Origin of the sequence: Streptomyces parvulus, from assembly GCF_014648855.1 — a bacterium.
GTDB lineage: Bacteria > Actinomycetota > Actinomycetes > Streptomycetales > Streptomycetaceae > Streptomyces > Streptomyces parvulus.
The window spans coordinates 1-57,671 of sequence record NZ_BMRX01000017.1 but is presented as its reverse complement, the minus strand read 5'-3'; the positions used below and the strand labels follow the sequence as shown (position 1 = coordinate 57,671).

The window sequence follows — 57,671 nt, the reverse complement described above, 5'->3', positions numbered from 1 at the left end:
ACGGCACGCACCCCCTGGAAGACCGGGCCGTACGCGTAGCCGCGCTCCAGCAGGCCTTCGTACAGTTCACCGGTGTCCACCGCCACCTGCCGGGCGTCGGCCGGCGGCCACACCGCGAAGTCGAACCCGGGGGCACCGTCGCCCGGCTGGGGCCCCGCGGCCAGCATCCCGGTGGCGTGCCGTGTCCACGCGTCCTCTTCCCCCAGGGCGTCCTCGCTCTGGGAGAACACCTCGACGGTGCGGGTCCCGTTCTCGTTCGGGCCGCCCACGGCGACCTGCACCCGCACTCCGCCGTGCTTCGGCACCACCAACGGCGCCTCGGTCACCAGCTCTTCGAGCACCCCGCAGCCGGCCTCGTCACCGGCCCGGATCGCCAGTTCGACCAGTCCCGTGCCGGGCAGGAGCACCAGGCCGCCGACCACGTGATCGCCGAGCCAGGGGTGGGTCTTGAGCGACAGGCGGGAGGTGAACACCAGCCCGTCGGTCTGCGGCAACCGCACCACCGCACCGAGCAGCGGATGATCCGCCGCCGCCTGCCCCAACGACGCCGCATCGGTCACCGGCTGCGACGTGTCGAGCCAGTAGTACTCGTGGTCGAAGGCGTACGTGGGCAGCTCGACGCGGGCCGACGTGGCCCCCTCGGGCAGGATGCCGGACCAGTCGATCGGGACGCCGCTTACGAAGAGTTCGGCCATCGAGGCGAGCAGGCGACGCAGGCCGCCGTCCTCGCGGCGCAGGGAACCGGTGACCGTGGTGCCGGTGCCCGTCGTGTCGGTGTCGTCGAGGATCTCGGTGATCGGCTGGACCAGCACCGGGTGGGCGCTGACCTCGACGAAGACTCCGTGGCCCTGACGGACCAGCTCACCCACCGCGGGGCCGAAGCCGACCTGGCCTCGGAGGTTGCGGTACCAGTAGCCGCCGTCCAACACGCCTTCGTTCTCGATCCACTCCCCGGTGACGGTCGAGTAGAACGGGACCATCGGGGCCTGGGCCGCGACTCCGGCGAGGGTCTCGGCGAGGGTCTCGCGGATGTCCTCCACGTGCCGGGTGTGCGAGGCGTAGTCCACCGCGACCCTTCGCACCCTGACTCCATCGGCGGCCAGCACCTCCAGGGCCTCGTCCAGCGCCTCGGCGTCACCCGCGATCACCACGGAGGACGGCCCGTTGACGGCAGCCACCTCCACGCGGCCCGCCCAGCGCTTCAACCGCCCGGCCGCCTCGCCCTCGCTCAGCGCGACCGAAGCCATACCGCCCCGTCCGGCGAGCTGCCCGGCGATGGCCTGACTGCGCAGCGCCACCACCCGAGCCGCGTCTTCCAAGGACAGCGCACCCGACACACACGCGGCTGCGATCTCACCCTGAGAGTGACCGAGCACCGCGTCCGGCAGCACACCCACCGAAGACCAGACCGCTGCCAGCCCCACCATCACCGCGAAACTCGCCGGCTGAAGGACGTCGACCCGCTCCATCAGGCCGGGGTCGGCATCTCCGCGCAGTACGTCGACGAGTGACCAGTCGATGAACGGCTCCAGGGCAGCCGCACACTCGGCGATCCTCTCCGCGAACACCGGGGAGGCATCGAGGAGTTCCCGACCCATGCCCGCCCACTGCGAGCCCTGCCCCGGGAACACCCACACCACCCGGCCCGGCGCTCCCGAGCTACCGGACACCACACCAGGCGCACTCTCACCTCGCGCAAGCGCCCGCAGACCGGCCAGCGCCTCCTCACCCGAGTCGGCCACCACCACCGCGCGCTCACCCAAGAGCGCCCGCCGCGTCACCAGTGAACCGGCCACCGACCCCAACGGCACACCCGCGGAACCGACCACGGCCGCAAGCCGCTCCGCCTGCCCGGCAAGGGAACCCGCACTCCGCGCCGACAGAACCAGCGGCACCACACCACCGGAAGAGGGAGCCGGGGACGCGTCCTCCTCGGCAGGCGCCTCCTCCAGGATCAGGTGCGCGTTCGTCCCGCTCACGCCGAAGGACGAGACGCCCGCGCGACGCGGACGGTCCCCGCGCGGCCACTCCCGCGCCTCCGTCAGCAGCTCCACCGCACCCGCCGACCAGTCCACCTGGTCCGACGGCCGCTGGGCGTGCAGGGTGGGCGGCATGATGCCGTGCCGCAGCGACTGCACCATCTTGATGACGCTGGCGACACCGGCCGCCGCCTGTGCGTGGCCGATGTTCGACTTCAGCGAACCGAGCCACAGCGGCCGTTCGGCGTCGCGGCCCTTGCCGTAGGTCGCCAGCAGCGCCTGCGCCTCGATCGGGTCGCCCAGCGCCGTACCGGTGCCGTGCCCCTCCACCACGTCCACGTCGGCGGTGGAAAGCCCCGCGCCGGCCAGGGCCCGCCGGATCACCCGCTGCTGCGAGGGACCGTTCGGCGCCGTAAGACCGTTGGACGCGCCGTCCTGGTTCACCGCACTGGCCCGCAGGACCGCGAGGACCTCGTGCCCGCGCTCGCGCGCCACCGACAGGCGCTCCAGGAGGACGACCCCGACGCCTTCCGACAGGCCCATGCCGTCGGCACCCTCGGCGAACGCCTTGCAGCGCCCGTCGTCGGCCAGGCCGCGCTGGCGGGAGAAGGCCATGAAGGTGGCGGGTGTCGCCATCACCATGGCGCCGCCGGCCAGGGCCATCGAGCACTCGCCCTGGCGCAGCGCCTGCGCGGCCAGGTGCATCGCCACCAGCGACGACGAGCACGCCGTGTCCACCGACACAGCGGGGCCCTCGAAGCCGAAGACGTACGACACGCGGCCCGACGCCACACTCGACGCGAGGCCGGTTCCGGCGAAGCCCTCCACCTCGGGGGCGAGCACACCGGTTCCGTAGCCCTGGCCGGAGACGCCGGAGAAGACGCCGACGTCGCTGCCCTTCAGCGAGGTCGGATCGATGCCCGCTCCTTCCAGCGCCTCCCAGGAGGTTTCCAGGAGCAGCCGCTGCTGCGGGTCCATGGCCAGCGCCTCACGCGGCGAGATGCCGAAGAAGCCCGCGTCGAACAGGCCCGCCCCGGTGAGGAAGCCACCCTGGCTGGTGTAGCTCGTACCGGCGTGGTCCGGGTCCGGGTCGAACAGGCCCTCCAGGTCCCAGCCGCGGTCCTCGGGGAAGTCGGAGATGGCGTCGACGCCGTCCGCCACCAGCCTCCAGAGCTGCTCCGGCGAGGACACCCCGCCGGGCAGCCGGCAGGCCATGCCGACGATGGCGACGGGATCGTTCGTGTCGGCCGCGACGACCGCGTGGGTCTCCGGTTCGGGGGCCGCGACCTCGCCGAACTCCTCGCTCAGGTAGCGGGCGAGGGCCTGCGGGGACGGGTAGTCGAAGACGAGGGTCGGGGGCAGCTTGAGACCGGTCGCCTCACGCAGCCGGTTGCGCAGCTCGACCGATGTGAGCGAGTCGAATCCGGCTTCCTTGAACGCCGTGTCCGCCCGGACGCCGCCGGGCTCGGTGTGGCCGAGCACGACCGCCGCCTGGGCCCGTACGAGGTCGAGCAGCAGCGCTTCCTGCTCGGCGGCGGCGAGGCCGGCCAGCCGGTCGGACAGCCGGCCGCTCTCGGTGGCGGTGGCCGCCGCACGTGCCTGCTGCCGGCCCGCCCGTACGAGCCCGCGCAGCAGGTGTGGAACGGCCGCGCCCGCCGACGCGTCGGCACGTACGGTGCGAAGGTCCAGCTTGACCGGTACGAGCAGCGACCGCTCCGACACGAGGGCCGCGTCGAGGAGTTCCATGCCCTCGGCCGCCGATATCTCCAGTACACCGCTGCGGCTGGCGCGCGCCTGGTCCACGGCGCTGAGATGCCCGGCCATGCCGAGGGACTGCTCCCACAGGCCCCAGGCCAGCGAGATACCGGGCAGGCCCGCGGCCCTGCGGCTGCTCATGAGGCCGTCGAGGAAGGCGTTGGCCGCGGCGTAGTTGCCCTGCCCGGCACCGCCGGACAGGCCCGCCACGGACGAGAAGACGACGAACGCGTCGAGCGTCAGGCCGCGGGTCAGTTCGTCGAGGTGGCGTGCGGCGTCCACCTTGGGCGCGAAGACGCCCGCGAGGCGTTCCGGGGTGAGCGCCCCGATCAGTCCGTCGTCGAAGACACCGGCCGTGTGGACGACCCCGCGCAGCGGATACTCCGGCGGCAGTCCGGCGAGCAACGCCTCTACCTGCGCCCGGTCGGACACGTCACAGGCCACGACCTCCACGGCCGCACCCCGCCCCGCCAGCTCCGACACCAGCTCCGCCGCACCCTCGGCCTCCGGACCACGACGACTGGCCAGCACCAGACGCCGCACCCCGTGCCGCGCGACCAGATGCCGGGCCACCACACCACCCAGCGAACCCGCACCCGAGACCAGCACCGTCCCCTCGCCCCCGAACACCGCGTCCGCATCCACGACACGGTCCGCGACACGGGCGAGGCGGGGAACGGCCAGCACCGTGCCACGCGCCGCGACCTGCGGTTCACCGGAGGCCGTCACCGGGCCCAGCAGGGAGTCCAGGACCGAGTCCACGCCGCCTTCGGCGTCGGGGTCGGTGTCGAGCAGGACGACCCGGTCGGGCGCCTCGGACTGGGCGGCACGCACCAGACCCCATACGGCCGCTCCGGCCGGATCGGTCACGACGCCCGCCTCGCCGGCGGCCACCGCGCCCCGGGTCGCCACGACGAGCTGCGACTCGTCCAGGCCTTCCGCGGTCAGCCACGCCTGCAGCACCGCGAGGACGCGGGAGGTCAGCGTCAGTACCGCACCGTCCCCGCCGTCACCGACGGCCTCCAGGACGGCGACCGCCGGTACTCCGGCACTCGCGGAGAGGGCCGCCACGTCGTCGGCAGTGGTCACCGGCACCCAGGACGGGGGGAACTCCGAGCCCGGGGGCACGGGGACCTCGCTCCACTCCAGGCGGAACAGCGCGTTGGCCACGGTCGTGTCGGCGGGTGTCTCCAGCTGTCCGGCCGACACCGCCCGGGACACCAGCGAGTCCAGCGTCACCACCGGTCCACCGGCCTCGTCGGCGGCTCGCACCGACAGCGCGTCCGGGCCGTTCGGTGCGATCCGCACGCGCAGCGCCGAGGCGCCCGCGGCATGCAGCACCAGGCCGTTCCACGCGAAGGCCAGCACCGGCTCCCCGGGCTCCCCGGCGTCTCCCGCCGACCCGATGGTGCCGGCCTGGAGGGCGGCGTCCAGCAGCGCGGGGTGGATGCCGAACCGACCGGCCTCCCCGCGGTGCTCCTCGGGCAGGGCGACCTCGGCGAAGACCTCGTCGCCGCGCCGCCACACCGCCCGCACTCCCTGGAACGCGGGGCCGTAGCCGTAGCCGCGTTCGCTCAGGTCGCCGTAGAAGTCGCCGATCTCGACGGGCTCGGCGTCGGCCGGCGGCCAGGCGGTGAGGTCGGTCTGCGTCTCCCCCGCCGGCGCCGGCGCGACGGCGAGCGTGCCGGTGGCGTGCCGTGTCCAAGCGTCCTCGTCACCGGTGCCGTCCTCGCGCTGCGAGTAGATCTCCACCGTGCGGGACCCGTTCGCATCCGGGGCGCCGACGGCCACCTGGACCCGCACCCCGCCCTGGTCCGGCACCACCAACGGCGCCTCGATCACCAGCTCTTCCAGCGCCCCGCAGCCGGCCTCGTCACCGGCCCGCACGGCCAGCTCCACCAGCCCCGTGCCGGGGAGGATGACGACACCGCCCACGGCGTGATCGGCGAGCCACGGCTGCGCCTTGAGCGACAGGCGGGAGGTGAACACCAGCCCGTCGGTCTGCGGCAACCGCACGACCGCTCCGAGCAGCGGATGGTCCGCCGCGGCCTGCCCGAGCGACGCCGCGTCCGTCGCCGACTCGACCTCGTGGAGCCAGTAGTGCTGGTGGTCGAAGGCGTACGTCGGAAGGCCGGGCCGCGCCGAGGCGGCGCCGGCCGGGAGGATGCCGGTCCAGTCGACCGGGACGCCGCGTACGAAGAGTTCGGCCATCGACGTGAGCAGACGGCGCAGGCCGCCGTCCTCGCGCCGCAGGGAGCCGGTGACCGTCGTGTCGGTGTCGTCGACGATCTCGGTGATCGGCTGCACCAGCACCGGGTGCGCGCTGACCTCGACGAAGACGCCGTGGCCCTGCTTCAGGAGGGCGGCGACCGCGGGGCCGAAGCCGACCTGACTGCGGAGGTTGCCGTACCAGTAGCCGCCGTCCAGGACGCCCTCGTTCTCGATCCACTCCCCCGTCACGGTCGAGTAGAACGGGATCGACGGCGCCTGGGCCGTGACTCCCGCGAGGGTCTCGGCCAACGTCTCCCGGATGTCCTCCACGTGCCGGGTGTGGGAGGCGTAGTCCACCGCGACCCGGCGCACCCTGACACCATCGGCGGCCAGCGCCTCCAAGGCCTCGTCCAGCGCTTCGGCGTCACCCGCGATCACTACGGAGGACGGCCCGTTGACGGCGGCGACCTCGACACGGTCCGCCCAGCGCTCCAGCCGCCCGGCCACCTCGCCCTCGCTCAGCCCGACCGAGGCCATGCCACCCCGCCCGGCGAGCTGCCCGGCAATGGCCTGACTGCGCAGCGCCACCACCCGAGCCGCGTCCTCCAACGACAGAGCACCCGACACACACGCGGCTGCGATCTCACCCTGCGAATGCCCCAGCACCGCATCGGGCTCGACACCTACCGAAGACCAGACAGCCGCCAGACCCACCATCACCGCGAAACTCGCCGGCTGAAGGACGTCGACCCGCTCCATCAGACCCGGGTCGGCATCACCACGCAGCACATCGATCAACGACCAGTCGATGAACGGCTCCAGGGCCGCCGCACACTCCGCGATGCGCTCCGCGAACACGGGTGACGCGTCCATCAACTCCCGGCCCATGCCCGCCCACTGCGAGCCCTGACCCGGGAACACCCACACCACCTTGCCCGGTGTCCCAGAACTGCCGGACACCACACCAGGAGCACCCTCACCCGCAGCAAGCGCCCGCAGCCCGGCCAGGGCCTCCTCACCCGAGTCGGCCACGACCACCGCACGCTCACCCAGCACCGCACGCCCACCGGCCAGCGCACCGGCGACGTCCGTCAGGTCGACCCCGTCGTTGTGCTCGACGAAGGACGCGAGACGCCCGGCCTGCCCCGCCAGGGACACCGCACTCCGCGCCGACACCACCAACGGCACCACACCACCGGAGGACGGAGCCGGGGCCGCGCTCTCCTTCTCGGCAGGAGCCTCCTCAAGGATCAGGTGGGCGTTCGTGCCACTGACACCGAACGCCGAGACGCCAGCCCGACGCGGACGTTCCCCACGCGGCCACTCCCGCGCCTCCGTCAACAGCTCCACCGCACCCGCCGACCAGTCCACTCGCGTCGTCGGCGCGTCCACATGCAACGTCGCCGGCAGCACACCGTGCCGCAGCGCCTGGACCATCTTGATCACACCGGCGACACCCGCGGCCGCCTGCGTGTGACCCACGTTCGACTTCAACGAACCGAGCCACAAAGGCCGTTCGGCGTCGCGGTCCTTGCCGTAGGTCGCCAGCAGCGCCTGCGCCTCGATCGGGTCACCGAGGACCGTGCCCGTGCCGTGCCCCTCCACCACGTCGACGTCCGCCGGACCGATCCCGGCGTTCGCCAGTGCTCCGCGGATCACCCGCTGCTGGGCGGGGCCGTTCGGCGCCGTCAGACCGTTGGACGCGCCGTCCTGGTTCACCGCACTGCCCCGCAGCACGGCCAGCACCTTGTGCCCGCGCTCACGGGCCACGGACAGACGCTCCAGGACGACGACACCGACGCCCTCGGCCCAGCCGGTGCCGTCCGCGCCGTCGGCGTACGCCTTGCAGCGCCCGTCGTCGGCCAGGCCCCGCTGGCGGGAGAACTCCACGAACGCCCCGGGGTTGGCCATGACGGTGGCGCCACCCGCGAGGGCCATCGAGCACTCGCCCTGGCGCAGCGCCTGCGCGGCCAGGTGCATCGCCACCAGCGACGACGAGCACGCCGAGTCGATGGTGACCGCCGGGCCCTCGAAGCCGAAGACGTACGACACCCGGCCCGACGCGACGCTCGTGGAGCCGCCCGTGCCCGCGAAGCCCTCCAGCTCCGGTGTGACCACGCTGGCCCCGGGAGCGACGTAGCCCTGACCGAACACCCCGGAGAAGACGCCGACATCGGCGCCCTTCAGCGAGAGCGGGTCGATCCCGGCGCTCTCGAACGCCTCCCAGGAGGCCTCCAGGAGCAGCCGCTGCTGCGGGTCCATCGCCAGCGCCTCGCGCGGCGAGATCCCGAAGAATCCCGCGTCGAACAGGCCCGCTTCGTGGAGGAAGCCGCCCTGGTTCGTGTAGGAGGTGCCCGCGCGGTCCGGGTCGGGGTCGAACAGCCCCTCCAGGTCCCAGCCGCGGTCCTCGGGAAAACCGGTCACGGCGTCGCGGCCGTCGCGCACCAGTCGCCACAGGTCGTCGGGGCCCGCCACCCCGCCGGGCAGCCGGCACGCCATGCCCACCACGGCCACCGGCTCACGGGAGGCGTCGACGAGCAGGCGGTTCCGCTTCTTCAGCGAGCCGACCTCTTCGACCGACTTCCGTAGCGCCTCGACGACCTTCTCATACGACGCACTCACTTGATTTTCCCCAATCCTTCAACGAATTCGCAGGTCAGTTGTCGCCGAGTGCCAGTTGCACGAGGTCGTCGACGTCCAGCTCGGCGACCGCCCTCTCCTCGTCGGGGTCGTCGAGCACGCCGACCGCCGGTGCGCCGTCGTCGAGGGCGGCCAGCTTGACCAGGGCATCCATCAGTCCGGCGGCCCGGAACCGGTCCAGCGGGAGCGACGCGAGTACGCGCCGCAGCCGGTCTTCGTCCACGTCCTGGGCGGCCGTGCCGCCGTCCGGGAACAGTTCGGTGTGCAGGTGACGGGCGAGGGCCCGCGGGTTCGGGTAGTCGAAGACCAAGGTGGCGGGGAGCTGAAGTCCCGTCGCCGCCCGCAGCCGGTTGCGCAGTTCCACGGACGTGAGCGAGTCGAAACCGGTCTCCCTGAACGCGGTGTCCGCCCGCACCCCGTCCGGCCCGTCGTGTCCGAGAACCGACGCGGCCTGGGCGCGTACCAGGTCGATCAGCGCCTTCTCCCGGTCGGCGGCCTGGAGTCCGGCCAGGCGGCGCAGCAGCTCGCCGTCCTGGGTGGAGGCGGCGCGGGCCGTCTGGCGGCCGGGGCGGACGAGGCCGCGCAGCATGTGCGGGATCTCCCCGCCGGCCGCGGCCTCGGCGCGAACTCCCCGCAGGTCCAGCTTGGCGGGCACCAGCAGTGACTGCGTGGCCCTCAGCGCCGAGTGGAACAGTTCCATGCCCTCGGTCAGCGGCATCGCCTGGAGGCCGCCGCGACGGTTCATCCGGGAGCGGACGAGGTCGTCGGTGTTCGCCGCCATGCCGTCGGTCTGCTCCCACAGGCCCCAGGCCAGCGAGAGCCCGGGCAGTCCGGCCGCGCGACGGTTGGCCATCAGGCCGTCCAGGTAGGCGTTGGCCGCGGCGTAACTGCCGCTGCCCGCGCCCATGAAGACCGCCGAGACGGACGAGTAGACGACGAAGACGTCCAGTGCCAGCGACCGCGTCAGCTCGTCCAGGTGCCGTACGGCGTCCACCTTCGGCGCGAACACCCGCGCCAGCCGCTCCGGCGTCACCGTCCCGATCACGCCGGCGTCCAGGACACCGGCCGTGTGGACGACTCCGCGCAGCGGGTGCTCCTCGGGCACCTTGGCGAGCAGGGCCTCGGCCTGGCCGCGGTCGGACACGTCACAGGCCGTGATCTCCACGGCCGCTCCGAGGGCGGTCAGTTCGGCGGCCAGCTCCTCGGCACCCTCGGCGTCCGGACCGCGGCGGCTGGCCAGGATCAGGTGCCGTACGCCGTACCGCGTCACCAGGTGCCGGGCCGCGAGCGCGCCCAGGGAGCCGGTGCCTCCGGTGACCAGTACGGTCCCGTGTGCGCCGATCTCCGACGGGGTGTCCGGGAGCAGGTCGCCGGTGGCGCGGGCGAGGCGGGGCACGAAGAGCGCGGTGCCGCGTACGGCGATCTGCGGTTCGTCCACCCGGGCCAGGGCCGCCACGACGGCGGTCGCCGCGTCGGCGGACGCGGGATCGGCGTCGACGAGGACGATGCGGTCGGGGTTCTCGGCCTGGGCGGCGCGCACCAGTCCCCACACGGCGGATCCGGCGGGGTCGGTCACCACGCCGTCCCCGGCGGGCACCGCACCCCGGGTCGCCACCACGAGGCGCGACCCCGCCAGGCCGTCGGTGATCAGCCAGGCCTGCACCACCGCGAGGACCCGGGAGGCCAGGTCGAGCGCGGCGTCCTCACCGTCACCGCCGACGGCTTCCATGACCGCGACCGGCGGCACGCCCTCCCTCCCGGCCAGGACGGTCACGTCCTCGGTGGTGCTCACGGGCACCCATGTGGGCTCGGGTGCGGCGTCCTGCGCCGGGGGCGTCTCCGTCCAGTCCAGTACGTACAGCGACTGGGCGGCCGACGGGTCGGCGGACCGCGCCAACTGCTCGGCGGTCAGGGCGCGCAGGGTCAGCGACTGCGCCGACAGCACCGGGCCACCGGTCTCGTCGGCCGCATCCAGCGCCACGGTGTCGGGGCCGGCGGACAGCAGCCGCACGCGCAGCGCCGGGGCGCCCACGGCGTGCAGGACCACACCGTTCCAGTCGAGCGGCTGGCGCACACCGTCGCCCTCCGCCGCCACGGCACCGACCGACGGGACGTTGAGAACGGCTTCGAGCAGTGCGGGGTGGACGCCGAACCGGCCGGCCTCCTCGCGGTGCTCCTCGGGCAGGGCCACCTCGGCGAAGACCTCGTCGCCGCGCCGCCACACGGCCCGCACTCCCTGGAAGGCCGGGCCGTACTCGTAGCCCCGTTCCGCCAGTTCGGCCTGGAGGCCGGCCGGCTCGACCACGGACGCGCCGGGCGGTGGCCAGGCGGTGAAGTCGAAGCCCTGCTGCGGGGCGGTGGGTGCGATGGTCAGGGTCGCGGTGGCGTGCCGCGTCCACGCGGCCCCGTCGCCCGGGGCGTCCTCACGCCGGGAGTAGATCTCCACGGTGCGCGACCCGGTCTCGTCCGGACCGCCCACGGCGACCTGCACGCGTATCCCGCCGTGCTCGGGCACCACCAACGGCGCCTCGGTCACCAGCTCTTCGAGCACCTCGCAGCCGGCCTCGTCACCGGCCCGCACCGCCAATTCGAGCAGTCCCGTGCCGGGCACCAGCACCACGCCGCCGACCCGGTGGTCGGCGAGCCAGGGCTGCGCCTTGAGCGACAGGCGGGAGGTGAACACCAGCCCGTCGGAGTGCGGAAGCTCCACCATCGCGCCGAGCAGCGGATGGTCGGCAGCCGCCTGCCCGAGCGACGCCGCGTCCGTCACCGACCCCGCCGTCTCCAGCCAGTAGTGCTGGTGGTCGAAGGCGTACGTGGGCAGGTCCACCCGTCCCAAGGCGGCGCCCTCCGGCAGTACTCCGGACCAGTCCACCGGCACGCCGCGCACGAACAACTCGGCCATCGACGTGAGCAGACGACGCAGACCGCCGTCCTCACGGCGCAGCGAACCCGCCACCACCGCGTCGTCCGCCGTCGTGTCGATGCCGTCGAGGATCTCGGTGATCGGCTGGACCAGCACCGGGTGCGCGCTGACCTCGACGAAGACACCGTGGCCCTGCTCCAACAGGTCGGCGACCGCGGGGCCGAAGCCGACCTGACCGCGGAGGTTGCGGTACCAGTAACCGCCGTCCAGGACACCCTCGGCCTCGACCCACTCCCCCGTCACGGTCGAGAAGAACGGGACCATCGGGGCCTTGGCCGTAACGCCGGCCAGCGTCTCGGCGAGCGTGTCGCGGATGTCCTCCACGTGCCGGGTGTGGGAGGCGTAGTCCACCGCGACCCTGCGCACCCGGATCCCGTCGGCGGCCAGCACCTCCAGGGCCTCGTCCAGCGCCTCGGCGTCACCGGCGATCACCACGGAGGACGGCCCGTTGACAGCGGCGACCTCCACGCGGCCCGCCCAGCGCTTCAACCGCCCGGCCGCCTCGCTCTCACTCAGCGCGACCGAGGCCATGCCACCCCGCCCGGCGAGCTGCCCGGCGATGGCCTGACTGCGCAACGCCACCACCCGCGCCGCATCCTCCAACGACAGCGCACCCGACACACACGCGGCCGCGATCTCACCCTGCGAATGACCGAGCACCGCGTCCGGCAGCACGCCCACCGACGACCAGACGGCCGCCAGACCCACCATCACCGCGAAACTCGCCGGCTGGAGGACGTCGACCCGCTCCATCAGACCCGGGTCGGCATCTCCGCGCAGTACGTCGACGAGTGACCAGTCGATGAACGGCTCCAGGGCGGCCGCACACTCGGTGATCCGCTCGGCGAACACCGGGGAGGCGTCAAGGAGTTCCCGGCCCATACCCGCCCACTGCGAGCCCTGACCCGGGAACACCCACACCACCCGGCCCAGCGCACCGGAGCTACCGGACACCGCACCAGGCGCACTCTCACCTCGCGCCACGGCAGCCAGCCCGGCCAGCGCCTCCGCGTCGGACCCGGCCACGACCACCGCACGCTCACTCAGCAGAGCCCGCCGCGTCACCAGGGAACCGGCCACCGACTCCAACGGCACACCCGCGGAACCGACCACGGCCGCAAGCCGCTCCGCCTGCCCGGCCAGCGACGCCGCACTCCGCGCCGACACCACCAACGGCACCACACCACCGGAAGAGGGAGCCGGAGAGGCGTCCTCGTCAGCAGGCGCCTCCTCAAGGATCAGGTGCGCGTTCGTGCCGCTGATGCCGAACGACGACACGCCCGCGCGACGGGGCCGGCCGTCCCGCGGCCACTCCCGTGCCTCGGTCAGCAGCTCGATCGCACCGTCGGACCAGTCCACCCGGCTGCTGGGCTGTCCGGCGTGGAGGGTGGGCGGCATGACGCCGTGCCGCAGCGCCTGCACCATCTTGATCACACCGGCGACACCCGCAGCCGCCTGCGTGTGACCCACGTTCGACTTCAACGAACCCAGCCACAGCGGCCGTTCGGCGTCGCGGTCCTTGCCGTAGGTCGCCAGCAGGGCCTGCGCCTCGATCGGGTCACCGAGGACCGTGCCCGTGCCGTGCCCCTCCACCACGTCGACGTCGGTGGCGGAGAGCCCGGCGCCGGCGAGCGCCTTGCGGATCACCCGCTGCTGCGAGGGACCGTTGGGTGCGGTGAGCCCGTTGGACGCGCCGTCCTGGTTGACCGCGCTGCCGCGGATCACCGCGAGGACCTTGTGGCCGCGCTCCCGTGCCACCGACAGGCGTTCCAGGACGACCAGGCCGACGCCCTCGGACAGGACGGTGCCGTCGGCGTCGTCGGCGTAGGCCTTGCAGCGGCCGTCGGCGGCCAGGCCGCGCTGGCGTGACATGCCGAGGACGCCGATCGGCGAGCCCATCACGGCGACGCCGCCGGCGAGCGCCATCGAGCACTCGCCCTGGCGCAGCGCCTGCGCGGCCAGGTGCATCGCCACCAGCGACGACGAGCACGCCGTGTCGACGGTGACCGCCGGGCCCTCGAAGCCGAAGACGTACGAGACGCGGCCCGAGGCCACGCTTCCCGCGGTGGCGGTCGTGACGAAGCCTTCGAGTTCTGCGGGCATGTTGCTCAGGGACTCGAGATAGTCGTGGATGGAGACCCCGGAGAAGACTCCGATGTTCTCTCCGCGCGCCGTGCTCGGGTCGATGCCCACCCGCTCCAGGGCCTCCCAGGAGGCTTCGAGGAGCAGTCGCTGCTGGGGGTCCATCGCGAGCGCCTCACGCGGTGAGATCCCGAAGAAGCCCGCGTCGAAGAGTCCCGCGCCCTCCAGGAAGCCGCCCTTGGTGGAGTAGGAGGTACCGGCGTGGTCGGGGTCGGCGTCGAAGAGGCCGTCCAGGTCCCAGCCCCGGTCGTCGGGGAAGGCGGACATGCCCTCGCGGCCTTCGGAGACCAGGTGCCACAGGTCGTCGGGGCCCTTCACCCCGCCCGGCAGGCGGCAGGCCATGCCGACGATGGCGATCGGCTCGCCGGGGTCGGCGGCCGGGACCGGTGCGGGGGCGGCGGGGCCGCCGGCCACCGCGGCGTCCGTCTCGCCGAGTTCCTCGCGCAGGTGGCGGGCCAGGGCGACCGGGGTCGGGTAGTCGAAGATCAGGGTGGCGGGGAGTTTCACGCCGGTGGCGGCGCTGAGCCGGTTGCGCAGTTCCACGGCGGTCAGCGAGTCGAAGCCGATCTCGCTGAATCCGCGGGTGCCCTGGGTCAGGTCCTGGCTGGTGAAGCCCAGTACGGCACCCGCCTCGGCCTGGACGACGGAGAGCAGGACGCTCTCCTGCTCCTCCTGGGCCAGACCGGCGAGGCGCTGGACCAGCGCGCTGCTGTCGCCGGCGGCGGCTCGGGCGGTGCGGCGGCCGGCGCGGACCAGCCCGCGCAGCAGGTGGGGTACTCCCCCGCCGTCCGCGGCCTGGCCGCGCAGCGTCCGCAGGTCGAGCTTGATCGGTACGAGGAGTGCCTGGCCCATGTGCAGGCCGACGTCGAGGATGTGCAGCCCCTCGGCCGGTGTCAGGGCGAGGACGCCGCCGCGGCTCATGCGGGCCTGGTCGACGGCGCCGAGGTGGGCGGTCAGTCCGGTGTTCTGCTCCCACAGGCCCCAGGCCAGGGACAGGCCGGGCAGTCCCGCCTCGCGGCGCCTGGCCATCAGGCCGTCGAGGTAGGCGTTGGCGGCGGCGTAGTTGCCCTGACCCGCCGAGCCCATCAGGGCCGCGGCCGAGGAGAAGACGACGAACGCGTCGAGGTTCAGGTCCCGCGTCAGTTCGTCGAGGTGGCGTACGGCGTCGACCTTGGGGGCGAAGACTGCGGCGAGGCGTTCCGGGTCGAGCGCACCGATCACTCCGTCGTCCAGGACACCGGCGAGGTGCACCACACCGTTGAGGGGGTGTTCGTCCGGCACGGACGCCAGGAGGGCCTCGACGTCGTCGCGGCGGGAGACGTCGGCGGCCACCACGGAGACGGCGGCGCCCTGTTCGGTCAGTTCGGCGACGAGCTGCGGTACGCCCTCGGTGTCCGGGCCGCGCCGTCCGGCCAGCACCAGGTGCCGTACGCCGTACCGGGTGACGAGGTGGCGGGCCACCAGGGCGCCCAGGGAGCCGGTGCCGCCGGTGACGAGGACCGTGCCCTGCGGGCCGAAGACCTCGGGCTCGTCGGGGACCTGGCCGGTGACCCGGGCGAGCCGGGGCACGGAGAGGGCGGTGCCGCGCACGGCGAGTTGCGGTTCGTCGCCGGATGCCGCCGCGGCGAGGAATGCGGCCGCCGGTCCGCCGGCGGTGAGGAAGGCGGCCGGTCCGTCGGTGGCGGCCGGGTCGGTGTCGACGAGGGTGATCCGGTCGGGGTGCTCGGCCTGTGCGGCGCGGACCAGTCCCCACACGGCCGATCCGGCGGGGTCGGTCACGACGCCGTCTCCGGCGGGCACCGCTCCCCGGGTGGCCACCACGAGCCGGGAGTCGGCCGGTCCGTCGGCGGCCAGCCATGCCTGCACCACGCCGAGGACGTGCGAGGTCAGGGCCAGTACGGCACCCTCGCCGTCGTTCTCGGCGACGGCCTCCAGAACGGCGATCGCCGGGGCGTCGGTGCGCCGGGCCAGGTCCGTCACGTCGTCGGCGGTGCCGACCCGCGTCCACGCGGGGACGGTCGTGGGGTCCTGCGCGGCGGGCAGTTCGGTCCACTCCACGCCGAACAGCGCGTCGCGGGTGTCGTGGGCCGCCGCGGCGTCGAGCTGGTCGGTGGAGACGGGCAGGGAGACCAGCGAGTCCATGGTCAGCACCAGGCCGCCGGTCTCGTCGGCGGCCTTGAAGGACAGCGCGTCGGGGCCGCACGGCGCGACCCGCACCCTGAGGGCCGAGGCGCCCGTGGCGTGCAGCACCAGGCCGTTCCAGGCGAACGGCAGCACCTTGCGTCCGTCGTCGGGGGCGGCGAGCGCGTTCGTGTGCAGCGCGGCGTCGAGGAGCGCCGGGTGGATGCCGAACCTGCCCGCGTCCTCGCGCTGTTCCTCGGGCAGGGACGCCTCGGCGAAGACCTCGTCACCGCGCCGCCAGACGGCGCGCAGCCCCTGGAAGGCCGGCCCGTAGGCGTAGCCGCGTTCGGTGAGGTCGCCGTAGAAGTTCTCGACGTCGACCGGCTCGGCGCCGGGCGGCGGCCAGGCGGCGAAGTCGAAGTCGTCGTCCCGGGTGGTGGAAGCGGCCGACAGGAGTCCGGTGGCGTGCCGTGTCCACCCGTCCGTGCCGCCGTCGCCGCCGTCCTCGCGCAGCGAGTACACGTCCACGGTGCGCAGGCCGCCCGCGTTCGGGCTGCTCACGGCGACCTGGACGCGTACTCCGCCGCGCTCGGGCAGCACCAGGGGCGCCTCGATCACGAGTTCTTCCAGGACGCCGTGGCCGAACTCGTCGCCTGCGCGCACCGCGAGGTCGACGTAGACCGTGCCGGGGACGATGACGACGCCGCCGATCGCGTGGCCGGCGAGCCAGGGGTGGGTCTGGAGCGACAGGCGCGAGGTGAAGACCAGGCCGTCGGACTGGGGGAGTTCCACGACCGCGCCGAGCAGCGGGTGGTCGGCTCCGGCCAGCCCGAGCGACGCCTGGTCCGTGGCCGAGCCGCCCATCCGCAGCCAGTAGTGCTGTTGGTCGAAGGCGTACGTCGGCAGGTCCACGCGGGCCGAGGTGGCGCCGGCGGGCAGTACCGGCGTCCAGTCGACGGGCACGCCGCACACGAACAGTTCGGCCATGGAGGCGTGGAGCCTGCGCAGTCCGCCCTCCCGCCGCCGCAGCGAACCGGTCACGACGACGTCCGCACCGGCGTCGGTGTCGTAGACGGTCTCGGTGATCGGCTGGACCAGCACCGGGTGCGCGCTGACCTCGACGAAGACACCGTGGCCCTGCTCCAACAGGTCGGCGACCGCGAGGCCGAAGCCGACCTGGCCACGGAGGTTGCGGTACCAGTAACCGCCGTCCAGGGCGCCTTCGTTCTCGATCCACTCCCCCGTCACGGTCGAGTAGAACGGGATCGACGGGGCCTGCGCGCCGATGCCGGCCAGTGCGTCGGCGAGGGTGTCCCGGATGCGCTCGACGTGCCGGGTGTGCGAGGCGTAGTCCACGGCGATCCGCCGCACCCGCACGCCCTGGTCCTCCAGGGTGTCCAGCGCCTCGTCCAGCGCCCCGGCGTCACCGGCGATCACCACGGAGGACGGCCCGTTGACAGCGGCGACCTCCACGCGGCCCGCCCAGCGCTCCAGCCGCCCGGCCGCCTCGTCCTCGCTCAGCGCGACCGAGGCCATGCCGCCCCGCCCGGCGAGCTGCCCGGCGATGGCCTGACTGCGCAGCGCCACGACGCGAGCCGCGTCCTCCAACGACAGCGCACCCGACACACACGCGGCCGCGATCTCACCCTGCGAGTGACCGACCACCGCGTCCGGCTCGACACCCACCGAAGACCAGACGGCCGCCAGACCCACCATCACCGCGAAACTCGCCGGCTGGAGGACGTCGACCCGCTCCATCAGACCCGGGTCGGCGTCACCGCGCAGCACATCGACGAGCGACCAGTCCACCCAGCGCTCCAGGGCCGCCGCGCATGCGGCGATCCGCTCGGCGAACACGGGCGAGGCGTCCAGCAGCTCCCGGCCCATGCCCGCCCACTGCGAGCCCTGGCCCGGGAACACCCACACCACCTTGCCCGGCGTCCCCGTACCGGTGAGGACCCCGGCCGCGCTCTCGCCCCGGGCGAGGGCACGCAGTCCGGCGAGCGCCTCGTCGTCCGAGCCGGCCACGACCACCGCGCGCTCGCCCAGCACCGCACGCCCGGTCGCCAGCGCGCCGGCCACACCGGTGAGCGAGGCGCCGCCGGCACCGTTCTCCAGGAACGACGCCAGCCGTTCCGCCTGCGCGGCCAGGGAGGCGGGGGTGCCCGCCGAGACCACGAGGGGTACGGAGTCGGCGGGCGCCTCGACCCGCGCGTCCTCGTGGCCGGTCTCCGTCTCCTCTCGCGGTGCTTCCTCAAGGATCAGATGGGCGTTGGTCCCGCTGGCTCCGAACGAGGAGACGCCGGCGCGCCGCGGACGTCCCTCGTCCGGCCACTGGCGCGCTTCGGTCAGCAGCTTCACGGCGCCCGTCGACCAGTCCACCTGGGGCGTCGGCGCGTCCAGGTGCAGCGTCGCCGGCATCTCTCGGTGCCGCAGCGCCTGGACCGTCTTGATGACGCCGGCCACGCCGGAGGCCGCCTGCGTGTGCCCGATGACGGACTTGACCGAGCCGAGCCACAGCGGCTTCTCCGGGTCGCGGCCCTGTCCGTACGTGGCGAGCAGCGCCTGCGCCTCGATGGGGTCGCCGAGTACGGTGCCCGTGCCGTGGCCCTCCACCGTGTCCACGTCGGCCGGGGCGAGCCCGGCGCCGGCCAGGGCCTTGCGGATGACCCGCTGCTGCGCGGGACCGTTGGGCGCGGTCAGGCCGTTGGACGCGCCGTCCTGGTTGACGGCGCTGCCCCGCAGCACGGCGAGGACTTGGTGGCCGCGTTCCTTTGCGACGGACAGCCGCTCCAGGAGCAGGACGCCTACGCCCTCGGCCCAGCCCGAGCCGTCGGCACCGGCCGCGTAGGACTTGCAGCGGCCGTCGAAGGCGAGGGCCCGCTGCCGGGCGAAGCCGACGAAGCCGCCGGGTGTGGCCATCACGGTGGAGCCGCCGACGAGGGCCATCGAGCACTCCCCGCGGCGCAGTGCCTGGGCGGCGAGGTGGGTCGCCACCAGCGACGAGGAGCACATGGTGTCGACGGTGACGGCGGGCCCTTCGAGCCCGAGCGTGTAGGCGACGCGGCCGGACGCGACGCCGCCCGCGGTGCCGAGGGCGCGTTCCAGGCTGAGGAAGTCCTCGTGGCCGCTCAGGTCGGGGGCGTAGTCCTGGTGCACCATGCCGGCGTAGACGCCGATGTCGCTGCCCCGCACCGAGTGGGGGTCGATGCCGGCCCGCTCCAGGGCCTCCCAGGAGACTTCGAGCAGTTGACGCTGCTGCGGGTCCATCGCGAGCGCCTCGCGGGGCGATATGCCGAAGAACGCGGCGTCGAACCGGCCCGCCTCGTGGAGGAAGGCTCCCTCACGCACGTACGTCGTTCCGGGGTTGTCCGGATCGGGGTGGTAGAGCCCTTCCAGGTCCCAGCCCCGGTCGTCGGGGAAGGGCGTGTAGACGTCGGCGCCCTCGGACACCACCCGCCACAGGTCCTCGGGGCTGCGGATCCCACCGGCGTACCGGCAGGCCATCGAGACGATCGCGATGGGCTCGGTGGCCGCGGCCGCGAGGTCGCTGTTCTCCTGCTGGAGCCGGGCGTTCTCCTTCAGTGTGGCTCGCAGTGCCTCGACAACCTGCTCGTCCGGCGCGGACATAACCATCCTCCACGGTTCCTTGACCATCGATGGGTCAGCTCGTCTTGCCCAAGGCCCGTTGCACCAGACCGGCAACGTCCATTGCGTCGATCAGTTCCTCGGTGCCGGCCTGTGGCTCCCCGGCAGCCGACCCGTCAGCGCTCTCGCCGTGCTCGTCCTGCTCGTCGCCGGCGGCGTTGTCGGCGAGTGACAGGAGTGCGTCGAGGACACCGGCCTCCTTGAAGCGGGCGAACGGTACGGAGGCCAGCACCTGCCTGAGGTCGTCCTCCCGCTCGTCCACCGCGTCCTCGGCGTCCTCGGTGTCCTGGAGCAGCTCGGCGCGCAGGTAGCCGACCAGTGCCTCCGGCGTGGGGTAGTCGAAGACCAGCGTGGCGGGCAGCCGCAGGCCGGTTGCCGCTCCGAGGCTGTTGCGCAGGTTCACGGCGGCCAGCGAGTCGAAGCCGACCTCCTGGAACGCCTGCCGCGGCCCGATGCCCTCGGCGCCGCCGTGGCCGAGGACGACGGAGGCGTGGCTGCGCACCAGGCGGAGCAGGATGCGGTTCTGGTCGGTGTCCGTGACGGCCCGCAGCGAGTCGGCGAGGGAAGCGGCGGCGTCGGTGTTCTCGCTGTCGCGCTGCGCCGCCTGGAGCACCGCCTTCGCCTCGGGCAGGTCGGCCAGGAGCGGGCTGGGCCGGACCGAGGTGAACGCCGGGACGAAGGCGCCCCAGTCCATGTCGGCCACGGTCACGAACTTCTCGCCCGCCTGCACCGCCTGCACCATGGCGGTCACCGCCAGCTTCGGGTCGACGGGAAGGACACCCCGCCGCCGCAACTGGGCGAGGGCGGCCTCGTCCATGCCCACGCCGATCTCGTCGAGCGCACCGCAGGCGATCGCCGTCGCCCTCAGTCCCCGGGCGCGACGCCACTCGACCAGGGCGTCGAGGACGGCGTTGGCCGCTCCGGACGGGCCCTGCCCGCCACCGCCCCACACCCCGGCGATGGAGGAGAACACCACGAACGCGTCGAGCGGGGTGTCCTCGAACCGCTCGTCCAGCCATACGGCGGTGTCCACCTTGGCCGCGAAGACCTCGGCGAGTTCCGCGGCGCCGGTGTCGTCGATGGAGCTGGTCCGGGTGATGTCGGCGGCGTGCACGACCGCGGTGAGAGGGTGTTCGGTCCCGGCCAGCAGCCGCGTGATCGCCTCCCGGTCCGTGTCCGCGCAGGACGCCACCGCCGTGTCGAGGCCCAGCCCGGCCAGTTCGGCGGTCAGGTCCGGTACGGCCGTCCCGGGCGCCCGCGCGGTGGTGGTGACGACGAGCCGGTCGGCGCCCGCTTGCGCCAGCCGCACGGCGACGTGCCGGCCGAGGCCTTCGGCGCCGCCGGTCACCAGGACGGTGCCCCGCGGCTGCCAGCGGCCGTCACCGGCCGTCGCGTCCGGCGCGGGCTTGCGCACCAGGCGGCGGCTGTACACGCCCGAGCGGCGGACCGCCAGTTGGTCCTCGCCGCCGACGCCGTTCAGCACACCGAGCAGATACTGCGCGGCACGCGCGTCCGTCCTGGCGGGCAGGTCGACCAGACCGCCCCACCGGTCCAGGCGTTCCAGCGCGGCGGCACGCCCCAGACCCCACAGGGCCGCCTGGGCCGGCGAGGTGAGCGTGTCGTTGATGCCCATGTTCACCGCGCCCCTGGTCAGGCACCACAGGGGCTGGGTGACGAGGCTGTCGGCCAGGGCCTGGACCAGTGCGAGCGTCGAGGCGGTGACGGCGAGCGGGTCCTGCGGGCCCCCGGCGGTCCGCTCGTCCAGGGCGAGCAGGGACAGCACTCCGGACACGTCCCGTCCGGCCAGCACGCCGGTCAGCCGCTCGACGAGGCGCTCCCGCGTCCGGTCGGCGTCGTCCACCTCCAGCAGGACCATGCCGAGTCCCTGACCGGTCAACTCCTCCAGGAGCGCGTCGATGGCGGTGTCGTCCGGTCGCTCGGCCGGTACGACCACCAGCCACTGCCCGCCCGGCACACCGGCGGCATCGCGTTCCAGCGGCTGCCAGGTGACGTGGTAGCGCAGCCTCTCAGCGCTGGACCGCTCACGGCGCTTCCCGCGCCACTCGGCGAGGACGGGCACGACACTGCCCAGCGCGTCGCGTTCCTCGGCCGTCGCCGTCTCCAGCAGTTCGGTGAGGGCGTTCAGGTCGGCCTGCTCCACCGCCTGCCAGAAGTCGGAGTCGGCACCTTCCGCGACATCGGCGGCCTCGCCGGTCGCCTCCGCTTCCTGGAGCCAGTAGTGCTGGCGGTCGAAGGCGTACGTGGGCAGCTCGACGCGGGCCGAGGTGGCCCCGTCGGGCAGGATGCCGGACCAGTCGACCGGCACGCCGCGCACGAAGAGTTCGGCCATCGACGTGAGCAGACGGCGCAGGCCGCCGTCCTCGCGGCGCAGCGAACCGGTGACCATAGCGTCGGTGTCGCCGTCGGCGGCGTAGACGGTCTCGGTGATCGGCTGGACCAGCACGGGGTGCGCGCTGACCTCGACGAAGACGCCGTGGCCCTGCTTCAGGAGGGCGGCTACCGCGGGGCCGAAGCCGACCTGGCCGCGGAGGTTGCGGTACCAGTAACCGCCGTCCAGGACGCCTTCGTTCGCGATCCACTCCCCCGTGACGGTCGAGTAGAACGGGATCGACGGGGCCTTGGCCGTGACTTCGGCGAGGGTGTCGGCGAGCGTGTCGCGGATGTCCTCGACATGCCGGGTGTGGGAGGCGTAGTCCACCGCGACCCGCCGTACCCGGATCCCGTCGGCGGCCAGCGCCTCCAGGGCCTCGTCCAGCGCTTCGGCGTCACCGGCGATCACTACGGAGGACGGCCCGTTGACGGCGGCTACCTCGACCCGGTCCGCCCAGCGTTCCAGCCGCCCGACCGCCTCGCTCTCGCTCAACGCGACCGAGGCCATACCGCCCCGCCCGGCAAGCTGCCCGGCGATGGCCTGACTGCGCAACGCCACGACCCGAGCCGCGTCTTCCAACGACAGGGCACCCGACACACACGCGGCTGCGATCTCACCCTGCGAATGCCCCAGCACCGCACCGGGTTTGACGCCCACCGACTGCCAGACGGCCGCGAGACCCACCATTACCGCGAAACTCGCCGGCTGGAGGACGTCGACCCGCTCCATCAGACCCGGGTCGGCATCACCACGCAGCACGTCGATCAACGACCAGTCGATGAAGGGCTCCAGGGCCGCCGCGCACTCGGTGATCCGCTCGGCGAACACCGGGGAGGCATCGAGGAGTTCCCGGCCCATGCCGGCCCACTGCGAGCCCTGACCCGGGAACACCCACACCACCCGGCCTGGCGTCCCCGAGCTGCCGGACACCACACCAGGGGCACCCTCACCCCGCACCAGCGCCCGCAGACCGGTGAGCGCCCCGCCGTCGGTATCGGCCACCACCACCGCACGCTCACCCAGCACCGCACGCCCGCCGACCAACGCGCCGGCGACGTCGACCAGGTCGACCCCGTCGTTCCGCTCGACGAAGGACGCGAGGCGCCCGGCCTGTCCGGCCAGCGATCCAGCACTCCGCGCCGAAAGGACCAGCGGCACCACACCACCGGACGACGGAGCCCGAACCGGGCCCTCGTCCTCGGCAGGCGCCTCCTCCAGGATTACGTGGGCGTTCGTGCCGCTGGCTCCGAACGAGGACACGCCCGCACGGCGCGGACGCCGCTCCTCACGCGGCCACTCCCGCGCCTCGGTCAGCAGCTGCACCGCACCCGCCGACCAGTCCACCTGCGTCGTGGGCGTATCCGCATGCAGTGTCGCCGGCAGCACACCGTGCCGCAGCGCCTGCACCATCTTGATCACACCGGCCACACCCGCGGCCGCCTGAGCGTGACCGATGTTCGACTTCAACGAACCGAGCCACAGCGGCCGTTCGGCATCGCGCTCCTTGCCGTAGGCCGCCAGCAGGGCCTGCGCCTCGATCGGATCGCCCAGCGCCGTGCCCGTCCCGTGCGCCTCGACGACGTCCACGTCGGACGCCGAGAGCCCGGCACTGGCCAGCGCCCGCCGGATCACCCGCTGCTGCGAGGGACCGTTCGGCGCCGTCAGACCATTGGACGCACCGTCCTGATTGACCGCGCTGCCCTTCAGCACCGCGAGAACCTTGTGACCCCGTTCCCGTGCCACCGACAGGCGCTCCAGGACCACGACCCCGACACCCTCGGCCCAGCCCGTGCCGTCCGCACCCTCCGCGAACGCCTTGCAACGCCCGTCCGCGGACAGGCCCCGTTGCCGGGAGAACTCCATGAAGGCGTCCGGACTGGCCATGACGGTGGCGCCGCCGGCGAGCGCCATCGAGCACTCGCCCTGGCGCAGCGCCTGCGCGGCCAGGTGCATCGCCACCAGGGACGACGAGCACGCCGTGTCGACGGTGACCGCCGGGCCCTCGAAGCCGAAGACGTACGACACCCGGCCCGACGCCACACTCGACGCCGTACCGGTCATGAGATAGCCCTGCACGTCCGCGGGCACCTCGCGGAGCCGGGTGACGTAGTCGTGGTGGACGATGCCGGTGAAGACTCCGATGTCGCTGCCCCGGGTGGAGAGCGGGTCGATGCCCGCGCGTTCCAGCGCCTCCCACGAGGTCTCCAGGAGCAGCCGCTGCTGCGGGTCCATGGCGAGCGCCTCACGCGGCGAGATCCCGAAGAGCGCGGCGTCGAACTGCGCGGCCTCGTGGAGGAATCCGCCGGAGCGGGTGTAGCTCGTGCCGGGGTGGTCGGGGTCGGGGTGGTACAGGCCGTCGAGGTCCCAGTCGCGGTCGACGGGGAAGCCGGTGATGGCGTCCTGGCCTTCCGACACGAGTTCCCACAGGGCTTCGGGGCTGTCCACGCCGCCCGGCAGCCGAGTGCTCATGGCGACGATCGCGATCGGCTCGTCCGTGGCCGCCGTCAGGCCGGTGGCGGTGGTCGCACCGGGCGACTGCGCCTGCTCGCCGAGCAGTTCGGCCCGCAGGTGGTCGACCAGCACCTCGGGGGTGGGGTAGTCGAAGACGAGCGTGGCGGGCAGTTCGACCCCGGTGAAGTCGCGGAGCCGGTTGCGGAGCTTGACCCCGCCGAGGGAATCGAAGCCGAGGCTCCTGAAGGACTGCTGGGCGTTCCAGTCGAAGGCGTCCGGGTCGCCGTGGCCGAGGACGACGGCGACGCTCTCCTTCACCAGGTCCGTCACCGTGCGGTGCTGTTCCTGCGCGGAGAGGCCGGCCAGCCGTGCGGCGAACGCCCCGTCCACGCCCGCGTCCGGCGCCACGGCACGCTGATCACTCTCGACGCGCGGGTCGGCGATGTCGGCACCGCCGATGCTGCCGGAGCCGTCGGCGGTGGCGATGCCGGCACCGCCGGTGCCGTTGCCGGTGGCGGAGCCGTTGGCCGTGTCGACCCAGTAACGGCGGTGCTGGAACGCGTAGGTGGGCAGCTCGGTGCCGGTCTCGGTGGCAGGCGTCGTACGTCCGAGGACGGCCGCCCAGTCCAGGGGTACGCCGCGCACGTGCAGGTGGGCGAGTGCGGTCAGGACGTCGGCGGGTTCGGCACCGTCCTTGCGCAGGGTGGCGAGGCACCCTTGCTCCGGGATGCCGGGCGCGGCGAGGGCGAGTGCGGTGAGGACGCCGCCGGGGCCCAGCTCGAGGAAGGTCGTGGCGCCCTGTTCGCCGAGCGTGGTGAGGGCGTCGCCGAACCGCACCGCGGCGCGCGCCTGGCCGACCCAGTAACCGGGGTCGGTGAGCTGTTCGTCCGTGGCGAGTTCACCGGTGACGGTGGAGACGACGCGCAGGGTCCCCCGGCGGAAGGGCAGGCGCTCCGCGACCGTGCGGAACTCGTCGAGCATGGGTTCCATCAGCGCGGAGTGGAAGGCGTGACTGACGGTCAGCCGGTGCGTCTTGTGGCCGCGCCGCGCGAGTTCCCCGGCGACGGCGAGCACGGCGTCCTCCGCGCCGGAGAGCACCAGCGCGTCGGGGCCGTTCACCGCGGCGACGCAGACCTCGCCCGAGGCCCGGTCGAGCAGGGGTGCGAGGTCGGCCTCCGTGGCCTTGACGGCGACCATCGCGCCGCCCTCGGGCAGGGCCTGCATCAGCCGGCCCCGTGCGGCCACGAGTTCGGCGGCGTCCTGAAGACCGAGGACGCCGGAGACGTGGGCGGCGGTGATCTCTCCGACGGAGTGTCCGGCGACGAGGTCCGGGCGTACTCCCCAGGACTCGAAGAGCCGGTACAGCGCGGTCTCCAGGGCGAACAGGGCGCCCTGGGTGTACAGGGTGCGGTCGAGCAGTGCGCTGCCGGGGGCGTCGGCCACGCCGAGGACGACCTCGCGCAGCGGACGGTCCGCGTGTCCGCTCAGGTGGATGTCGACGGCGGCGCACGCGCTGTCGAAGGCGTCCCTGAAGACCGGGAAGGCCTCGGCGAGTTCGCGGCCCATGCCGGCCCACTGGCTGCCCTGTCCGGTGAAGAGGACGGCCAGTCTGCCCGTGGCGGGGGCGCCGGTGACCGCCGCGGGGGTGGCCCTGTCCGCTGCGAGGGCGACGAGGTCGGCGCCGAGCTGCTCCGGGTCGGTGGCCAGGACGACGGCGCGGTGGTCGAGTTGGGCGCGCGTGGTGGCGAGCGCGTGCGCGGTCTCCGCGAGCGGTGTGCCGGGCCGCTCGGCGAGGAAGCGCGCGAGCCGGTCGGCCTGCCCGCGCAGCCCTGCCGACGTCCGCCCGGACACGGGTACGAGCACGGGCACGGGTACGGGCCCGGAGGACGACGCCGCCGCTTCGGGTCCGGCCGGCTCGCGGTCCGCGGGGGTGGGCTCCGGGAGGCCGGGGGCCTCTTCGAGGATGACGTGCGCGTTGGTGCCGCCGATGCCGAAGGAGGACACACCGGTCCGGCGCGGGCGGCCCTCGCGCGGCCACTCCCGCGCCTCGGTCAGCAGCTCCACCGATCCCGCCGACCAGTCGACGTGGGTCGACGGACGGTCCACGTGCAGGGTGCGGGGCAGCACGCCGTGCCGCATCGCCATCACCATCTTGATCACGCCGGCGACGCCCGCGGCGGCCTGAGTGTGGCCGATGTTCGACTTCACCGAGCCGAGCCACAGCGGCCGTTCGGCGGGCCGGCCCTGGCCGTACGTCGCCAGCAGTGCCTCCGCCTCGATCGGGTCGCCGAGCGTCGTGCCCGTGCCGTGCGCTTCGACGGCGTCCACGTCGTCGGCCCGCAGTCCGGCGTGGGCCAGAGCCCTGCGGATGACGCGCTGCTGGGCGGGGCCGTTGGGCGCGGTCAGGCCGTTCGACGCGCCGTCCTGGTTCACCGCGGTCCCCCGGACGACGGCCAGGACCTGGTGGCCGTTGCGGCGCGCGTCCGACAGCCGCTCGACCAGGAGCAGCCCGGCGCCCTCCGACCAGCCGGTGCCGTCCGCACCGTCCGCGAACGCCTTGCACCGCCCGTCGGGTGCCAGACCGCGCTGCCGGGAGAACTCGACGAAGGTCTCGACGGTGCCCATCACCATCACGCCACCGGCCAGCGCCATGGTGCACTCGCCCCGGTTGAGGGCCTGCGCGGCCAGGTGCAGCGCCACCAGGGAGGAGGAGCAGGCCGTGTCGACGGTGATGGCGGGACCCTCGGTACCCAGGTGGTAGGCGACCCGGCCGGAGGTGACGCTGCCGGAGGAGCCGGTGAGGCGGAAGCCCTCGACTCCGCTCGCCTGGTGCATGAGGACGCTGTAGTCGTGGCTGTTGACGCCGACGAACACGCCGACGTCCTGCCCGGCGAGGGTCGTCGGGTCGATCGCGGCCCGCTCGAAGGCCTCCCAGGACGTCTCCAGCAGCAGCCGCTGCTGGGGGTCCATCGCCAGCGCCTCGTTGGGCGAGATGCCGAAGAAGGCGGCGTCGAACCCGGCGGCGTCGTCGAGGAAGGCGCCGTGTCGCACGTACGTCGTGCCGGCGTGGTCGGGGTCCGGGTCGAAGAGCCGGTCGGTGTCCCAGCCGCGGTCGTCGGGGAACTCGGTGACGACGTCGACGCCGTCGGCCACCACGCGCCAGAGGTCCTCGGGGCTGTGGACGCCGGCCGGGAAACGGCAGGCCATGGCCACGATCGCGATCGGCTCGTCACCGGTGTCCGAACCGGCCGAGCCGTCCGCCGCCCCGCGCACGGCGAGTTCGTCCGCACCCGGTTCCGCGGTGCCGAGGAGCCTGCCGCGCAGATGTCGGGCGAGCACGGCGGGCTTCGGGTAGTCGAAGATCACCGCCGGGGAGAGGGTGAGGCCAGTCGCGGCGACGAGCCGGTTGCGCAGCTCCACGGCGGTCAGCGAGTCGAAGCCGGCGTCCTTGAACGGCCGGTCGGCGCGGATCGCGTCGGCGGAGGCGTGACCGAGGACCTCGGCTGCGTGCCGTCGCACCAGGTCGGTCAGGAACTCGTGCTGCTCGGTGCCGCTCAGCCCGGCGAGACGCTCCGCCACGCCACCCCTGCCGGGGGCGGGGGCGGCGGACCCGGCCACCGGGCGGGGCGCCGGCGCCAGTGCGCGCAGCGGCGCGGGTACAGGGCCGTCGGTCGCCGCGGCGCGCAGGGCGGTCAGGTCGAACTTCGCCGCCAGCAGCGTGCCGTCCGCGTCCGCGGCGGAGCCCAGGGCGGCGTTTAGAAGCGCCATGCCCTCGGCGGCGGTGAGACCGGCCATGCCGATGCGCCGGTTGCGCCGCAGGTCGGCGGCGTCCAGGTGCTCGGTCATGGCACTGACCGTCGACCAGTAGCCCCAGGCGATGGAGACGGCCGGCAGGCCGAGCCGGTGCCGCTGCCGCGCCAGCGCGTCCAGGCAGGCGTTGGCGGCGGCGTAGTTGGCCTGTCCCGGATTGCCGAGGACGCCCGCCGCCGAGGAGAACAGCACGAACGCGGCCAGGTCCATGTCCCGGGTCAGCTCGTGCAGGTGGAGCGCCGCGTCGAGCTTGGGCCGCAGTACGGTGTCGACGCGGTCCGGGGTCTGCTCGGTGAGCACCCCGTCGTCGAGGACCCCGGCGGTGTGCACGACGGCCGTCAGCGGATGCGCGACCGGTACCGTGCGCAGCAGTTCCTCGACCTGGCGCCGGTCCGCCACGTCGCAGGCGGCGACGGTGACGCACGCGCCGAGCGCGGTCAGCTCCTCTCGCAGCCCCTCGGCACGGCCGCGCCGGCCGACCAGGAGCAGGTGGCGGACGCCGTGCACCGTGACCAGGTGCCGAGCCGTCAGCGCGCCGAGCGTCCCGGCACCACCGGTGATCAGGACGGTGCCCTCGGGGTCGAGCCGCGGGACCGCGGTTCCGGCCTCGGGCGACGCCCCGCCGCGCGACCGCACGAGGCGGGGGACGTGCGCGAGACGGCCGCGCATCCTCAGTTGCGGCTCACCGCTCAGGATCGCGGCCGGCGGCACCGACGCGAAGTCGCCTCCGAGGTCCAGGAGGACGATACGGTCCGGATGCTCCGACTGGGCCGACCGCACCAGACCCCACACCGCGGCCGCTTCGAGCGTGTCGCAGTCGCCCGTGACCACGGCCAGCCGGGTCTCCGCCAGGGCGGGCTCCGCAAGCCAGGCCCGCAGGACGGCGAGAGTGGCGCCGACCGCCGCCCGCGGGTCGCCCGAAGCGGACTCGGGGCGGGAGTCGTACACCAGGAAGTCGGGAGCGGCCCCGCCCGTCGCGCCCAAATCGGCGACGTCACGACCGCCACCGACCGCGACGAGCCCCAGAACACGGTCCACGGCGGGCAACGGCACCTGGACCCAGTCGACCCGGAACAGCGAGTCGTACGGCAACGCCGCCCCGATTCCCAGCCGTTCGGCGGAGAACGGCGTCGCGCGAACGCCCTCGACCGACATCACGGGTCGCCCCGTGGGATCGGTCAGCAGCAGGGGTACGGCCCCGCCCAACGCCTCTCCCCCACGCACACGCAGTTCGGTGGCACCCGAAGCGAGCAGGGCGACACCGGACCACACGGAGGGGACCGTGCCGTCCGGGACGACCGTACGGACGGCGGCGTCGAGCAGTGCCGGGTGCAGCCCGTAGCGGTCGGCGTCCTGCCCGACGGCATCGCCCAGGCGCACTTCGGCGGCCTCGCCGCCCCGCTCCGGTACGGCAGGTGTCTCGTGACCGGCGGCCGGCGCCAGAACGCCGTGCGCGTGCCGGGTCCACTCCGCGTCCAGCGGGGCGTCGGCGGCACGGGAGTAGACCTCCACCGGCCGCCGTTCCCCGTCACACTCGCCCACGACGACCTGGATGCTGCGGTCGCCGCCCTGCGGCAGGACTACGGGTGTGTCGACGGTCAGTACGTCGAGGAAGGGGACGGACGCCAGGTCACCGAGCCGGACGGCCAGTTCGACCAGAGCGGCGTTCGGCACCACGACCGTGTCGGACAGCAGGTACTCGGCCAGCCAGGGCTGCGCCCTGAGCGACCACCGGGACGTGGCCACGAGCCCACCCGAGTTCGGCAAGCCGACGACCGCACCGAGCAGCGGGTGATCGGCAGCGGCCAGCCCGAGGGCGGTGGCATCGGTGGGGGCGTCCGTGGCCTGGAGCCAGTAGTGCTGGTGGTCGAAGGCGTACGTGGGCAGCTCGAGGCGGGCCGACGTGGCCCCCTCGGGCAGGATGCCGGACCAGTCGACCGGGACGCCGCGCACGAAGACTTCGGCCATCGACGTGAGCAGACGGCGCAGGCCGCCGTCCTCGCGGCGCAGCGAACCGGTGACCATAGCGTCGGTGTCGCCGTCGGCGGCGTAGACGGTCTCGGTGATCGGCTGCACCAGCACCGGGTGCGCGCTGACCTCGACGAAGACGCCGTGGCCCTGCTTCAGGAGGACGGCGACCGCGGGGCCGAAGCCGACCTGACTGCGGAGGTTGCGGTACCAGTAACCGCCGTCCAGGACACCGGCGGTCTCGATCCACTCCCCCGTCACGGTCGAGTAGAACGGGATCGACGGCGCCTGGGCCGTGACGCCAGCGAGGGTCTCGGCGAGCGTGTCGCGGATGTCCTCGACGTGCCGGGTGTGCGAGGCGTAGTCCACCGCGACCCGCCGCACCCTGATCCCGTCGGCGGCCAGGGCCTCCAGTGCTTCGTCCAGGGCTTCGGCGTCACCGGCGATCACCACGGACGAGGGCCCGTTGACGGCGGCCACCTCCACGCGGCCCGCCCAGCGTTCCAGCCGCCCGACCGCCTCGTCCTCGCTCAGCGCGACCGAGGCCATGCCACCCCGCCCGGCGAGCTGCCCGGCGATGGCCTGACTGCGCAGCGCCACGACGCGAGCCGCATCCTCCAACGACAGAGCACCACTGACCGCGGCCGCAGCGATCTCACCCTGCGAGTGCCCCAGCACCGCATCGGGTTTGACGCCCGCTGATTGCCAGACGGCCGCCAGACCCACCATCACCGCGAAGCTCGCCGGCTGGAGGACGTCGACCCGCTCCATCAGGCCGGGGTCCGCATCTCCGCGCAGTACGTCGATCAACGACCAGTCGATGAAGGGCTCCAGGGCCGCCGCGCACTCGGTGATCCGCTCGGCGAACACCGGGGAGGCTTCGAGGAGTTCCCGGCCCATGCCCGCCCACTGCGAGCCCTGACCCGGGAACACCCACACCACCCGGCCCGGCGCCCCAGAACTGCCTGACACCACACCAGGCGCACTCTCACCCCGCGCAAGCGCCCGCAGCCCGGCCACAGCCTCCTCACCGGAGTCGGCCACGACCACCGCGCGCTCACCCAGCAGAGCTCGACGCGTCACCAGTGAACCGGCCACCGACTCCAACGGCACACCCGCGGAACCGGCCACAGCCGCAAGCCGCTCCGCCTGTCCGGCAAGGGAACCCGCACTCCGCGCCGACAGAACCAGCGGCACCACACCACCGGAAGAGGGAGCCAGGGAGGCGTCCTCCTCGGCAGGCGCCTCCTCCAGAATCAGGTGCGCGTTCGTCCCGCTCACCCCGAAGGACGAGACGCCCGCGCGACGCGGACGGTCCCCGCGCGGCCACTCCCGCGCCTCCGTCAGCAGCTCCACCGCACCCGCCGACCAGTCCACCTGCGTCGTGGGCGCATCCACATGCAGTGTCGCCGGCAGCACACCGTGCCGCAGCGCCTGCACCATCTTGATCACACCGGCCACACCCGCGGCCGCCTGCGTATGCCCGACGTTCGACTTCAACGAACCGAGCCACAAGGGCCGTTCCGGATCGCGCCCCTGCCCGTAGGTCGCCAGCAGCGCCTGCGCCTCGATCGGATCGCCCAGCGCCGTGCCCGTCCCATGAGCCTCGACGGCATCCACATCGCTCGACGAGAGCCCGGCACTGGCCAGCGCCCGCCGGATCACCCGCTGCTGCGAGGGACCGTTCGGCGCCGTCAGACCATTGGACGCACCGTCCTGGTTCACCGCACTGCCCCGAAGCACGGCCAGCACCTTGTGACCGCGCTCCCGTGCCACCGACAGGCGCTCCAGGACCACGACCCCCACACCCTCGGCCCAGCCCGTGCCGTCCGCACCCTCCGCGAACGCCTTGCAACGCCCGTCCGCGGAGAGGGCGCCCTGCCGGGAGAACTCGACGAAGTTGTCGGGGGTCGCCATCACCGCCACGCCGCCGGCGAGGGCCGTGGTGCACTCGCCCTGGCGCAGCGCCTGCGCGGCCAGATGCATCGCCACCAGCGACGACGAGCACGCCGTGTCCACCGACACCGCGGGGCCCTCGAAGCCGAAGACGTACGACACCCGGCCCGACGCGACACTCGACGCCGTACCGGTGCTCGCGAAGCCTTCCAGTTCCGGTGGGACGGAACCCGTTCCGTAGCCCTGGCCGAACAGCCCGGAGAAGACGCCGACGTCGGCGCCCTTGAGCGCGAGCGGGTCCATCCCGGCGCTCTCGAACGCCTCCCAGGAAGCCTCCAGGAGCAGCCGCTGCTGCGGGTCCATCGCCAGCGCCTCACGCGGCGAGATGCCGAAGAAGCCCGCGTCGAACAGACCCGCCCCGGTCAGGAAGCCACCCTGATTGGTGCTGGAGGTTCCAGGACGCTCGGGCTGGTCGGGTGCGTAAAGGTGCTTCAGGTCCCAGCCCCGGTCCTCGGGGAAGTCGGAGATGGCGTCGACACCGTCCGCCACCAGCCTCCAGAGCTGTTCGGGCGAGGACACCCCGCCGGGCAGCCGGCAGGCCATGCCGACGATGACGACCGGGTCGGCCGGGTCGTCGGTGTTCGCGGTCAGGGCCAGTCCGGTGACCGGCGCCGACTGCGGGACGCCGAGGATCTCGGACCGCAGGAAGACGGCGAGGTCCGCCGGGGTTGGATGGTCGAAGGCGACCGTCGTGGGCAGGCGCAGCCCGGTGCGCTCGGTCAGCCGGTTGCGCAGCGCGACGACGGCCATCGAGGTGAAGCCCAGATCGCGGAAGGCGCGGTCGGCGGGTACGGAGGCGGGGCCTGCGAGGTGCATCGCCTCGGCTGCGAGGGTGCGAACGAGGTCTTCCAGGAACGTCAGTTGCGCGCGGTCGTCCATCCCGGACAGTTCGGCGCGCAGGGATGCCTTGAGGGCCGCGTCCGGCTCGCCCCGTCCGGCGGTCGTCGGGGCCGGGGCGAGGGCACGCAGGATGGCGGGTATCTGCTCACCATCCGCGGCGACGCCCGGCGGCGGGACGGCCAGCGGAGCCGGGGAGCCGTCGGTCAGGGCGAAGTCGAACGCGGCGAGCATGTCTTGCCGCAGCCGCCCCATGTCGGTGCCGGCGGCCGCGTCGGCCGTAGGTCCGCTCCAGGTGAGGAACGATCCGGGCAGGCCCCGCAGTCGGCGCGCGCGCACCAGTGCTTCGCAGAGGCTGCCGTCTACGGCCACGGACGCGGCCGCGTCCGAGGCTCCGGCGACGCCTGGCAACCCCGCCGCACCGGGCACCGCCGCGACCCAGGTCCGGAGGTCGTCCCCCGCGGTCAGGAGGTCGAGGCACAGGGTCAGGTCGGGGTCTCCGGCCGCGTCGACGACCGCGATGACCGGCTGCCCGAGTTCGGTCAGGTCGGCCAGGGCGGCGCGCAGCGGCTCGCGGTGTGCGGCGTCCGCGGTGATCCGCAGCACGCTGGTGCCGGCGAAGGCCAGGGCGTCGCCCGGGGTGTCGGCTCGGCTGCCGGGGGCTCCGACGAGGAGGAGGGACGTCGCGCCATGGACCGTGGCGAGGCGGTGTGCGAGCGCCGCGCCGTGCTCGGTGTCCGCGCCGGTGACCAGCACCGTTCCGGAGCGGCCGGAGCCGCCTGAGTCCGCGGGGCCGCCTGAGTTCCCGGGGGCGGTGAAGCCCGGTCGCGGGGAGTCCTGCCGCGGCGGGTCGGTGACGGGCAGCGGGGTCAGCCGGGGCACGAGCAGATCCCCTGCACGCACCGCGACCTGCGGCTCTCCAGTGGCGAGCACGGCCGACAGCGTGCCGAGGGACGCCTCCGGGCCGGACCCGTCCGCTCCGTCGGGTATGTCCACCACCGTCAGCGACCCCGGCCGCGTCTCCTGCAGGGAGCGCACGACGCCCCAGAGCGCCGCCTCGGCCAGGTTCTGAGCCGGGTCGGTGATGGTCGCCGCTACGGCGCCGCGGGTGAGGAGGACCAGCCGGCCGGCCGACGCCTGCGGCCACGCGGTCCACGTCTCCAGGTCCCGGCCCAGTCGCCGGGCCCGCTCCCGCGCGGCGGCGAACGCGTCGGTGTGCCGCGCGGCAGGGGTCGCGGGCGGCGGTACGACGACCGTCACGTCCGGGACGGGGTCGCCGGCGGTGACCGCGTCGGCCAAGGCCGCCAGGTCCTCGTAGTGACGGACCTCGACGCCGGCCGCGTCCAGGGTGTCGAGGAGCCCGGCCACGGGACCGGCCACGGCCCAGCGAACGCCGCCCGGGCGGGTCTCGGCCGGGCGGGTCTCGGCCGGGCGGGTCTCGGCCGGGCGGGTCTCGGCCGGGCGGGTGCCGGAGGACTCCGATGCCGGGAGCCACTCGACCCGCGTCAGCGCGTCGTGGTGACCGTCCGCCGCGTACCGCAGCCTGCCCGGCTGCTCGGCCAGCACGAGACGCTTGGTCTTGCCCGACGCGGTACGGGGGATGCCGGCGACCTCGCGGACGCGTTCCGGCACCTTGTAGGCGGACAGCCGCTCGCGGCAGCGGGCGATCAGCTCGGCGGCATCGAAGCCGGAGTCGCCCGCGACGACGTAGGCGACGGGTACTTCGCCGAGCGTGTCGTGCGGTGCGCCGGCGACGGCCGCGTCCACGACGCCGTCGACGGTCCGCAGGACCGCCTCGACCTCCTCGGGATGGATGTTCTCCCCGCCCCGGATGACGAGTTCCTTGATCCGGCCGCGGATGGCGAAGTAGCCGCGCTCGTCGCGCCGGGCCAGGTCTCCGGTACGGAACCAGCCGTCGCGAATCGCCTCGGCGGTCGCCTCGGGGGCGTTGTGGTAGCCGACCATGACGTTGGGCCCGCTGACCCAGACCTCGCCCTCGACGTCCGTGGGGGCGTCGGTGCCGGTGACAGGGTCGACGATGCGGACGTCGACGCCGGGCACGGGCAGGCCGCACGAGCCGTCGACGCGGGGGCCGTCGGGCGGGTTCATGGTGATGGCCCCGCAGGTCTCGGTGCTGCCGTAGGCGTCGACCAGCGGCACCCCGAAGGTCTCCTCGAAGTCCCGGCGCAGTCCGGGGCCGGTGACGGCGCCCCCGACCAGGCCGATGCGCAGGTCCGGCGCGTCGAAGCCGCCGTCGCGGGCGGCGGAGACGAGGTGGTGGTAGGTGGTGGGGACGCCGGCGAGGAAGGTCGAGCGGTCCTCCTTCAGGATCCGCATGACGTCGTCGGCGGAGGCGCCGTCCACGAGCCGGGCGGTGGCGCCGGTGACGGTGACGGACAGCACGCACGCGATGTGCGAGAGGCTGTGGAAGAGCGGCAGCGGCCACAGCACCCGGTCCCGGTCCGAGAGGCCGGGGATCGGTACGTAGGACGAGGCCACGGACCACAGGCAGTTGCGCTGTGTCGACAGCACGCCCTTGGGCCGGCCCGTCGTTCCGGACGTGTAGAACATCCACGCCACTTCGTCCAGGGCGAGGTCGTCCCTGGCGGGCAGGGGCGGCTCGGAGCAGGCCAGCGCCTCGTAGGCGTGGACACCGGCCTCCTCGGCCAGGTCAGCCGCCGTGCGCCCCGTGACGAGGAGGACGGGCCCCGTGTCCTTGCCGGGCCCGCCCCGGAAGTGCCGCGCCCGGGTGGCATCGGTGATGACCACGAGGGCGCCGCTGTCGGCGAGCAGGTACTCCAGCTCGGCCGGCGCGGAGGCGGGGTTGAGCGGTACGCCGATGCCTCCCGCGCGCACGACGGCCAAGTAACTCTCCACGGTGGCCACGGTGTTGCCGAGGCAGATGGCCACCCGGTCGCCGTGTCCGACGCCCAGGTGGGCCAGGTGTCCGGCCAGCCGGCGCGTCCGTGCCTCCAGGTCCCCGTAGGTGACCGCTCGCTTGTCGTCCGCGAAGGCGACCTTGTCGGGGAGACGGGCCGCGTTCTCCAGGAGTGCGACGGGCAGGGGCTTGATGAGGTCGGTGCGCACGGTGTCGCGGGTCCTTTCGGCGAAAAGGGGGTTCACCAGGAGACGGGCAGGCTCTTCACCGCGAAGACGGACCCCTTGAGCCGCAGCGGCACCTCTTCGAAGGCGGCGGCGAGGCCGAGGTCGGGGAACTCGCGCAGGAGGGCGGAGAGGCCGGCGCGCAGTTCGACGCGCGCCAGGTTCTGCCCCAGGCACTGGTGAATGCCGAAGCCGAACGCCATGTGACCGGAGGTCTCGCGGTCGATGTCCAGCTCGGCCGGGCACGTGAACTTGGCCGGGTCCCGGTTGGCGGCGGGCAGCGACACCGTGACGCTGTCGCCCTTCCTCACCGTCTCTCCGCCCAGCTCGACGTCCTCCAGGGCGGTGCGGTACGTGTCGTACTGGTTGACGGTGAGGTAGCGCAGGAGTTCCTCGATGGCGGCGTCGAGCTTGTCCGGGTCGGCACGCAGGGCGGCCAGCTGGTCGGCGTGGTGGAGGAGGGCGAACACGCCGACGGCCAGGGCGCTCTCCGTGGTCTCGTAGCCCGCGAAGAGGAGCAGCGTGACCATGTTGCACAGCTCTTCGTCGCTGAGCCGGTCCTCGGCGGCCAGGCGGCTGATGAGGTCGTCCTGGGGTTCCTTGCGCCTGCGCTCGATGACCTCGGCGAAGAAGGCGACGGCCTGGCCCATGGCCGCCCCGGCCTCCTGCGGATCGGCGTCGGGGTCGTGCAGGAGCGTCGGCGCGTGTCCGTAGCGGCCGACTTCCTCGTAGGGCAGGCCGACGAATTCCGACAGGACGCGCAGGGACAGCGGCTTGGCGAAGTGCTTCACGAGGTCTGCGGGCGAGCCGTGCTGCCGCATGACGTCGATCTGCTCGGCGGCCACCGCCTCCGCCCGCGCGGTGAGCCGGCTCGCCCTGCGTGCGGTGAACTCGCCGGTGAGCATGCGCCGGTAGTGGGTGTGGTGCGGCAGATCCATGTGAATGAACATGCCGGGGATCCGCGGGTGGTTGGGCATGACCTGCCCGCGGTGCGTCACCGGGAAGTGCCCGATCTCCGTGCTGTGGCTGAACCTGGGGTCGCTGAGGACCGTGCGTGCCAGGTCGTAGCTGGAGGTGATCCAGCCGACGTGCCCGTCGGGGTACACCATTCTCGCGAGCGGCCGTTCCTCGCGCAGCGCATCGAATATCGCGGGGGGATCGAACTGGTGGGTACGCGCCCACGGTTCCTCGAAGGATATTGCGTTGCTCATGGAATCCTTCCCGATCTGGGAAACGCCCGCTTGGCCGTCGGGAAAAGCAACGGGCGCGATTCCGACGGCTTTTCACCGTCCGGCCGACGCCGATTTCCCCGTATCTACGGGGTGAGACATTAGACGAGCGGTCCGGGCGTGCCATCCCCAGCACTGGTAGGGGGCGTCGAACCTTGAGGGGAGTCCTAGCGCGTCTTGAAGGGCTGCTGGAGCCCCGCGAATTGGGACCGCATGAATTCCGCACCGCGAGCGCTTGAATTCCGGTACAGCTTCAGTTCTGGAACGGGCGGAGACAAAACGGCGGCGGGCGGTTCACCTGGGAAGTGAACCGCCCGCCGCCGTCGTCGGGTCCGGCCGGATCAGGCCTGTCGCAGCGGAGCGAGGGAATCGGTCCAGGTGACCACCTCGGTGAGCAGCTGCTGCAGGGCGGCCTCGTGGCGCTCCGTCGGCGCGAAGGTCCGGAACTGCTCGAAGTCCGTCTGCAGCGACAGGTGCAACTGCGTGTGCACGGCGGCCAGCTGCACGGCCCCGGCGATGTGCCGCAGGTGGTCGACGGCGCGGGCGCCGCTGACGTTGCTGCCGTATCCGACGAAGCCGGCGGCCTTGTTGTTCCACTCGTTGTAGATGAAGTCGATGGCGTTCTTCAGCGCGGCCGGGATCGACCGGTTGTACTCGGGCGTGACGAACACGAAGCCGTCGAGCTGTCCGATCTTGGCGGCCCAGGCGCGGGTGTGGTCGTGTGCGTAGTCGCCCATGCGCGGCGAGCGGGGCTCGTCGAACAGCGGGAGCGCGTAGTCGGCGATGTCGACGACCTCGAAGTCAGCGTCGTCGCGGCCGCGGGCCGTCTTCTCGATCCACTCCGCGATCTGCGGGCCCACGCGGCCCGGGCGGGTGCTGCCGAGGATGATGCCGATGGTGGTCATGCGTGTCTCCCTGGTGCGAGGTCAGAAGGCGAGGTTCGAAGGCAAAGGCCAACAGCGTGCCCGAGCCCACCGCGACCCACGGCGGGAACCGGCCATGCGCCGGCCGTCGTGCGGGGGGCGAACGGCCACGCAGCGCGCGGGGCGAACGGCCTCGCGGCGCGGGGCCTGTGGCGCTGAGGGACGCCAGGTGGTCACGGCAGCACCGGCTGTGCTCCCGCCAGATCGACGGGCTGCCCGGTGCGCGCCGACTCACGGGCCGCCCGGATGACGCGCAGCGTGCGCAGGGCCGCCGCGCCGTCCGGTCCCGCGCCGCTTTCCAGCCCGACCGCGGCCACGAACTGGGCGAGCATGACCGCTTGAGGGTCGTCTCCGCGCGTCACATGGCGCGCCCGGCGCTCCAGGGCGTCGAATCCGCCGAGCAGCCGCGGGGAGGCGGTGTAGTCCACGCTCGCCCGGTCCCCGATGAAGGTCATGACGGGCCCGGACGCGGACGGCCCCGCGTCGGGCGCCCCCCAGCTGCAGTCCAGCGAGGCGACGGTCCCGTCCGCGTACCGCACGGTCACCAGCGCCGCGCTCGCCACTCCCGGCTCGGCAGCGACGCCGTTGGTCTGCGCGTAGACCTGCTCGGCGGGGACTCCCCCGAGGACCGCGTCCACCAGGTCGAGGAGTTGGGGTGCGTTGGTGCCCAGCGCTCCGCTGCGAGCCGCCCGAGTCCCGCTGGGACGGGGCGCGTTGTACGCGCCGTGGATCGTCTTGACGTCCCCTACGGCCTCGCCTTCGGAGATCTTGTCCCGTACGACGGCGAACGCGGGGCCGAAACAGGCGGTGGAGGCGACGGTCAGCCGCACACCCGCCTCCTCGCACACCCGCACCAGCCGGTCGAGTTCATCAGCCTCGGCGCCGGTCTCGTCGACGGCGTAGGGGTACTCGCACAGCACGTGCGCGCCGGCCTCGGCGGCCCGCTCCCCCAGCGCCCGCCACGAGCCCTCCTCGGTCGAGAGGACCACCGCGTCGGGCCGGAGCGCGAACAGCTCCTCCCACCCCTCCGCGTACGTCGCTCCGAGTCGGTCGGCGGTGCTCCTCCCCCGCGCCGGGTCGTCCGGCGCACCGTCCGGATCTGCCACCAGCAGCTCCACGTCCGGCATGCCGCGCAGCAACTCCGCGTACACGACGGCGCGCCGACCGGCGAACGACAACACGGCGACCTTCATGCGGCAGCCCCCTTCACTGGCAGTTCGACGGCGCGTCCCGTCCAGGCGGATCGTGCCGCGGCCTGGGTGATCCGGACGGCGGCCAGTGCGTCGTGCGCGACCAGCCGTGGCTGCGGACCGCCGCTCAACGCCCGGGCGAATTCGCTGATCTCGGAGGTGAACGGCGATTCCCCGTAGTAGCCGAAGGCCCCCGCCGGGCCACCCGAGACCTGGATCTCCTGGGGCCAGTCGGAATCGTGGACGATGGTCCCGTCCGTGCCCGTGACGTGGAACGTCACGCGGATGGGCGGCTGCGGTGTCGGCGTCCACCGGCACACCACCTGGCTGAGCGCGCCGCCCGCGTGAGTGAGAACGACCGTGCCGACCGCCGCCGTTCCCTCGGGCGCCGGCGCGGCGATGTCCCCCTGGTAGAGGGCGTGCACCCGCACGACGTCTCCGAAGAGCCAGTAGGCGATGTCCACGCCGTGCAGCAACTGGTCCGTCAGGATGCCGCCGCTCTCCGCCGAGGCATGACCGGTCCACGCTCGCGGGTGGTACCCCGCCACGGTGAACCGGGCCACCGTGCCCGTCCCCAGACGCCCCTCGGCCACCAGCTCGTGCAGCCGGGCGTAGGCGGGTGCGAAGCGGATGTCGTGTGCCGGGTAGACGGGCACGCCGGCCTCCTGGGCCGCACCGACGATCTCCTCGGCCTCGGCGACGTCGGCGGCCAGCGGCTTCTCGCACACCACGGCCACTCCCCCGGCGATCGCCGCGAGGGCGATGTCCCGGTGGGTCTCGGTGGGCGAGCAGATGTCCACGACATCCGCGCCGTCCAGAGCCTCCTCCAGGGAGTCCACGGCCTTCACCCCGAACTCGGCGGCCAGTTCCGCGGCCCGCCCGTCCAGGGAGTGCACACGCACCGACGCCCCGGCACCGATCCACGCTTCAAGATGCATCCGCGCGATCAGCCCCGCGCCGATCAGCGCCGTCTCCAGCTCTCGCACGGTGTCCCCCGCTCCTCTTCCCAGGTGTCCTCGCCACCGACGCCCACAGGTCCGCAGCCTCCTCAGTCTTGCCTTCCGCCTGGGAGGCGGCCATCACCAACGTGAGTAGTCCGAAGCGTGAGTGCTCCCAGCGGGTCCCGGTCGGCCGGGGTACTCGAAAAGCGATGAAGCGTGGCTGGGACCGGCAACGGTTGCGGGAAGCACACGCGCGCCACACCGTCGAAGTGCGGGCGTCGTCGTGGCTGACTTTCGGTGGCGCGGGTTCAGGAGGGGCGGAGAAGGGCTCGAGTTCGAGTTGATTGCCGTCGGGCACTGCGAAGAGCCGGACGGGGGGTCCGTGGGCCCACCTCAGCCAAGGGAAGAGAGCGCTCCGGCCAAACACGGTCTGACCTGCATGGATGCCCTAAAGGACCCAGTCCGAGGGATCTGCCAGGCAGTTCCCTCGACAGTAGAGGCCGATCAGGCGATCTGGGTGCCCGGTCCGAGGGATCTTGGCACTCGGTTCCCAGGAACTGGCACCCGGATCAGAGGAACCGCCACCACGTCCACAGGAACTGGGTACCACGATCCTCTGGACGCCCTAGATTGACGTGACGTACATGTCTCGCCGGCCGTCAGCCTGTCGGCGGGGCGGCCCGGAGAGCGGCGGACGGTACTGTCGCCCGGCAAGGAACACGGCCCACGAGCGCGGTTGATTGACTTCCTGATCATGTACGTTATGTTCATTTGGTCGGCCCCTGGGCCGTCTGCCGCGAACACCGTCAAAGCCCACGCGTGGAGGGCCCTTTGGGAGCAGTACGCAGGCTGGTCGATGCCGACACCGGCGAACCGGTCCCTTACGCGCCGTACGCCTTCTCCGGCAGGCACACCCAGGTCGACAAGGCCCGGGTCGAGGCGATCACCGAGTCCAAGGCGTTCACACCGAGCCAGAAGTTCCTCGTCCTGTGGTGGATCGGCGTCTCCCCCGAGGGGATGGAGCCGCTCAGGGCCACCGGAGCCGACATCGGCAAACGGGTGGGCATGTCCACGGACGCGGTGGGGAAAATCAACAGGAAGCTGGTCAAGCACCGGATCCTGGTCGTGCGAGGACGCATTGGCAATTACAAGCTCTACCGCATCAGCCCTTACATTGCCTTCCACGGGACAGGGCTGGAGCAGCGCGACGCGGTGAAGGCGTGCAACCCGCCGGACATCCCCGGTTTCGACAAGAAGACCCCCTCGCGGTGGGAGGCCCAGTGACCAGCGACGACAAGCAGAAGAACCTCAACCTGCTGAAGGCCACGGTCGGCATGACCGCCAACCAACGACTCGTCGTGATGCTCTACGCCCTGCACCCCACCGACCGGTCCGGAGCCATCCTGGAGACCGCCGCCAACCTGGCGAAACTGGTGGGCATGGCACCCCCTGTCTTCTCCCGCACCCGTAAGCAGGTCATCGAGGCCGGCTGGCTGGAGGAGACGGAGAAGATCGGCCACATCAGGTACTACCGGCTCGACCCCAAGCACCTCGGCGAGAACGTCGTCGTCCCACTGCGCCGCGCGACCTGACGCACACCGCAATCCGACACGTCCTGAGCGCCGTACCTCATTGACGTGACGTTAATGAGGTACGGCGCTCAGGACGTGGTCGATGACTCCTGGGACAACACCGCTCGTCGTCACGGGGGAGCCGCCCCTCCCCTTGCAGCCCCGTACGTACGCCGCCCCTTACGGATGGGCCGGTCGACAACCGCTCAAGGGCGGGTAGAGGACCATCGCCCGTCCCGCCCGCCTCCGGTTCACTGGGCCGATGACGCATACCCGGACGACCGGAAGGCCCACAACACCGGCACAGTCCTTCCTGTTCGCCGGGGAGGGGACACCCTGCTGGTACGCCGCCCGCCCCGCGATCGGCTCCGACGACCCGGACGAGGCGGAACGACTTCTACGGTCCAGCCAGTCCGCCGTCGGCCCGGAGCACTTCCGTGCCGCCCGCGTCCTGCTGCACGACGGACGTCCACACCAAGTGGCCCTCTGGTGCGTCGAGTTGCGCAACCGCGCCAGAACCGCCGCGTGGACAGCGGCATTTGGTGCCCTGCGCTCGGAATCGCTGCTCCACCTCGGCGACCTCCCCGGCGCCGAGTACGAGGCGGCCGAAGCAGCGGGTGACGGTACCGACCAGCCGGCTGCGGTCGGCTCCTGGGCCATCGCGCTGCTGACGGAAGCACTCATCGAACAGGGACGCCACGAGGAGGCGGCCACGCGTCTGGGAGAACCGGCCGCCAACCCCGACCTGAGCGGCCTCCCCCCGCTACGGGCCCGCGGACGGCTGCTCCTGGCCCTGGACCGTCCCGACGAGGCCCTCGCCGCCTTCACCCGCGTCGCCCTGCTGGTGCGGCGGCACACCACACAGCTACTCCCCTACCTGCCGTGGCGCAGCGACCTGGCGCAAGCCCTTCTCCGACTCGGTCAAAGGGATCAGGCGCACGCACTGCTCATGGAGGAACTGGCCTCCCCCGCGCCGGGCCCTCGCGAACGCGGCATCGCACTGCGGGTCCTGTCCGCCACCGAGGAACCCGAGAGGCGACTGCCGACCCTCTCCCGAGCCGCGACGGAACTGCGCCGCTCCGACGAACGCATCGAACTCGCCCGCGTTCTGGACGACTTCGCCCGGACCCTCGACACCCTCGGTGAACCCAGTACCGCGGAGGTCTTCCGCCGCCGCGCCGCCGGCCTGCTGGCAGCCTAGGCCGGGCGCGCGGACGTCGGTCTTCTCTGCTACTCCGGTCGACCAGCCGACTGCTCCGCGAAGGAACGCGCCAGCTCCTCCAGCCTGGCACGGTCCCGGTCCAGCGCCTTCATGTTGAGGAAGCGCAGCAGAGCGAAGAAGGTGTCGTCCTTCTCGATCTTGATGTCCAGGAGCATGGCGAGGGCACCGGGCTCGTCGTACGGAACCTTGCGGGCCTGCTGCGGCTCGCCGTTGACGCTCGTACCGGACCCGGACCCGGAGCCAGATGCGGGCTTGCCGGTCCGCGGCTCCGGAACCGCCTGCGCGCCAGGGCCAGGGTCGGTGTCGGTGTCCGTGTCCGTGTCCGTGGCACCAGCCTGAGGGATCGCCGCGGGAGCCTTGACGGCAGGCGCCTTGGCGTCGGAGTACTTGGCGCCGCGGACGTCGGCTGCGGGGGCGGCTTCTATTACGCCGTAATAGCCCTCGGCCTTGTCTGCCTCGTCCCCTCCCTCTGCTTCTTCCCCTACTCCACCGCTCTCTGGGGTGGCGGGGCCACTGAGGAGTGTCTCCGGGACCGAGGGCTTCCGGTTGCGTTCCCTCCGCTCCGCGTCCTTGCGGGCGCGCTCCTCCTTGAGCGCCTCAAGTGCCGCTTCCTGCTGCTCGGCCGGCTTGTTGCCCACGGCCCGCAGCAAATCGATGGGCTCTTCGCTGATCCGCTCCTGGAGCGCGGGGGTCAGATTGAGCAGAGCGAGCCGCTGGGAGACCCAGCCCTGGGAGCGGTGAAGCCGCTTGGCCAGCGCGGTCTGGCTGCCGTGGATGCCCAGAAGCCGTTGAAGAGCGCGGGCCTCGTCCAGCTCCTCAAGGTCCTGGCGGTGAATGTTGGCGACGAGGGCCGACTCGAGGAGTTCCTCGGAGGTGTTGCCCTGGTCGTCGCTGACCATGACCTTGAGGGTGTCCAGGCCCGCTTCGCGCGCGGCCGCCAGTCGGCTGCTGCCGTCGATCACGACGTACGTGGTGTCGCGTTCGAGGTCGGCCTCGCGCTCCGGGTTGGCCTTGACGTAGGCGTCACGGTTCATGATCGTGATCGCTTGCTTCTGGCCGTGGGTCTTGAGGCTGCCCGCCAGATCGGTGAGGTCACCGAGGCTGGATCGGGGATTGTCGGGGTTGAGACTGATGCGGTCCGGAGACAGCGCGGTCGGCGGGGCGACGCCGTCGGTCGGGACCCCGGTTGCCGCGGCGACGGCCTGGCGGCGGGCGCTGACCGGGCGTGCTCCCCCGCCGAACCTTCCGGCACCCAGTCGGTCGGCCTTGCTCATGCGATCTCCCTGGCCAGTGCGCGCATGCCGATCGCCTGCTGGGACTTGGGGGCGTACGACAGCAGTGGCTGCTTCATACGGACGGCTTCCTTCTGTTCCTTGAGGTCTCCGATGAGTCCGACGACGCGGGGATCCTTTATGTCGACCCACCCCTGGAGTGAGGAGGTGGCGATGTATCCGCGCCGGGAGTCATAGAGGTTGACGACGATGCCGAGGTAGTCGACGTCGATCTGGAGGTCGCCACGCAGGTCGTCGATCTGAGTGGTGAGCAGGTCATAGGCGTCGGCGGAGCTGTCCTCGGCCTGGACGACGATGAGCGCGCCGGACTGTCCGGGCTTCTCCCCTTCGCGGCGCCGGCCGTAGTAGGAGGCGGCGTCCATGCTGAGGCCGAGGCTGGGCGGGCAGTCGACGACGATGACGTCGTAGTCGGCCTCCAGCGGGGCGAGGGCTCGTTCGAGCGCTGCCTCGCGGGCCCGTACGGCGGACAGTCTCACGTCGAGGAGGAAGGCGTCGTTGCAGGCGGGCAGAAGGTGGAGCCGACCGTTGAAGCTGTCGTCGTCGATGGAGACGACGAGGTCGCGCAGATCGCCCTTGGGATCGCCTGCCATGTGGTTGGTGAGGCTGTCACCGTTCATGGGCAGGGGACTGCCACCGAGCTGGTTGGTGAGGTGGCACTGCGGGTCGAAGTCGACGAGGAGGACGCGCAGTCCGAGACCGGGAAGATTCTCGATGTCGAGCGGGTCGCTGCTCGGCGACTCGCCCCCTTCGGTGTCGCTGGCACGCAGGGCCTTGGCGAGTGCCTTGGCGATCTGAACGGCATGGAGCGCGTTGGGGTCTTCGGCGAGGGCCTCACCCAGGCCGGCGGTAATGGCTGTCTTGCCGACGCCACCCTTCTGGTTGCACACGATGATGCGCCGGGTGATCTCCGGGCGGTCGACGTCCGGGGCCGGGTTGGAGTCGAGCCACAGTTGCACGGACTGGGCGAGTCCCTGGATCAGGGAGATGCGGCGATCGGCGACGACCTGTCGGAACTCCTCCCACTGACCCGGCGGCAGGAAGGTGGAGAAGGAGTCGGCACCCGCGGTGTCGACGGTCGCCGTGGTGGAGGCCAGACCGCACCAGTCACGGATGCCCTGCTCAACGGCGGCCTGGATCTCGATGCCGTGCTGGGCGGCTCTGATCTTGAGGTTCTGCCGGAGCCATCCCGGCAGCTTGGAGACGACCTTCTCGCGGTCGCTGGAGGTGGCTGGAGAACTCATGGGGGTCACCTTACTAACGTCCATGATCCTTTGCGGCACCGACACGTTACCAAGCAGGGGGTGTTGGATGCCGTTGGGGCTATTACGTCGTAATAGCTTGCTCGCCGACCCGGTCTGTGAGGCGGGCTATTACGACGTAATAGCCCGGGAGGAGGCCATGGCTACTCGGGAGCTACTCCGCCAGGGCCGCGGCGACCGCCGCACAGGCGGCATGAGCCTCACGGGTCCGGGCCATCGGCTTGCCGGAGTGCTGCTCCAGCCGACGGAGGGCGCGCAGCGCGGCGCTCAGATACCGGCTGAGCCCCAGCATCTGCGTGGGCGTATCGCAGTGGGGGAGTACCTCCGCCACTTCACCGAGCCAGTACTCGGCGTCCTCGTCCAGGACCAGGCCGTCCTGTTGGTCCAGGAGACGTTGAGCGCTCCGAGCGAGGAGATGGTGCCGTTGCCGGGCGGCGGTCTGCGCCCGCTGCTCGGCCGCCCGCTGTTCGGCGATGCAGCGTTCGGCCCGGCGGACCGCCTCGGGGGTGCGCCGGACCGGTTCCCCTTCCGGTCCGGCGTCGGCCAGCGAGACGGCCCTCAGGCGCAGGGCCTTGTTGTACGCGGCGTTCGACGCGCCGACGGCCAAGGCCGGAGCCAGCTCCCTCCATTCGGCACCGGCGGCACGGGCGGCCTCGACCGCCGTGCTCTGGTGGACATGCAGTCGTTCGCCGAGGAACTCCCAGAGCAGTACGCGGGTCAGGGCGGCGGCCTTCTGCTTCTCGGGAGCCAAGCCTCGCAGCGAGCCCGCGTGCTTCTCCACGTAGAGGAGTGCGCCGTAGATCTCGTCGTCCGCCGGCATGCGTTCAACGGCGGGGTCCTCGGCTTCCTCGTGCAGTGAGCGCAGTTGGCCGACGAGGGCGGGGGCGTCCAGCGGGCCGACGCTTCTGGCCGGCCTGACCAGGGGCTTGGTCGGGTCGGTGGAACGTTTGCTGCGGGATGCCATGAGAACAGCCTGCCCCGCTCCGAGGCGATTCACAGACTGTGAAACGCCAGTGGGCGCCTCGCCTCTGGAGTCCCGGGTCCTGACGGGTGCTTCGCTCCCGTTGAGTCGCTTCGGTAGCTACGGTCGCTGCCCCCTCAGAACCCCGACACGGCTCTGAGACTGAAGAACAGCTACTCAGCGACTCTTCAGTCGCTGCCTTCAGTTACTACAAAAGCCCAGGTCAGAGGGGGTGCCTCAGCGTAGTAGCGACTGAAGCGACTCAAGGTACGGGTATATGAGGACATTCGTGTGCGCGTGTGTGCGTTATATATAGAAGCCTTCAGTCGCTTCAGTCGCTAATTGATCTCTTGCATGCACTGTGACCTGCGGTTTTTTCAAGCGACCCAAACAGCGACCCAAAGCCCCTCGGTCGCTGCGCTCTGAGTCTCGGTCGCTGGAACCCCTCAGAGACCGCACCGACACGGCGGCACAGGAGTTTTCCCCAGGCTCCATGACCTCACAGGACACGTTCGCTAGTCTGTGTCCATCGTTGAGTCGCTTCAGTCGCTGATGGGGGAGAGAGATGCCTGCTGAGCTGCACCTTTCCCGCAGCGACTCACGGGGGCCCGCCCCTGAGGCTCCAGTCGCTGAGCTGTCTCTGGCGACCGCGCGGTGGTGTGCCCGCCGAGGCTGGCCCGTTCACCCCCTGGCCGCCGGTCTCAAGATCCCCGTCGCCAACTGCAGCGACTGTCGGGACAATCCGCATCCCCACACCGACTGCCCCTGCATCCCCGCGGGTCGCTGGTGCCACGGCTTTCACTCCGCGACGCTCGACCAGGAGCGCATCCAGCAGTGGTGGGGGAGTAACCCCAAGTTCGGCATCGGGGTCTCCTGCGGCCGAGCCGGCCTGGTCGTCATCGACATCGACGCCCACCCCGTCCAGCCGCCCACGCGGGACCGGATCCTGCCCGGCATCCCGATCGCCGACCACATCGACCTCACCGGACTGGCCAACGGATTCCACACCCTGGCCGTCCTGGCCGCCCTGCGGGGCAGGCCCAGCCCGGCGGAGGACGAGTCCACGCTGCGCGTGCGCACCCCCTCCGGAGGCCTCCACGTCTGGTACCGGGTCGGTGACGGCCGCCGCTGGCAGTCCTCGGTGGGCTCCGGCGCCGGGCGGGCGCTGGCCTGGCAGGTCGACGTCCGCGCCCACGGCAGCTACATCATCGCCCCCGGCACCGCCACCCGGCAGGGCGTCTACACCCCTCTCGGCAGCGTGCGCGAACCTGCGGCACTGCCGCTGTGGCTCGCTCAGGAACTGGAACGCACCGGCCACCTCCCCGCCGCCAACATCCCCGCCCCCAGACCGGTCCCGCCCCGGGCCCGGCAGGCCGTCCTCGCCGCGGGCGGCGGACGGGAGCAGCACATCCTCGCCGCCGTCCTGGCGCCGGTCGAGGCCTGCGGACAGGTCCCCGAGGGCGCGGGCTTCTCCGACACGCTCAACCGCGCCTCGTACACGCTGGGCGGGCTCGTCGCCGCGGGCCGTCTGCTCCGGGAGGAAGCCGAGCAGGCCCTGACGCAGACCGCGGCCGCGGCCCGCCCCGGACAGGAGCGCCGCATCGAGCAGATCATCCGCAGCGGCCTCACCGCAGGCCTCAACCGGCCACTCCACGACAACGGGAGGCGCCAGTGACGTCCCCCCGGCCCGAAACGCTCTTCGAGTTCAACCCGGAAGCCGTCGCCGCGCAGATCCGCGCACAGGGCACCGCGGCGGTGCCCCGCCCCGCCCAGTCCGGCTCCCACCCCACCCCGGTGGGGGAGGCCACGGCCGACGGGCTGCTGCCCGACACGCTGTCCGACCGGGGCAACGCGAAGCTCTTCGTGAGGCTCTACGCCAACGACTACCGGCATGTCCCCGGCATCGGCTGGTATCGCTGGGACACCACCCGTTGGCAGATGGACGAGGACGACACCGTGCTGTGGGCCGCCGGCGACCTCGCCGAGAGCATCGCCACCCACGACCCGCGGGGCACCTTCACGACCACCGCGCTGCAGACCCACCGCCGCCGGGCCCTGTCCACCACGGGCATCAACGCCATGCTGGCGCAGGCGAGGTCGGCGCCGGGGATGGTGCTGAACGCGGCTCGTCTGGACGCGGATCCGTACGCGTTGTGCACGCCGGACGGCATCGTCGACCTGCGCACCGGACTGATCAAGGCGCCCGACCCCAACAAGGACTTCCACTCCCGCTCCACCGCCGTGGGCCCCCTGCACCAGACCACCCCGCGCTGGGAGAGGTTCCTGACCGACACCTTCGGCGACGACGCCGAGGGGCGGGAGATGATCGACTACCTCCAGCTTCTGCTGGGGTACTCGGTCACCGGTGACGTCGGCGGCCAGATCCTGCCGTTCCTCTTCGGCTCCGGCAAGAACGGCAAGTCCGTCCTCCTGGACGTGCTCATGAAGCTCCTGGGGGACTACGCGGACGCGGCGCCCCCCGGCTTCCTGATGGCCCGTCCCTATGAGGGGCATCCCACCGATCTGGCGGAGTTGCACGGGCGTCGGGTGATCGTGTGTTCCGAGGTCAAGCCGGGGGACCGGTTCGACGAGGCGCGGGTGAAGCTGCTGACGGGCGGGGACCGGATCAAGGCCCGGCGGATGCGGCAGGACTTCTTCAGCTTCGAGCCGACGCACAAGCTCTGGCTGCTGGGCAACCACCGGCCCGAGGTGGGCACCGGCGGCTTCGCGTTCTGGCGCCGCATGCGCCTGATCCCCTTCGAACGCGTCGTCCCCGACCACCGGAAGATCGACAACCTGGCCGACATCCTTGTCACCGAGGAGGGACCCGGCATCCTGGGCTGGCTCATCGACGGCGCGCGGCACTATCTCGCGGGCGACCGAGACCTCACCGGCCCGGAGCGCGTACGCATCGCCACCACCGCGTACGCGGAGACCGAGGACCACACCGGCCGCTTCTACGAGGAGAGTTGTGTACTCGGCCATGACCTCCGAGCGGAACAGACGGCGCTCTACGCCGCCTACAAGACCTGGTGCCAGAATGAAGGGGCACCGGTCATGTCCTCAAGGGCGTTCGCGGCCCGGACCCGGGAACTCGTGGGACTGGCCTCGCCCAAGGAGATGATCCTTTCCAACCAGCGCAAGCACTACCCAGGCATCGGCCTGCTCACGGACCAGGAAAGGGCTGCAGGCGCATGAGCTCCCTGATCACCGAGGACGAGATCAGTCACGAAGGCCAGTTGGTCTGGCTGGAGGACATCGACGACCTCGACTACGTTCGCCAAAGCCTGGACCGACTGCCGACCCGGAAAGGCAAACCCGCCTACCACCGCGACGGGCGCATGGTCGGCTACGCGATCCTGGGCCCCACGGCCAAGGCCTCCCGGGCCTCCGGCACTTTCCGCCGGCGCGTGTTCTGGCTGCTGCCGCACGACCGCGACAGTCAGCCCGGTGGCCTCTACGCCAAGAGCGCTCCCGCCGAGGCCGTGGACCCGCGCACCCTGGAGGCTCGCGTCAAGGGGTACAAGACCGAGCGCTCGGAGGGCGGGCCGCCCTCCAGTGCCATGCAGCAGCTGGGCATAACGCTGCCGCTGTGAAACGAAAGGAGGGCCCTCGGCCGTGGCCGGGGCCCTCCTAAGTGCTGCGACTCCTCGGGTGGTGGGTGGTCGGGGGTGGTGCGGGCACGCATGCCGCTTACTTGGGGTCGCGGTTGAACTGCGCCTGGGACCAGCGGTAGCCGAGGACGGTGAGGGCCAGGCACCAGGCGAGGGCGAGCCATCCGTTGTGGCCGATCTCGGTGCCGAGGAGCAGGCCGCGCAGGGTCTCGATGGCCGGGGTGAAGGGCTGGTACTCGGCGATCGGCTGGAACCAGCCGGGCATCGCGTCGATCGGCACGAAGGCGCTGGAGATGAGCGGCAGCAGGATCAGCGGCATGGCGCTGTTGCTGGCGGCCTCGGCGTTGGGGCTGCCCATGCCCATGCCCACGGCGATCCAGGTGAGGGCCAGAGTGAAGAACGCGAGCACTCCGAAGGCCGCCAGCCACTCCAGGGCCGTGGCGTCGGTGGAGCGGAAGCCCATGGCCAGCGCGATGAGCCCGACGAGGACCACGCTGATGATGGCCTGCAGGACGCTGCCGATGACGTGCCCGATGAGCACCGAGCCGCGGTGGATGGCCATGGTGCGGAAGCGGGCGATGATCCCCTCGGTCATGTCGTTGGAGACGGAGACGGCGGTGCCGATCGTGGTGCTGCCGATGGTCATCAGCAGGACGCCCGGGACGAGGTAGGCGATGTAGTCGGAGCGGTCTCCGCCGCCGATCCCCGCGCTCATGGTGTCGCCGAAGATGTAGACGAAGAGCAGGAGCAGCATCACGGGGGTGAGCAGCAGGTTGAGGGTGAGGGAGGGGTAGCGCCGGGCGTGGAGGAGGTTGCGGCGGAGCATGGTGGTCGAGTCGCGGACGGCGAGGGAGAGGGTGCTCATCGGACGGTCTCCTTGGGCTGCTCGGTCTGGGCGGGGACGCTGGTGTCGGGGCCGGTGAGGGCGAAGAAGACGTCGTCGAGGTCGGGGGTGTGGACGGTCAGTTCGTCGGCTTCGATGCCGGCGGTGTCGAGGTGGTCGAGGACGGCGCGCAGTTCGCGCTGGGTGCCGTCGTTGGGGATCTGGAGGGTGAGGGCCTCGTCGTCGCGGGCGGCGTCGGGCAGGGCGGTGGCGGCGGTGCGGTGGGCGGCGGGGTCGGTGAAGCGGAGGCGGACGTGACCGCCGGGGACGAGGCGCTTGAGTTCGTCGGCGCTGCCCTCGGCGACGATGCGGCCGCCGTTGAGCACGGCGATGCGGTCGGCGAGTTCGTCGGCCTCCTCCAGGTACTGCGTGGTGAGGAAGACCGTGGTGCCGCCGGTGACGAGCTCGCGGATGATCCTCCACATGTTGTGGCGGGAGCGCGGGTCGAGGCCGGTGGTGGGCTCGTCGAGGAAGATGATCCGCGGGCCGCCCACCAGGGTCATGGCGATGTCCAGACGCCGCTTCATACCGCCGGAGTAGGTCGAGGCGGGTTTCTTCGCGGCCTCCACCAGGTCGAAGCGCTCCAGGAGTTCGGCGGCGACCCGCTGGCCCTCCGCCTTGGACAGGTGGTTCAGGTCGGCCATCAGGAGCATGTTCTCCTCGCCGGTGATCAGACCGTCCACCGCGGAGAACTGGCCGGTGACACCGATCGCGGCACGTACCGACTGCGCCTGGGCGGCGAGGTCGTGACCGCCGACCCGGGCCTCCCCGCCGTCGGCGGTGATCAGGGTCGAGAGGATCTTGACCACGGTGGTCTTGCCCGCCCCGTTCGGACCGAGCAGCGCGAAGACGGTTCCCTCGGGGATGGTGAGGTCGATGCCGTCGAGGACGACCTTGTCACCGTAGGACTTGCGTAGTGCCTGGGCCGTGATGGCGGGGTTGGTCATGGGGATGCTCCTCAGAGGCTGCGGGCGACGATGTCGCCGTAGGAGGTGGTCGCGTGGATGGTCAGACCGGCGGCAGCACCGTCGGCGTTCTTGAGCGAGTTGCTGACACGGCCGTAGGTGGTGCCGGCGTCGAGGGTCGCGGAGACCCCGCGGGCGGCGCCGACGGAGATCTCGCCCTGCTCGGTGCGCAGGGTGAGGGTGCCGCGTGAGGCCTCGGCGATCCGGATGTCGCCCTTGCTGGTGGTGATCTCGGCGGGACCGCCCAGCCGTCCCAGCGAGACGTCACCGGCGAGGACGGTCAGCCGGACGCTGGCGGCCTCGTCGACCTTGACCGAGCCCTGGGCGTTCTCGAAGGTGACGTCGCCGAGCCGTCCGACGCCCCGGAGTTCGACGGCGGCCGTCTTCCCCTCGACGTTGGAGCCGGCCGGCAGTTGGACGGTCACCTCGACGGCGCCGGAGGAGGTGCCGAGGACCCGGTTCTTGGCCGGAGCGGACTCGATCCGCAGGACGCCCTTGTCGTAGCTGACGCCGACCTGCTCGGCGGCCTTCACGTCGCGGCTCTTGGACGGGTCGGCGGGGAGGACCTCCACCGTGGTGTCGGTCCGGTCGGCGGCGATGAACCGGATGTGCCCGGCGGGGACGTCGATCACGGCCGAGACCTGGTTCGGGGTGTCGTACTGCGGCATGGCGGGCTCCCTCTGTTCTTCACTCGCTGTTTCCGACACCAGAAACGCTACGTTGCATTCACGGATTTGGTAAGTCGTAAGTTGCACTGATTCGTTAGAAGTGCAGCTCACAAGCCTAAAATCATTGCAACAGTGCCAGAGGTAATGCAACGTAGCGTACGGCGCTCATTGCAATGAGATGGGAGTGAACGCTACAGCGGGGGAGACGGCGGCGCTGTGTCAGTCCCACACCACGGGGATCAGTCCCACACCATGGAGTCGCTGCCGGACGCCACGGCGGTGCCGGCGGCGGGAGCGGGCGCGCCGGCCGAGGCGGCGTGGACGCCGAGGGCCCCGAGGACGACGAGCGCGGCGACGGCGAAACGGCTGCGGAAGGCGGCTCGGACACGACGGGACATGGTGAACTCCTCGAAACTCGCTTGGTGATGAGTCCAAGTCTTGTCGAGGCGTCATCGGCTGCGGAAGGCGTTCCCGGCGGACGGAAGCGGCCGTTGCCGGTTCCGTCCGCGCGGGCCGGAACCGGCCGTCGGCGGGGGAGGGGCCCGGTTCAGGCACCCTCGTTGGCGGCCCAGCCGTGGGCGATGACACGAAAGGGACGGCTGTGAGCCAGAGCGACGGCGCCGACGCCGAAGGGCGGGGAGAGGGCCCGGATGCGCCAGGTGCCCCGCAACCGGTGCTGAGCCGCCGTCACCACGACCGAGTCCTCAGTGCCCCCTACCGGCTGGCCCACCCCCAGGGCGATGCCCGATCCGGCGGCCTTGACCAGTGCTTCCTTGCGGGTCCACAAGGTCAGGAAGACGCGCATCCGCTCCTCTCGGGGGGCACGGAGCACCAAGTCGCTTTCGGACGGGGGAAAGTAGCGGCGGGCGAACGACTCCAGGGGAAACCCCTCCCGGGGCCGGTCGAGGTCGACCCCGACTTCCCGGCCGACCGACACGGCGGCGACCGCGTGCCCGCCCGCGTGGGAGAGGTTGAAGTGGACGGGCGGCGCACCGGGCAGCAGCGCCGGCTTGCCCATGGGACCGCACCGCATACGCACCTGGGCGGCCGGCATGTCGAGGAAGCGGCCCAGCAGCAGCCGCAGGACACCGTGGGCCGCCGTGAAGCGCGCCCGGCTTCGGGCTTCGGGGTAACCGGCGCGACGAGCCCGCTCGTCGGGACCGAGTGCGCTCTCCAGGTGCCGGTGCGGGCGGGACGCCAGCTCGTCGAGATCCATGTACCAGACGTGCACCGCGTCCGTCGGGCCCTCCATGTCCAGGTCTTCGGCCGCGGTCACCAACGAGCCCCGGGTGCACCGGGCGTACCGGGGCGGGAACTGGAGTGTCGCGAAGCGATCCAGTAACGCAACTTGCGAGTGAAGAGTTGAACCATCGCGGGCGCCCCCACTTCCTGTACGCGCTTCCCGTAGGGCGAGGCAAGGGGTGGCTTACCTGCCGACAGGTACGCGCCGACGACGCGGAAGCGCCGACGCGTGCCTGGTGAACAGGCTCGTCGCCGGCGCTTCCGCGGCCAAGACGCGAATGGGCGCCCGTCGGGCTCTGGCCGATCGGGCATACCCGAAAGAGGGCTGTCGCTCAGGGCGTTGCACGATGAAGGATGGGACGCGACCAGGGGCCATCCGGCTCATGCGGGGTGTCCGGTGGCGCAATGCGACCGAAGCGGATGCGTCGTCAGTACTGGCAGCCCTGCAGGTGGTCGGATCCGCCGCCTACAGTGAGGCGTCCGACGGCAGCCAGCCGTTCTGCACCGCGAGCGCCCCGGCCTGGAAGCGGCTGCGCGCACCCAGACGCTCCATCATGTCGTTGGCCACCCGACGCGCCGTACGCGGTGAGACACCCAGCCGCTTGGCGATCGACTCGTCCGTCATCCCCCGGTACAAGGAGTTGAGCACCTCCCGCTCCTGCGCACTCAACCCCGACTCGTCCCGCCGCCCCGCCTCGCCGAGGTCGACGGCGGACGCCCACACCCCGTCGAAGAGGGCGCACAGGGCCGTCAGCGTGCCCTGGCCCGTCAGCACCACGGCCGCCTCGCACGAGGCCTCGGCACGCACCGGGATCACCGCGCTCTCCCGGTCCACGATGACCATGCGCACCGGCAGCGACGGGGCGGTACGGACCTGCCCGCCGCGCTCCGCCAGCCACTCGGCGTACTCCACGGTGTGCGGGCTGTTGCGCACGCTGTCCAGATAGACGGTCCGCATCCGGACCCCGCGGCCCAGCAACTCGCCGTCCAGCGGCTTGGCGGCCCGCAGACTCTCCGGCGTGTGCGCGCCGTTGGGAGCGAGCGTCATGACCTCCGCACGCACCCGGTGCGTCAGCACCGCCAGCTTCTCCCTGATCTGGTCGATCCCGGTGAGATGCTCCACGTCCGGCTGCCCCGCCGACGAACCCTGCTCCGCGAACTGCGCGATCAACTGCGCCGCGGCGGCGCGAGAGGCCTCCACCCGCTGCTGCTGCGCGGCCAACTCCGCCTGCTGCCGGGCCAGGAGGATCTCCATCCCCAGTTCCGGGCCGACCGCACGCAACGCCTGCGCGTGCGAGGAACGCACCAGCGACAGCTCGTGCAGCCGGTCCAGCGACGACCTGATGTCCCGCTCCGGCATCCCGAGGGCCTCGGCCAGCTCGGCCACCCCCTTGCCCGGGTGCGCGAGCATCGCCCGGTACACCTCCTCGGCCGATGCGTCCAACCCCAGCAAACCGAGCATCAGAGCCTCCGCGATTCAGACTTGAAGGATCACGGCGGACGGCTGCGACTGCCGAGGGCCTCTTGCGGTCGTTGCCGGATCCGTCCATGAGGAGCTACTTGCCGGCCGTGACCAGCTCAAGGATCGTCGCCTGCATGCATCTAGTACATGTACAGCTACGCTCGAACGATGGTCGGGCGCCCCTGGACGACGCGTCCACGCACCTCATGGCCTACGCGGAACCGGGCGACCGCCTGGAGCACGTCAGCGTGGCCCGGCAGGCATCGGGGCGCCACACGCTCGGCCTGTTCTTCTCCTCGATCGCCCTGGCCGACGCGGAGCAGGCGGCCCTGCGGCTGACGCTGCGCGCCCTGCGCTCCGACGCGTTCGCGGGCTGCGCCGTCGAGCGCTGCGAAGCGGCCCTGGTCACCGGCCCCCTCGGCCACTAGGGCGGGGCCTCAACCGGCCAGTGCCGGATCCGGCCCGCCCGACGGACTTCCGCGACCGTCCCGCCCGCCAAAAACTGGATGTCAACCCTGCCGGTCGAGAAGAGCCGCGGAGCCGACGTGAGCCATGCTCCGCCGGTTCCGCCTCTCCGTTGATGAGAAAGCCGCCTCGATGCTGGAGACACTGCCCTCACCGTCCGCCCTCCCCGTCGACTCCCTTCGGGAAGCGGACCAAGACGCCCTGGACGCCGGACACCGGGACGGCCGAAGGAACGTAGCCCTGCTCGTCGCCGGCCCTGTGATCGTCGCCGGACTCGAAGCGCTCCTGAGCAGGACACCCGGCATCGGCACCGTGCTGCAACTCGACCCGGACACGCTGCACAAGCCCTACGGACCCGGCAGCCTGGACGTCCTGATCGTCACGTCCGACCAGTGGCACCTCCTGGGGGACGCCCAGGACGACAAGGCCCACCCGCTGCCCCCCGTCCTCGTGGTCGGCGACCCCGTGCAGGACCGCCGCTCAGCCTTCGGCGACCTGCCCGGCGACGGGTTCCTGTCCCTGACCGACCTCTCACAGGACGGGCTGGCCAACGCGATCGAACGAACCCTGGCCGGCGAGGTGCCCATGCCCCCCAAGCTGGCCAGGGAACTGCTGAGCATGCACCGCATCCAGGCCCCCCGGACCCACCCACGCGTCACCACCCTCACCCCGAGGGAGAACGAGACGCTCCAGCTCATGGCCAGCGGCATGAGCAACAAGCAGATAGCCCGCGCCCTGACCATCTCCACCCACGGGGCGAAGCGCCTGGTCGGCTCCGTACTGGCCAAGTTCGACGCCCCCAACCGGACGGCTGCCGTGGTCAGCGCCGTCAACGCCGGCCTGGTCTGACGGGCGGCCGCCCGGGTGTTCATCCGATGCCGTCGGCCATGCAAGCCGTGAGGGTGGCTCCGTCGGCGGGGTCGATCAACAGGAAGGACCCGGTACACCGTGAGTCCGCGTACCGGTCCAGGGCAATCGGTTCGGCCGTCCGGACCGAGACCCGGCCGATGTCGTTCGCGTTCAGCCTCCCGGGCTCCGCGTGTTCGGAGAGGTCGTCCAGGGTGAGCCGCGAAGGGATCGCGTCGACGACCGCCCTGACCGTCCGGGTGGTGTGCCGCAGCAGCACCCGTTGACCGACGACGAGGGGACGGTCCGCCACGTGGCAGGCGACCGCGGCCGCCCGCCTGGTGACCTCGGGAACCGAGCCCGTCACAGCGATCAGGTCGCCGCGCGAGACGTCGATGTCGTCGCTGAGCCGCACGGTCACCGATTGCGGTGCCCAGGCGGCGTCCACCTCCTCGCCCAGCAGGTCGAGTGCCTCGATGGTGCTGGTGCGGCCTTCGGGCAGCACGGTCACCGGATCCCCGACGCGGACGACGCCGGAAGCTATCTGCCCGGCGTAGCCGCGGTAGTCGCGGTGGTGGGCGGTCTGCGGCCGGATCACGTACTGCACCGGGATGCGCGCGGGACCGTCGTCGGGCCGGGTCCCGGTGGAGACGGTCTCCAGGTGCTCCAGGACCGTCGGGCCGCCGTACCAGTCCATGACGGCCGACGGTTCGACCACGTTGTCCCCGGCGAGTGCCGAGATCGGGATCGTGGTGACCTCCGGCACGCCCAGTTCCGTGGCGTACGCCGTGAACTCCTCGGCGATGGCGGCGAAGACGGGCTCGCGGTAGTCGACGAGGTCCATCTTGTTGACGGCGAGGACGACGTGCGGGACGCGCAGCAGGGCGGCGATGGCGGCGTGCCGGCGGGTCTGTTCGACGACGCCGTTGCGGGCGTCGACGAGGATGACGGTCAGCTCGGCGGTGGAGGCGCCGGTGACCATGTTCCGCGTGTACTGCAC

General features: G+C 72.2%; 25 protein-coding genes (1 of these 25 running past the window's edge). 8 read left to right on the top strand and 17 right to left on the bottom strand.

Going from position 1 to position 57,671, the window contains the following annotated elements:
• From IE108_RS29345 to IE108_RS29315, 7 genes are all read right to left on the bottom strand, one after another.
• A protein-coding gene (locus tag IE108_RS29345; RefSeq protein ID WP_444545609.1) for a type I polyketide synthase crosses the window boundary here: on the bottom strand, nucleotides 1-8,582 show its 5' portion. Its footprint begins 2,254 nt before the window's first position; only the first 8,582 of its 10,836 coding nucleotides appear in the window; its start codon is at nucleotides 8,580-8,582; its stop codon lies off the left edge, out of view.
• A gap of 19 nt (nucleotides 8,583-8,601) precedes the next feature.
• Entirely contained in the window at nucleotides 8,602-19,479 is a 10,878-nt protein-coding gene (locus IE108_RS29340; protein WP_444545608.1) for a type I polyketide synthase, read from the bottom strand.
• Nucleotides 19,439-35,923 carry a type I polyketide synthase gene (locus tag IE108_RS29335; protein ID WP_064732180.1) on the bottom strand — a complete coding sequence of 5,495 codons (16,485 nt, stop codon included), beginning with the start codon at nucleotides 35,921-35,923 and terminating at the stop codon, nucleotides 19,439-19,441. The genes IE108_RS29340 and IE108_RS29335 overlap by 41 nt, the downstream gene beginning before the upstream one ends.
• 32 nt (nucleotides 35,924-35,955) lie before the next feature.
• Nucleotides 35,956-37,149 (bottom strand): cytochrome P450, encoded by a 1,194-nt coding sequence (locus IE108_RS29330; RefSeq protein ID WP_064732179.1) that lies wholly within the window; start codon nucleotides 37,147-37,149, stop codon nucleotides 35,956-35,958.
• A gap of 359 nt (nucleotides 37,150-37,508) precedes the next feature.
• Complete coding sequence (locus tag IE108_RS29325) at nucleotides 37,509-38,072, bottom strand: NADPH-dependent FMN reductase (protein ID WP_064732178.1); 564 nt, start codon at nucleotides 38,070-38,072, stop codon at nucleotides 37,509-37,511.
• A gap of 191 nt (nucleotides 38,073-38,263) precedes the next feature.
• Entirely contained in the window at nucleotides 38,264-39,283 is a 1,020-nt protein-coding gene (locus IE108_RS29320; RefSeq protein WP_064732177.1) for a Gfo/Idh/MocA family protein, read from the bottom strand.
• Nucleotides 39,280-40,266: a Gfo/Idh/MocA family protein gene (locus IE108_RS29315; protein WP_064732176.1), complete on the bottom strand. Its 987-nt coding sequence runs from the start codon at nucleotides 40,264-40,266 to the stop codon at nucleotides 39,280-39,282. The genes IE108_RS29320 and IE108_RS29315 overlap by 4 nt, the downstream gene beginning before the upstream one ends.
• 786 nt (nucleotides 40,267-41,052) lie before the next feature.
• Here IE108_RS29315 and IE108_RS29310 point away from each other — a divergent pair.
• From IE108_RS29310 to IE108_RS29300, 3 genes are all read left to right on the top strand, one after another.
• Nucleotides 41,053-41,505, top strand: a complete 453-nt coding sequence (locus tag IE108_RS29310) for a MarR family transcriptional regulator (protein WP_064732175.1) — start codon at nucleotides 41,053-41,055, stop codon at nucleotides 41,503-41,505.
• On the top strand, nucleotides 41,502-41,813 hold the full coding sequence (locus IE108_RS29305) for a hypothetical protein (RefSeq protein ID WP_064732174.1): 312 nt from the start codon (nucleotides 41,502-41,504) through the stop codon (nucleotides 41,811-41,813). The genes IE108_RS29310 and IE108_RS29305 overlap by 4 nt, the downstream gene beginning before the upstream one ends.
• 241 nt (nucleotides 41,814-42,054) lie before the next feature.
• Complete coding sequence (locus IE108_RS29300) at nucleotides 42,055-42,993, top strand: tetratricopeptide repeat protein (RefSeq protein WP_107420538.1); 939 nt, start codon at nucleotides 42,055-42,057, stop codon at nucleotides 42,991-42,993.
• Nucleotides 42,994-43,022: 29 nt separating this feature from the next.
• On the opposite strand, the gene IE108_RS29295 is transcribed toward IE108_RS29300, so the two are convergent.
• The 3 genes from IE108_RS29295 to IE108_RS29285 all read right to left on the bottom strand — a co-directional run bounded on the left by IE108_RS29295 (nucleotide 43,023) and on the right by IE108_RS29285 (nucleotide 46,529).
• Nucleotides 43,023-44,288 (bottom strand): ParB/RepB/Spo0J family partition protein, encoded by a 1,266-nt coding sequence (locus IE108_RS29295; RefSeq protein ID WP_064732172.1) that lies wholly within the window; start codon nucleotides 44,286-44,288, stop codon nucleotides 43,023-43,025.
• The gene (locus IE108_RS29290; RefSeq protein ID WP_064732171.1) at nucleotides 44,285-45,547 is read right to left on the bottom strand and encodes a ParA family protein; all 1,263 of its coding nucleotides are present in this window, start codon (nucleotides 45,545-45,547) and stop codon (nucleotides 44,285-44,287) included. Before IE108_RS29290 ends, IE108_RS29295 begins: the two co-directional genes overlap by 4 nt.
• A gap of 172 nt (nucleotides 45,548-45,719) precedes the next feature.
• Nucleotides 45,720-46,529 carry a hypothetical protein gene (locus IE108_RS29285; protein ID WP_229852504.1) on the bottom strand — a complete coding sequence of 270 codons (810 nt, stop codon included), beginning with the start codon at nucleotides 46,527-46,529 and terminating at the stop codon, nucleotides 45,720-45,722.
• Nucleotides 46,530-47,091: 562 nt separating this feature from the next.
• On the opposite strand from IE108_RS29285, the gene IE108_RS29280 reads away from it, so the two are divergent.
• From IE108_RS29280 to IE108_RS29270, 3 genes are read left to right on the top strand one after another with little or no spacing between them, the layout of a single operon-like run.
• Nucleotides 47,092-48,201 carry a bifunctional DNA primase/polymerase gene (locus IE108_RS29280; RefSeq protein WP_079163888.1) on the top strand — a complete coding sequence of 370 codons (1,110 nt, stop codon included), beginning with the start codon at nucleotides 47,092-47,094 and terminating at the stop codon, nucleotides 48,199-48,201.
• Nucleotides 48,198-49,724 (top strand): DNA primase family protein, encoded by a 1,527-nt coding sequence (locus IE108_RS29275; RefSeq protein WP_064732170.1) that lies wholly within the window; start codon nucleotides 48,198-48,200, stop codon nucleotides 49,722-49,724. Before IE108_RS29280 ends, IE108_RS29275 begins: the two co-directional genes overlap by 4 nt.
• Nucleotides 49,721-50,122 carry a DUF6009 family protein gene (locus tag IE108_RS29270; RefSeq protein ID WP_064732169.1) on the top strand — a complete coding sequence of 134 codons (402 nt, stop codon included), beginning with the start codon at nucleotides 49,721-49,723 and terminating at the stop codon, nucleotides 50,120-50,122. The genes IE108_RS29275 and IE108_RS29270 overlap by 4 nt, the downstream gene beginning before the upstream one ends.
• A 97-nt stretch (nucleotides 50,123-50,219) precedes the next feature.
• On the opposite strand, the gene IE108_RS29265 is transcribed toward IE108_RS29270, so the two are convergent.
• The 6 genes from IE108_RS29265 to IE108_RS29240 all read right to left on the bottom strand — a co-directional run bounded on the left by IE108_RS29265 (nucleotide 50,220) and on the right by IE108_RS29240 (nucleotide 55,360).
• The gene (locus IE108_RS29265; protein ID WP_064732168.1) at nucleotides 50,220-51,005 is read right to left on the bottom strand and encodes an ABC transporter permease; all 786 of its coding nucleotides are present in this window, start codon (nucleotides 51,003-51,005) and stop codon (nucleotides 50,220-50,222) included.
• Nucleotides 51,002-51,970 carry an ATP-binding cassette domain-containing protein gene (locus IE108_RS29260; RefSeq protein ID WP_189397789.1) on the bottom strand — a complete coding sequence of 323 codons (969 nt, stop codon included), beginning with the start codon at nucleotides 51,968-51,970 and terminating at the stop codon, nucleotides 51,002-51,004. Before IE108_RS29260 ends, IE108_RS29265 begins: the two co-directional genes overlap by 4 nt.
• An 11-nt stretch (nucleotides 51,971-51,981) precedes the next feature.
• On the bottom strand, nucleotides 51,982-52,656 hold the full coding sequence (locus tag IE108_RS29255; protein WP_064732166.1) for a DUF4097 family beta strand repeat-containing protein: 675 nt from the start codon (nucleotides 52,654-52,656) through the stop codon (nucleotides 51,982-51,984).
• Between the two features lie 239 nt (nucleotides 52,657-52,895).
• Entirely contained in the window at nucleotides 52,896-53,054 is a 159-nt protein-coding gene (locus IE108_RS29250; RefSeq protein WP_159394657.1) for a hypothetical protein, read from the bottom strand.
• Nucleotides 53,055-53,203: 149 nt separating this feature from the next.
• Nucleotides 53,204-53,932, bottom strand: coding sequence for a 4'-phosphopantetheinyl transferase family protein (locus IE108_RS29245; RefSeq protein ID WP_064732165.1), 729 nt, complete (start codon nucleotides 53,930-53,932; stop codon nucleotides 53,204-53,206).
• Between the two features lie 432 nt (nucleotides 53,933-54,364).
• Nucleotides 54,365-55,360 (bottom strand): helix-turn-helix domain-containing protein, encoded by a 996-nt coding sequence (locus IE108_RS29240; RefSeq protein WP_064732164.1) that lies wholly within the window; start codon nucleotides 55,358-55,360, stop codon nucleotides 54,365-54,367.
• 134 nt (nucleotides 55,361-55,494) lie between these two features.
• On the opposite strand from IE108_RS29240, the gene IE108_RS29235 reads away from it, so the two are divergent.
• Both IE108_RS29235 and IE108_RS29230 read left to right on the top strand, forming a co-directional pair.
• Complete coding sequence (locus tag IE108_RS29235) at nucleotides 55,495-55,788, top strand: hypothetical protein (RefSeq protein WP_159394656.1); 294 nt, start codon at nucleotides 55,495-55,497, stop codon at nucleotides 55,786-55,788.
• Nucleotides 55,789-55,957: 169 nt separating this feature from the next.
• Nucleotides 55,958-56,674, top strand: a complete 717-nt coding sequence (locus IE108_RS29230) for a response regulator transcription factor (RefSeq protein ID WP_159394655.1) — start codon at nucleotides 55,958-55,960, stop codon at nucleotides 56,672-56,674.
• 19 nt (nucleotides 56,675-56,693) lie between these two features.
• Here IE108_RS29230 and IE108_RS29225 read toward each other — a convergent pair.
• On the bottom strand, nucleotides 56,694-57,671 hold a 978-nt coding region (locus IE108_RS29225; RefSeq protein ID WP_189397788.1), incomplete at its 5' end, for a sulfate adenylyltransferase subunit 1.

Bases quoted from the DNA above. Each gene is read 5' to 3' on its own strand.
- IE108_RS29280 (WP_079163888.1), top strand. From the start codon at position 47,092: ATGCCTGCTGAGCTGCACCTTTCCCGCAGCGACTCACGGGGGCCCGCC.
- IE108_RS29230 (WP_159394655.1), top strand. From the start codon at position 55,958: ATGCTGGAGACACTGCCCTCACCGTCCGCCCTCCCCGTCGACTCCCTT.
- IE108_RS29330 (WP_064732179.1), bottom strand. From the start codon at position 37,149: ATGAGCAACGCAATATCCTTCGAGGAACCGTGGGCGCGTACCCACCAG.
- IE108_RS29260 (WP_189397789.1), bottom strand. From the start codon at position 51,970: ATGACCAACCCCGCCATCACGGCCCAGGCACTACGCAAGTCCTACGGT.
- IE108_RS29265 (WP_064732168.1), bottom strand. From the start codon at position 51,005: ATGAGCACCCTCTCCCTCGCCGTCCGCGACTCGACCACCATGCTCCGC.
- IE108_RS29290 (WP_064732171.1), bottom strand. From the start codon at position 45,547: ATGAGTTCTCCAGCCACCTCCAGCGACCGCGAGAAGGTCGTCTCCAAG.
- IE108_RS29320 (WP_064732177.1), bottom strand. From the start codon at position 39,283: ATGAAGGTCGCCGTGTTGTCGTTCGCCGGTCGGCGCGCCGTCGTGTAC.
- IE108_RS29285 (WP_229852504.1), bottom strand. From the start codon at position 46,529: ATGGCATCCCGCAGCAAACGTTCCACCGACCCGACCAAGCCCCTGGTC.
- IE108_RS29300 (WP_107420538.1), top strand. From the start codon at position 42,055: ATGACGCATACCCGGACGACCGGAAGGCCCACAACACCGGCACAGTCC.
- IE108_RS29270 (WP_064732169.1), top strand. From the start codon at position 49,721: ATGAGCTCCCTGATCACCGAGGACGAGATCAGTCACGAAGGCCAGTTG.
- IE108_RS29255 (WP_064732166.1), bottom strand. From the start codon at position 52,656: ATGCCGCAGTACGACACCCCGAACCAGGTCTCGGCCGTGATCGACGTC.
- IE108_RS29235 (WP_159394656.1), top strand. From the start codon at position 55,495: ATGCATCTAGTACATGTACAGCTACGCTCGAACGATGGTCGGGCGCCC.
- IE108_RS29325 (WP_064732178.1), bottom strand. From the start codon at position 38,072: ATGACCACCATCGGCATCATCCTCGGCAGCACCCGCCCGGGCCGCGTG.
- IE108_RS29250 (WP_159394657.1), bottom strand. From the start codon at position 53,054: ATGTCCCGTCGTGTCCGAGCCGCCTTCCGCAGCCGTTTCGCCGTCGCC.
- IE108_RS29240 (WP_064732164.1), bottom strand. From the start codon at position 55,360: ATGCTCGGTTTGCTGGGGTTGGACGCATCGGCCGAGGAGGTGTACCGG.
- IE108_RS29295 (WP_064732172.1), bottom strand. From the start codon at position 44,288: ATGAGCAAGGCCGACCGACTGGGTGCCGGAAGGTTCGGCGGGGGAGCA.